Source organism: Prevotella sp. 885, from assembly GCF_002265625.1.
Lineage (GTDB): Bacteria > Bacteroidota > Bacteroidia > Bacteroidales > Bacteroidaceae > Prevotella.
Map to the genome: position 1 here is coordinate 57,672 of NZ_NOVE01000001.1, position 57,671 is coordinate 115,342.

Annotated in this window: 43 protein-coding genes (2 of these 43 cut by a window edge); 23 read left to right on the plus strand and 20 right to left on the minus strand. The window is 51.2% G+C overall.

The window, feature by feature from the left end; translation table 11 throughout:
• From murI to CHL74_RS00285, 16 genes are all read right to left on the minus strand, one after another.
• Positions 1–652, minus strand: partial view of a glutamate racemase gene (gene murI, locus CHL74_RS00210; protein WP_094879112.1) — the 5' portion only. It extends 188 nt beyond the left edge of the window; 652 of the gene's 840 nt are visible here — the first part of the coding sequence; the start codon lies at positions 650–652; its stop codon lies beyond the left edge, outside the window.
• 23 nt (positions 653–675) lie between these two features.
• Positions 676–1,179 carry an OmpH family outer membrane protein gene (locus CHL74_RS00215; RefSeq protein WP_094879113.1) on the minus strand — a complete coding sequence of 168 codons (504 nt, stop codon included), beginning with the start codon at positions 1,177–1,179 and terminating at the stop codon, positions 676–678.
• A gap of 157 nt (positions 1,180–1,336) precedes the next feature.
• Positions 1,337–1,849 carry an OmpH family outer membrane protein gene (locus tag CHL74_RS00220; RefSeq protein ID WP_094879114.1) on the minus strand — a complete coding sequence of 171 codons (513 nt, stop codon included), beginning with the start codon at positions 1,847–1,849 and terminating at the stop codon, positions 1,337–1,339.
• Between the two features lie 63 nt (positions 1,850–1,912).
• The gene (locus tag CHL74_RS00225; protein WP_094879115.1) at positions 1,913–2,422 is read right to left on the minus strand and encodes an OmpH family outer membrane protein; all 510 of its coding nucleotides are present in this window, start codon (positions 2,420–2,422) and stop codon (positions 1,913–1,915) included.
• Between the two features lie 23 nt (positions 2,423–2,445).
• Positions 2,446–5,061: a BamA/OMP85 family outer membrane protein gene (locus tag CHL74_RS00230; protein ID WP_094879116.1), complete on the minus strand. Its 2,616-nt coding sequence runs from the start codon at positions 5,059–5,061 to the stop codon at positions 2,446–2,448.
• An 85-nt stretch (positions 5,062–5,146) separates the two neighbouring features.
• Complete coding sequence (locus tag CHL74_RS00235) at positions 5,147–5,899, minus strand: isoprenyl transferase (RefSeq protein WP_094879117.1); 753 nt, start codon at positions 5,897–5,899, stop codon at positions 5,147–5,149.
• A gap of 39 nt (positions 5,900–5,938) precedes the next feature.
• Complete coding sequence (locus CHL74_RS00240) at positions 5,939–6,628, minus strand: DUF6089 family protein (protein WP_094879118.1); 690 nt, start codon at positions 6,626–6,628, stop codon at positions 5,939–5,941.
• A 2-nt stretch (positions 6,629–6,630) separates the two neighbouring features.
• The gene (locus CHL74_RS00245; protein ID WP_094879119.1) at positions 6,631–8,046 is read right to left on the minus strand and encodes a DUF6242 domain-containing protein; all 1,416 of its coding nucleotides are present in this window, start codon (positions 8,044–8,046) and stop codon (positions 6,631–6,633) included.
• A gap of 698 nt (positions 8,047–8,744) precedes the next feature.
• Entirely contained in the window at positions 8,745–10,814 is a 2,070-nt protein-coding gene (locus CHL74_RS00250) for a hypothetical protein (RefSeq protein WP_141241182.1), read from the minus strand.
• Between the two features lie 54 nt (positions 10,815–10,868).
• Positions 10,869–11,540: a hypothetical protein gene (locus CHL74_RS00255; RefSeq protein ID WP_094879121.1), complete on the minus strand. Its 672-nt coding sequence runs from the start codon at positions 11,538–11,540 to the stop codon at positions 10,869–10,871.
• A gap of 34 nt (positions 11,541–11,574) precedes the next feature.
• A complete protein-coding gene (locus CHL74_RS00260) occupies positions 11,575–12,405 on the minus strand; it encodes an Omp28 family outer membrane lipoprotein (RefSeq protein WP_094879122.1) in 831 nt (276 codons plus the stop codon).
• A gap of 11 nt (positions 12,406–12,416) precedes the next feature.
• On the minus strand, positions 12,417–14,147 hold the full coding sequence (locus CHL74_RS00265; protein WP_176452130.1) for a DUF6029 family protein: 1,731 nt from the start codon (positions 14,145–14,147) through the stop codon (positions 12,417–12,419).
• A gap of 25 nt (positions 14,148–14,172) precedes the next feature.
• Complete coding sequence (locus CHL74_RS00270; RefSeq protein ID WP_094879123.1) at positions 14,173–14,661, minus strand: TlpA family protein disulfide reductase; 489 nt, start codon at positions 14,659–14,661, stop codon at positions 14,173–14,175.
• A gap of 893 nt (positions 14,662–15,554) precedes the next feature.
• Entirely contained in the window at positions 15,555–17,822 is a 2,268-nt protein-coding gene (locus CHL74_RS00275) for a hypothetical protein (protein ID WP_094879124.1), read from the minus strand.
• A gap of 10 nt (positions 17,823–17,832) precedes the next feature.
• Positions 17,833–19,911: a carboxypeptidase-like regulatory domain-containing protein gene (locus CHL74_RS00280; RefSeq protein WP_094879125.1), complete on the minus strand. Its 2,079-nt coding sequence runs from the start codon at positions 19,909–19,911 to the stop codon at positions 17,833–17,835.
• A 23-nt stretch (positions 19,912–19,934) separates the two neighbouring features.
• The gene (locus CHL74_RS00285) at positions 19,935–20,474 is read right to left on the minus strand and encodes a DUF3575 domain-containing protein (protein WP_176452131.1); all 540 of its coding nucleotides are present in this window, start codon (positions 20,472–20,474) and stop codon (positions 19,935–19,937) included.
• Positions 20,475–20,711: 237 nt separating this feature from the next.
• Here CHL74_RS00285 and CHL74_RS00290 point away from each other — a divergent pair, with 237 nt between their 5' ends.
• Positions 20,712–22,034, plus strand: a complete 1,323-nt coding sequence (locus CHL74_RS00290; RefSeq protein ID WP_094879127.1) for a hypothetical protein — start codon at positions 20,712–20,714, stop codon at positions 22,032–22,034.
• A 1,457-nt stretch (positions 22,035–23,491) separates the two neighbouring features.
• Here CHL74_RS00290 and CHL74_RS00295 read toward each other — a convergent pair.
• A complete protein-coding gene (locus CHL74_RS00295) occupies positions 23,492–23,827 on the minus strand; it encodes a PAS sensor protein (protein WP_094879128.1) in 336 nt (111 codons plus the stop codon).
• Between the two features lie 616 nt (positions 23,828–24,443).
• On the opposite strand from CHL74_RS00295, the gene CHL74_RS00300 reads away from it, so the two are divergent.
• Positions 24,444–26,069, plus strand: a complete 1,626-nt coding sequence (locus CHL74_RS00300) for a Na+/H+ antiporter NhaC family protein (RefSeq protein WP_094879129.1) — start codon at positions 24,444–24,446, stop codon at positions 26,067–26,069.
• Between the two features lie 180 nt (positions 26,070–26,249).
• Complete coding sequence (locus CHL74_RS00305; protein ID WP_094879130.1) at positions 26,250–27,455, plus strand: ATP-binding protein; 1,206 nt, start codon at positions 26,250–26,252, stop codon at positions 27,453–27,455.
• A gap of 181 nt (positions 27,456–27,636) precedes the next feature.
• Here the strand turns inward: CHL74_RS00305 and CHL74_RS00310 are convergent, their stop codons facing one another.
• On the minus strand, positions 27,637–28,122 hold the full coding sequence (locus CHL74_RS00310) for a D-Ala-D-Ala carboxypeptidase family metallohydrolase (RefSeq protein WP_094879131.1): 486 nt from the start codon (positions 28,120–28,122) through the stop codon (positions 27,637–27,639).
• Between the two features lie 359 nt (positions 28,123–28,481).
• Here CHL74_RS00310 and CHL74_RS00315 point away from each other — a divergent pair, with 359 nt between their 5' ends.
• From CHL74_RS00315 to CHL74_RS00405, 19 genes are all read left to right on the plus strand, one after another.
• Entirely contained in the window at positions 28,482–28,928 is a 447-nt protein-coding gene (locus CHL74_RS00315; protein ID WP_094879132.1) for an HU family DNA-binding protein, read from the plus strand.
• A gap of 63 nt (positions 28,929–28,991) precedes the next feature.
• Positions 28,992–29,087 (plus strand): smalltalk protein, encoded by a 96-nt coding sequence (locus CHL74_RS15640; protein ID WP_176452132.1) that lies wholly within the window; start codon positions 28,992–28,994, stop codon positions 29,085–29,087.
• Between the two features lie 188 nt (positions 29,088–29,275).
• Positions 29,276–31,837: a mechanosensitive ion channel family protein gene (locus CHL74_RS00320; protein ID WP_094879133.1), complete on the plus strand. Its 2,562-nt coding sequence runs from the start codon at positions 29,276–29,278 to the stop codon at positions 31,835–31,837.
• An 80-nt stretch (positions 31,838–31,917) separates the two neighbouring features.
• On the plus strand, positions 31,918–32,889 hold the full coding sequence (locus CHL74_RS00325) for a glycosyltransferase family 2 protein (RefSeq protein WP_094879134.1): 972 nt from the start codon (positions 31,918–31,920) through the stop codon (positions 32,887–32,889).
• 148 nt (positions 32,890–33,037) lie between these two features.
• Positions 33,038–33,274: an acyl carrier protein gene (locus tag CHL74_RS00330; protein ID WP_094879135.1), complete on the plus strand. Its 237-nt coding sequence runs from the start codon at positions 33,038–33,040 to the stop codon at positions 33,272–33,274.
• A gap of 119 nt (positions 33,275–33,393) precedes the next feature.
• Complete coding sequence (gene fabF / locus CHL74_RS00335; RefSeq protein WP_094879136.1) at positions 33,394–34,656, plus strand: beta-ketoacyl-ACP synthase II; 1,263 nt, start codon at positions 33,394–33,396, stop codon at positions 34,654–34,656.
• Positions 34,646–35,713, plus strand: coding sequence for a ribonuclease III (rnc, locus tag CHL74_RS00340; protein ID WP_094879137.1), 1,068 nt, complete (start codon positions 34,646–34,648; stop codon positions 35,711–35,713). The genes fabF and rnc overlap by 11 nt, the downstream gene beginning before the upstream one ends.
• 301 nt (positions 35,714–36,014) lie before the next feature.
• Positions 36,015–38,873: a leucine--tRNA ligase gene (gene leuS, locus CHL74_RS00345; protein WP_094879138.1), complete on the plus strand. Its 2,859-nt coding sequence runs from the start codon at positions 36,015–36,017 to the stop codon at positions 38,871–38,873.
• 142 nt (positions 38,874–39,015) lie between these two features.
• Entirely contained in the window at positions 39,016–40,041 is a 1,026-nt protein-coding gene (locus CHL74_RS00350) for a YitT family protein (protein ID WP_094879139.1), read from the plus strand.
• Positions 40,007–40,591, plus strand: a complete 585-nt coding sequence (locus CHL74_RS00355) for a non-canonical purine NTP diphosphatase (RefSeq protein WP_094879140.1) — start codon at positions 40,007–40,009, stop codon at positions 40,589–40,591. Before CHL74_RS00350 ends, CHL74_RS00355 begins: the two co-directional genes overlap by 35 nt.
• 52 nt (positions 40,592–40,643) lie before the next feature.
• Positions 40,644–42,992, plus strand: a complete 2,349-nt coding sequence (gene porZ, locus CHL74_RS00360; protein WP_094879141.1) for a type IX secretion system anionic LPS delivery protein PorZ — start codon at positions 40,644–40,646, stop codon at positions 42,990–42,992.
• 29 nt (positions 42,993–43,021) lie between these two features.
• A complete protein-coding gene (locus tag CHL74_RS00365; protein ID WP_094879142.1) occupies positions 43,022–43,669 on the plus strand; it encodes a hypothetical protein in 648 nt (215 codons plus the stop codon).
• 55 nt (positions 43,670–43,724) lie between these two features.
• The gene (gene rpoN, locus CHL74_RS00370) at positions 43,725–45,305 is read left to right on the plus strand and encodes an RNA polymerase factor sigma-54 (RefSeq protein ID WP_094879143.1); all 1,581 of its coding nucleotides are present in this window, start codon (positions 43,725–43,727) and stop codon (positions 45,303–45,305) included.
• Positions 45,306–45,330: 25 nt separating this feature from the next.
• Positions 45,331–45,948, plus strand: coding sequence for a phosphatase PAP2 family protein (locus CHL74_RS00375; protein WP_094879144.1), 618 nt, complete (start codon positions 45,331–45,333; stop codon positions 45,946–45,948).
• A 33-nt stretch (positions 45,949–45,981) separates the two neighbouring features.
• Positions 45,982–46,488, plus strand: a complete 507-nt coding sequence (gene purE / locus CHL74_RS00380) for a 5-(carboxyamino)imidazole ribonucleotide mutase (protein WP_094879145.1) — start codon at positions 45,982–45,984, stop codon at positions 46,486–46,488.
• 81 nt (positions 46,489–46,569) lie between these two features.
• Positions 46,570–48,426: a 4-hydroxy-3-methylbut-2-en-1-yl diphosphate synthase gene (locus CHL74_RS00385; RefSeq protein ID WP_094879146.1), complete on the plus strand. Its 1,857-nt coding sequence runs from the start codon at positions 46,570–46,572 to the stop codon at positions 48,424–48,426.
• A gap of 1,292 nt (positions 48,427–49,718) precedes the next feature.
• Positions 49,719–51,023: an ATP-binding protein gene (locus tag CHL74_RS00395; protein WP_094879148.1), complete on the plus strand. Its 1,305-nt coding sequence runs from the start codon at positions 49,719–49,721 to the stop codon at positions 51,021–51,023.
• A 16-nt stretch (positions 51,024–51,039) separates the two neighbouring features.
• Positions 51,040–52,746 (plus strand): phosphoethanolamine transferase, encoded by a 1,707-nt coding sequence (locus tag CHL74_RS00400; protein WP_094879149.1) that lies wholly within the window; start codon positions 51,040–51,042, stop codon positions 52,744–52,746.
• Between the two features lie 204 nt (positions 52,747–52,950).
• Complete coding sequence (locus CHL74_RS00405; RefSeq protein ID WP_141241183.1) at positions 52,951–53,544, plus strand: hypothetical protein; 594 nt, start codon at positions 52,951–52,953, stop codon at positions 53,542–53,544.
• Positions 53,545–53,659: 115 nt separating this feature from the next.
• On the opposite strand, the gene CHL74_RS00410 is transcribed toward CHL74_RS00405, so the two are convergent.
• Positions 53,660–55,915, minus strand: a complete 2,256-nt coding sequence (locus CHL74_RS00410) for a GH92 family glycosyl hydrolase (protein WP_094879151.1) — start codon at positions 55,913–55,915, stop codon at positions 53,660–53,662.
• Positions 55,916–56,150: 235 nt separating this feature from the next.
• Between CHL74_RS00410 and CHL74_RS00415 the strand changes: the two genes are divergently transcribed.
• Positions 56,151–57,005, plus strand: coding sequence for an OmpA family protein (locus CHL74_RS00415; protein WP_094879152.1), 855 nt, complete (start codon positions 56,151–56,153; stop codon positions 57,003–57,005).
• 172 nt (positions 57,006–57,177) lie between these two features.
• On the opposite strand, the gene dusB is transcribed toward CHL74_RS00415, so the two are convergent.
• Positions 57,178–57,671 carry the 3' end of a tRNA dihydrouridine synthase DusB gene (gene dusB, locus CHL74_RS00420; RefSeq protein WP_094879153.1) on the minus strand. It continues 511 nt past the right edge of the window, so only the last 494 of its 1,005 coding nucleotides appear in the window; its start codon lies off the right edge, out of view — the gene reads right to left on this strand; it ends in the stop codon at positions 57,178–57,180.

A 57,671-nucleotide genomic window follows, 5' to 3' on the forward strand; every position in this document is an offset into this window, starting at 1 on the left:
CCATGATGCGCACGCCGTCGGGGATGTTCTTCACCACTGACGACATCAGAAGCGGATAGTGTGTGCAGCCGAGGATGACTGTGTCGATAAGCGGGTCGAGACGCATGAGCTGGTCTATGCGCTTCTTCACGAAGTAGTCGGCACCGGGAGAGTCGGCTTCGCCCGCCTCCACGATGGCTGCCCACAGCGGACAAGCCACTCCGCTGACGGTGATGTCGGGGAAGAGCTTCTTTATCTCAAGGTTGTACGACTGGCTCTTTATGGTTCCTTCGGTGGCGAGTATGCCGACGTGACGCGACGTGGTGAGATTGCCGATGGTTTCGGCAGTGGGTCGGATGATGCCGAGGACGCGACGGTTGGGGTCGAGATGGGGGAGGTCGCGCTGCTGTATGGACCTCAGCGCTTTGGCGGAGGCGGTGTTACATCCGAGGATGACAAGGTGGCAACCCATTGAGAATAGCTTCATCACAGCCTGTCTCGTAAACTGGTAGACCACTTCAAAGGACCGCGAGCCGTAGGGCGCACGGGCGTTGTCGCCGAGGTACATATAGTCATACTGCGGCAGCAGTTGGCGGATGCCGTGAAGGACAGTCAGTCCGCCGTAGCCGGAGTCGAACACTCCGATGGGGCCTGGCGATTGTGGAAATGTCATTGCTGTTGTGTTTTTAGGGTTCCTTATTTTGTTAGCTGAGCCTTGATAAGCTCTGTGGCGTCTTCTCCCATTTCCGGGTTTATGTAGGGGCAGGCGTCGTTGTCGGTGTTCAGGATGAAGGCGTAGCCCTGGTCCTTTCCCACAGCTGCTACTGCTGCTGCGAGACGGCGGCGTACGGGGGAGAGGGCGTCAGTCTCTGCCTGCTTGAGAAGGCGTTCGGCGTCCTTGCGAAACTCCACGTTCTTCTCCATAAGGTCCTGCAGCTCGGTCTGACGCTTGCGGAGGATGGTGGGCACGAGGGTGCTCTGCACCTCAAGAAATTCCTCGTACTTCGAGTTGAACTCCATTTCGGCACGTCTCATCTCACTGTCGTATTTACGTCTGAGGTTGTCCACGTCGGCCTGTGCCTTTACATACTCCGGCATTTCCTTCAGCATCGCATCGAAGCTGAAATATCCGAATCGTATCTGTGCGCTTGCCAGCAACGGCATAGCAAGGAGGATGATAAACAGCAGTGTCTTCTTCATATTAATCTGTGGGATGAATGGTTAGAAAAAGTGTGTTGGGGTGAATGGTTAAAAAATAGGACAATGAGGTGCACTGTGTGTCATCTCATTGTCCGTTTACGCGAGGCAGGAAGCCAGTGCGCGAATCGAGCCTCGTCTGTGTTGTGTGTGTTTTTGTTTACTTCTTAGCAGGAGCAGTCTTGTTGAGCTCGGCCTTAACCTCTGCGGTAACGTCCTTGCTGAGAGTGTCGCTGATGTAGGGGATGCCAGAAGTGATGTCCATGATATAGACATAACCACCTGCCTTGCCCACTGCCTTGATGGCGTCAACGAGCTTGTTGGTGATCGGACCTATCTTGTCCTGCTGGAGCTTGCCGAGAGCCTGCTGGTTGTCCTGAGCAGTCTGCTGTATCTTCTGATACATCTGCTGGAGGCTTTCCTCTGTCTCCTTCTTCTTGGTCTCGTTCATTGTAGAGGAGTTCTTGTCATAGTCCTGAGCCTTGCGCTGGAGCTCGTCCTGCATAGCCTTGAGGTCGTTGTCGTACTGCTTTGCTGCAGCCTCTACCTCACCACGTGCCTTGATGAACTCAGGCATAGAAGCCATGATTTCCTGTGCGTTAACGTGACCGAACTTCTGTGCGAATGTTGCCAATGGCATGAACAACATAAGCATTAAAAATAGCTTTTTCATTCTTTCTCTTTATTTTGTTTTTTTGATTATTGTCTGAGCATTACTGGGCCTTTCTGGGCCTTCTTAATTATATCCCAGCTTCTGCAGCACTTCGTTGCTGATGTCTATCTTCGGCGAACCGAAGATGATGCCGGCGTCGGAGGCTCTGTCGAGTACTAAGGAGTAACCACGAAGCTCGGAGATTTCCTTTACGGCGGTGTAGACTTCCTCCTGGATGGGCGACATCAGACTCTCACGCTTCTTGAAGAGCTCGCCTTCCGGACCGAAATACTTGCGCTTCAGGTCGCTGGCTTCCTTCTCCTTCTTCATGATGGTCTCCTGACGCTCCTTCTTCTGCTCGGCAGAGAGGAACACCATCTCGTTCTGATAGTTCTTATACATTGTGGAAGCCTCTGTGTTGAGAGCCTCCACCTCAGCCTGCCACTTCTTCGACACCTGATTGAGCTGCTCGTTGGCACGCTCGTAGGCGGGGATGTTCTTCAGGATGTACTCCATGTCAAGAAGCGCAAACTTCTGTGCGCTTGCCGTCAATGCCGTAATGGCAAAGAGGCAGATTAACATTAATTTTCTCATATCTTCAAAAAATTATGTTAGCATTAGAATTCCTGTCCGAGGATGAAGTGGAACTGGCTGCCGCCCTTCTTTCCGTATACGGTGTCGAAACCGTAAGCCCAGTCGATACCCATCAAGCCTACCATCGGGAGGAAGATACGTACACCGACACCGGCGGAGCGCTTCATGTCGAAGGGATTGAACTTCTTGGTCTCTGTCCAGGCATTACCACCCTCAACGAATGTGAGGCCGTAGATGGTAGTGTTGCCGAGGAGGAGCGGATAGCGAAGCTCCAGCGACATACGGTCGTAGGCATAAGCCTCTGCGCCGTACGGGGTGAGCGAGCCGTTCTCGTAACCTCTAAGTCCGATGGTCTCCTCTGCATAGTTCGTAGAATATCCGGTCATACCGTCACCACCCATGTAGTAGGTCTCGAACGGCGACTTCTTCCACTTGTTGAAAGAGCCGAGCAAGCCGAGCTCTACGCGAGTCATGAGCACCAGACACTTCTGTCCGCTTGTGAGAGCGGTGTAGGTGCGAGCCTTGAACTTCCACTTGTGGTACTCCACCCAGCGGTATTTCTCCTGCTGCTCCTTGTTATAGTTGGGCGACTTGGGGTTCTGAGCGAGGTGCTCATAGTCCTTTCCGTCGAATGCTGACCAAGGCGGTGTGACTGTCACTGACGCCATAAACTCAGAACCGCGGCGCGGGAACAGCTGGTTGTCAGTAGACGTACGCGACAGCTGTATGCTGAGGTTAAGGTTGTTTGAGTTACCGTTGGTCATGAGGAAGTAAGCCCAGTTCTTCATCATATAGCGGGTATACTGCAGTGAGAGCGACAGCTGGAAGTAGTCATCAGGCCATCTCAGCTGCTTACCCCAACCGAGCGAAACGCCGAAGAGCTTAACATACTTGTCCGGATCGTAATAGTTCTCGTAGTTATTATATCCGTAGTTGCTACCGTAACCATACATATAGTTGTAATAGTTGTTGAAGTAGCCGTTGTTATAGTAGTTGCTCGATACGTCAGACTGCTTTGAGAAGTAAGCGCCTACAGAGAACTGAATGGGTCGCTTGCCACCGAACCAGTTGGTTGAGTACGACATGTTGTACGACTGATAGTACGTACCGTTGGTCTGTGCTCCGAGTGAAAGCACCTCACCGTCACCGATGGGGAGGAATCCTCTGTGCTCACTGTTCTTGCGGAAGAGGTTTCGCATAGAGAAGTTGTTGAGCTTAAGACCGATTCGTCCGATGACGCCGGTCTGACCCCAACCGAGTGAGAACTCCACCTGGTCGTTCGACTTCTGCTCAAGTTCCCAGTTGATGTTCACGGTTCCGTTCTCCGGATCGGGCTTTACGTCCGGATTTACCTTCTCTGGGTCGAAGTGTCCCATTGAGGCAATCTCACGTGCAGAACGCTGGAGAGCCTCCTTTGAGAAGAGGTCGCCCGGCTTTGTACGCAGCTCACGTCTGATGACGTTCTCGTAGAGACGGTCGTTACCCATAATACGTACGTGATTGATGTGCGCCTGGGGTCCCTCGAAGATACGCATCTCAAGGTCGATGGAGTCGCCCACGATGTTCACCTCCGTCGGGTGGAGCGAATAGAAGAGGTATCCGTTGTTCCAGTAGTTGTTGCCCACGGCGTCTTCGTCCTCAGAGAGGCGCTTGTTCATGAGCTTCTGGTTGTAGACGTCACCCTTCTGCATGCCGAGCACGCGTGAGAGATAGTCAGATGAATAGATGGTGTTGCCCACCCATGTGATGTTGCGGATGAAGTATTTCTTGCCCTCGTCCACCTTTATCTTTATGCTGACATGCTTGTCGTCGACGTTCCAAACCGAGTCGGAAACGATCATAGCGTCACGATATCCATACTCGTTATACTTGTCAATAAGCTTCTGCTTGTCCGCCTTCCAGCGTTCCGGCGTAAACTTCTTGGCTTTGAGGAACGAGCCCAGAGTGCCAGCCTCGTGCGTCTTCGCGAAAGCTCCCTTCTTGAGCAGACCGCCCTTTATCTTGGTGTTAGAAAGGGCGTGGTTGCCTTCGATGAATATCTTGCGCACCTTCATCTTCTCCTTCTTGTCGATGATGACGTCGAGGATAACCTGATTTTTCTGCGATACGTCGTCGCGCTGGACAATCTGGATGTCGGCGTTCTTGAATCCCTTGTCGTCGAAGTATTTCTTGGCAAGAATCTTCGCGCGGTCAATCATGTTAGGCGTAATCTGTGCGCCTTTGAGCAGTCCGAGTTTCTCCTCCATGTCCGTACGCTCCGACTTCTTCAGTCCCACGTAGTTGATGGTAGAGACACGCGGTCTCATCTGTAGGTGGATATGGAGGTAGGCCTTGTCCTGTACGAGCGAGTCAACGGCAATGGACACCTCTGAGAAGAGTCCGTACTTCCAGTAGTGCTTGATAGCGTCCGTTATCTCGTCGCCCGGCAGATCAATCTGCTGTCCCACGGACAGTCCTGAGATGCCGGTAAGCATATAGTCCTCATAGCCATCGGCTCCTGATACGGCGATGCCTCCGATGGTTACGGAGCGTGGTGTTCCGGCATACGATATGTCGGGATATTGAATCTTGTCCTGCGCCATTGCTGCCATTGTGCACGCCATGACGCATACAGTTGTCAAGACCTTCTTTATATTCATCTTTGTTTGCTTGGTTTCGGTTCTTTATCTTCTATGTTGTGGCGGGTGTCTTGTCTGATAAGGAGCTGTTCCTTATTCGCCGTCGTTACGGCTTCTGCTGCTTCTCCTCTTCCTCCACCTGCGCCTCGGTTTTTCCGAATCGGCGCTGTCGGCTCTGATAGTCAGCGATGGCACGATGCAGTCCTTCCTCGTCGAAGTCAGGCCAGTAGGTTTCGGTGAAGTAAAGTTCGGAGTAGGCTATCTGCCACAGCAGGTAGTTGCTGATGCGCTCTTCGCCACCGGTGCGTATGAGCAGCTCGGGGTCGGGCATGAAAGCCGTGGCCATGTGCTCGGAGAGCGTCTCTTCGCTGATGTCCTCTGCCTTCAGCTTTCCTTCAGCCACCTCCAAGGCGATGTCGTGCGCCGCCTTCGTTATCTCCCAGCGTGAGGAATAGCTAAGAGCTATGACCATTGTCATGGCAGAGTTGGCAGCGGTATGCTCCATCGTCTGCTGCAATTTCTGCTGCACCTCTACGGGCAGCCTTTCTATGTCGCCGATAACCTCGAATCGCACGTTGTTCTTCATAAATATCTCGTCCTCTAAGGAGGTGAGCACCAGTCCCATGAGAGCAGCCACTTCCGTGGCGGGTCGGTTCCAGTTTTCGGTGGAGAAGGTGTAGAGTGTGAGGTATTTCACGCCGAGACGTGTACATTCCGACGTAATCTTTCTCACAGCATCCACTCCAGCCTGATGGCCGAAGCTGCGTGGTTTTCCCCGCTCAGCCGCCCAGCGTCCGTTGCCGTCCATGATGATGGCAATGTGCTGTGGTATGCGGTTCATATCGAGTTGTTGGGTCATAGCTATAAATAATAATTAATAAATAACAATTAATAAATGTCACTCGTCCTCGTTGTGGCAAGTCCTGCATTTCGCCGAGAAGCTGTACGTCAGTGTTATCTGCAGTGTGGAGTAGCAGTCGGTGTTCTTGAACAGTCCGGTGCTCTCTATGCCGTACGGGTCTTTCTTTCCGTCAAGGTTGTCGCTGAGCGAGAAGTGCTCCGCCCACTCCACTCCGAGGTTGAGTCTTGGTCCTATCTTGTATTTCACGCCCAAGCCGAGTGGCATATTGGCGGTAAAGCAGTTGTCTGCGTCGCCTCCGGATGCGAACGTTGCACCCACTCCCACGAAGACGAAAGGTGTGAGGCGCTTTGCTCCGCGATAGTCGCGTCCGGTGCCGTAGGGCCAGAAGTTGTATTCGTATACGGCGCTGACGTCCACTAATGAACGGCTGAACTCATACGGATTGTCCTTCAGTTCGGGATAATACGTCTTGACGTCCTTCGACGTTCCCTTCAGCTTGCCGTACGAACCCGAGAACTTCAGTCCCATGTACGGGCTCCATATCCTTCGCAACACCAGCGAAGCCATCGGCTGCTGGTTTTTCATTATGCTGCCGTTGAAGTCGCCCTGATACGACATCAGGCCCGCTCCCACACCTATCTCCATGCGATACTGGTCGTCGGTCTGCGCATTAAGGGCAGAAGCGGCTGCAAGGATGCACATTGATAAGGTAAGGCGTTGCTTCATGATTATTCGTAATATTCGTATTGTTCTTTCTTCCATCCGAGGCGGTTGGTGCGTCCGCGCCATGTCTCGCCGGTATTGCCATTGACAACCCAAAGGAAGTTGTTGCTGTCTACGCAGGCAGTATAGGCTCCTGAGACGAAGAATCCGGTTGGTGCAGTCACCACTGAGTCGGTCTGCCATGTGATGCCTCCGTCGCATGAAGTATAGAACTTCGGCAGGAAGACACGCTCGTCGTTGCCCATTACCATTATCTTTCCGTCGTAAGCCACGGCAGAGATGTTCTGCAAGAGCGGCAGTTCATGACGGTTAAGCGAATTATGGTCGTAGAACATCCACGGCTGGTTCTCGCTGTATGCTGTGCCTTCGTCTATCTTGCCCCAGACGCTGAACGCCGTTGTGCTTGCTTCGGGCACGGAGCCTATGAGCAGTGTGCGGAAAGCATTGGGGTTGGTGGCGAGGGGAAGTGTGGCGTAAGCTATGTCGCCGTTGGGGAGAAGCGAAGCGCTCTCGTCAATGGAGGCTGTCTTCCATGTCTTTCCGCTGTCGTCGGAGCTGAGCATAACGCCCTCATTATTGTATGCGTAGAGGCGGATTGGGTTTGCAGCGATTATGCGTGCCACGCCAGCCTCGGCAGTTGTCTGTTGTGTCCATGTATTGCCGTCGGTGGTAGCCATCACCACGCCGTTGTCACAAACGAAGAGTGTGTCGTGCTTTACGGCTGCGGAACGGTAGGTTTCGGCAGCGAGAGGATGATTGAAGTTGGGTGTGGCGGCTGTCCATGCGTTGTCGCCGTCGGCTCTGTAGACTGTTGTCGTCGTGCCGTCGGAAGCGAGGAGGAAGCGGCGTGTGGTGCCTGACGCTGTGGTTACCACGAAGCTCTTCACGCCGCGGGCGCTGGTGAAGGCTGTGGGGTTAGGAAGCTTTGTCCAGTTGAACTTATCCGCCGGTTCCTGATGTACGTTTACGCGCACCTCATACTTGCGCACGGCGGCACCAGAGAGACTGTAAACCTGCAGCTCTCTGGGTTTAGAGAAGTCGAGTGAGTCGGTGGTGCTGAGATATGAGAGCGAGTCGCTGGTCATGCTCTTCAGTACCAGTGAACCGGAATTGACGCTGTTTGCGGATACGAGAATCTTGGTTGGGTCGACGCCGTAGGGCAGCGAGTCGGGATTGTAGATTACGCAGCGCTGCTGGTCGATGACAAACTTATATGCGCTGAGCTTCACCGATGTGGTGTAAACGCTGTCCGCACCGTTGCTTGCCTTGACATGTACCGTCTTCTTGGCTGAGGTAACCGAGAAAGCCGTCACGGCGCTGTCGTCGGTGTATACATAGTCGCCGTCGTTGGTGTCGAGGCACGAAACGAGTGAGAAGAGTGCCGCGAGGAGCACTGCTATGTTAATGGTCTTGCTTTTCATTCTACTCAAAATATTCCCAATCTATAGTTTTTAGCTGCAAATTTAATCAGAATTCTGCAAATAGTGTGGTATTTCGTCTCTTAATTATGCAATTTATTGATTAATAGTATGATTTTTAAGGTTGTTTAGGGTTTTAGGGCGGGTGTCCGAATTTTGAATTACAGCAGACAAGGCAAACATAGGAGGCTATGGCGTCTCGCCGTAGCCACGCACCCTCCCATAACATAACATCAATTAGCACCAGGTACAAAATTACGTATTACAGCCGTGTCCCGAGGGGACACGTATACATCAGAAACCCACTGCAAGCTGCGAAGCAGCGCAGCTGTGGGATAAGCATCCCCTCACCCTCTCTTGGTTCCGCAAAGCGGGACCGACCATCATCCTCAACATCATACGGGATGCGTCAGTCCCCCTTCGGGGAACTATATGGGTGGAGGTGTCGCACGTACCCACAGCTGCGCTGCTTCGCAGCTTGCAGTGGGTTTCATTATTATAGGTCCCGCTCCGCGGAACCCGCAGCTCATACGATTTGCATTATCTTCCTGTCTAAAAAAAACATGTCTTCATGTCTTCCTGTCTAAAGACCCTGTCTTCCCGGCTAAACACGAAAAAAGGGCTTCGCAATCTTAAATCGCGAAACCCTTTCTTATTATGTCAATGCTATGCGGCGATGCCGCTTACATTCTTTCGTCTTATTACTTAACGACAACCTTGCGTGTTGTACCGTCAGAGAGCTTGAGGATGTTGATGCCCTTAACAGGAGCAGAGATCTCTGAACCGTCAGCAGCGTAGCGAGCTACGACTGTAGCGTTCTCTGAAGTCTCAACGCCCTTGATGGCTGTTGCCTGACCCTTCGGGAGCTCGAGGAACTGGCACTGGTTAACCCATACGTTGTTGAGGTCAGCGTTGTAGTAGTTCTTGCCGTCAACTGTAACAACGAACGGAAGGCTTACGAAAGCCACTGCGTTAAGAGTGTTCTTGTTTTCGTTGTAGTTGTACTGCTTCTTAGGAATTGTAACCTCGTAAGTCATCTCGAAGTTGTCACCGTTCCAAGTGATCACATCACCCCAAGGAGCCTGAGTACCGATTACGCGGAGAACATTCTCGTGGTTGTATGTACCAATCCAGCCGTTGGGGCTGTACTGCTTTGACTTAACGCCGTTCTCAGTAACGTAGAGACCGAGAGTTGCGCCTTCAAGGATCTTGCCAGCACCCTTAACACCCTTACCCTTAACGGTGATGTTCAGAGTAGCGTCCTTAAGGTTGGGGTTGTCACCAACAGTGAGGTTGGTCTCCATCTGGAGGTTAACTACTGAAGGAGCAATCTCATCCTCCTGGTCGAGGAGGTTACCCATCTGTGTAGCGAAGCCGTCATAATCCTCAGTAGCGATGTTTGTAGCGAGCTGGTCGCCGCCCAAGTTGAAGCGGTTGAAGTTAGCTGAAGGATAGCCAGATGTAGAGTAGCCGATCAGAGGCTCTGCATTAGAGTTTGTGTAAGGATCCGGGTTGTTAGGATCGAGGTCACCATGGACAGCTACCCAAGCAACATCCTTACGGCTCTTAGCGAGAGCGCGGAGAGCTTCATAACCGTAGGGGCAGTAAACGCAGCTTGTGCTGGTGAACTGCTCTACGAGGTTATACTGACGAGGAGTAGTCTCAGTGTAAACACGGAACTGTGCAGCAGCAACGTCGTCGCTTGTGTCGCCAGAAGGATCCTCACCGTTAACTTTCTTCACCTTAACGCCAAGAACGTGTGCGCCGTTCTCGAGGTTGTACTCAGAGAGATCGAGGGTTGCACCCAACTTCACATACTCGTCGCTGATAGAACCATCCTTAGGCAATGTAAGCTCTGCTACTGCCTTGTTGTCGAGAAGAACGTCGAAGGAAGCGTTTGTACATGCCTTAGAACCAGAGTTGTTAACATAGAACTCGAACGGAAGCTTCTCGTCGGGCTTGAGCATCGGGTTGGTAGCAACCTGAGCAATGCTGAGGTCGTCGGGGAATCCGCCTTCCTTCTCAACGATGAGCTGGATACAGATAACGAACTCATTAGAAACCTGGTACCAACCAGTTCCCTGACCGAGGTCACCATAAGCGAGAACGCCTGATGTGCCCGAACCAGCTGCGATAGGATAGCACTCGTCTGTGTACTTACCACCGCTCTGGGTTGACTTCTGTGTGTATGTGTAACCAAGTACAAGACCATTTGTAACGTCGTTTACGTCAAGAGCCTTATCGAAGGTCACCTCGTTCCACTGCTGGTCGAACTCGCCAGTTGTCTGGTCCTGTTTAGAAACCTTCTGTGAAGAAGCTGCCTTGCTTGTATAGAGAGTAGGGGTAGATTTACCGTTCACTTGCTCGATAGTGTAGAGCTCTACGTTAGCAGAAGAGCCAAGAGAAGCGTAGATGAGGTAACGAGCACCAACAATCTTAGCGCCCTTGAATTTAGCGAGGTCGCTTGCGTCCATTGCGTTGTAAACGCCCTTAACCTTATTGCCTGCAGAAGGAAGACCGATACCGCCAGCCATTGTGCCTGATCCAGCAACACCTACTGTCTTCTGATTGGCGTTAAGCTTCTGGGGAGCAAGGCTCTTCTTAGCTACGTTAACCTGTGAAGGATCAACGACGTTGTGAAGCTTTACGTTGCCTGCCTTTGCTGTCACCATGTTGTGCTTGCTTAACTGAACCGAAGAGGTCAGATACTGCGCATTAGCTGCAGATGCACTGAGCATAAGCGCGCAAAGTGAAAGTAAAATTCTGTTCATAATAATAGAATTATTTGGTGAATAATAGTGAAAATTTTCTGTTTATATTGCTCTTTACTTGACAATCTTGACTGTCTTGCCGTTAGAGAGCTTCACGATGTTCAGACCCTTCTGTGTGGTCTGGATCTGCTTGCCAGTGGCGTCGTAGATGCCAGTAACCTCAACATTCTGACCGTCCTTGATGCCGTTGATGGCTGTAGCGCCCTTTACGAAGTGGATGGTGATGGAAGGCATCGGATTTTCAAGGTCCTCATCGTCTATGCGTTCGAACGACTCGATACCCCACATGTTCTTGTTAATGTTATAGTACTCGAGCTTAACGTATACTTCGCAAACACCGTCTGCCTCAGGGAACCATTCAGACTTCAATGGCTTCACCTGGTTGGCATCCATAGCACCTGCCTCAGTACGTGTCATGCCGCCCTTGATGCCTGACATACAGTTCATAGGGAAACAAATCTGATAGCTGCCACTGTCAATCTTCTTTACATTAACAAAAGCGCCTACACCTTGTCTCTCGTTAGTGTTGTTCTTTACGTATACTTCGTCAGCCACCTGAACAGCACCGAAGTCATCCTCCTCTACGTGGTTGGCTGTCCAAACTGTACCGCTCGGAATTTCCTTGCCGTCCTTGTCAATGAAAGAGAATGTTTTGTCCACCTGAGCGTATGAAGCTGTGGTGAACATTGCTGCTGCGATGAGCAGAAGTGATTTTATTGATTTCATAATAGTTTACTTTTTTTGAATGTGTTAAGTGTGTTTACTTTTCAGTTTCTCCCTCGTGCACCACGAGGTGCTTCTTGGCTACGTTCTCCACGCCGCCGTCGTTGTAGACGAATGCTACGATGGCGATGTTGTCTGCATTCCAAGCCTCGGGCAGAACATACTGATACTGCTTTGTTGTGGTCTCGCCTTCCTTTACGGTCACGTCCTCGCCCCATGTGCCGTTAACTGCAACACGGAATACGTGGTTGTGGATATACTCCTTATTGGCGCTTCCGTCCGGCATCATCTGCAAAGCCGGTACGCCGTCCTCCACAATCCATACCTGAAGCTTGCCGTTCACTGTTCCGTTAACGCCGTCAGCTCCCACAGTTGTGGTGAGTGTGCGTGTTGCGGCATCGTATGCGTTGGCGATTTTCACGGAGAGGTTAGCCTTTTCAGAGATGATGGTGCCCACCATAGCAGCCCAGTTGTTGTAGTGGCTGTCCGGCGAAGTCTTTCTGTTGAAGATCACCCAAGGCTGTCCCATCTTGTTCTCCTTGTCCCAACGTGTGTAATACTCGTTGCCGGTGTCGGTCATCAGACCCACAGTCTTCGAGTTGCCTGCGAATCCGAGCGGACCGCTGTGGATGCCCACTGCGATGACGTTGTCCTCGCCGTAAGTCTCCACGATGCTGTTGATGATTTCCGTACCGGTGGGGCAGTTAATGCAACGCTGTCCAGTGAAGTCCTCGATGAGGATGGCGCGTCCCACTTCCGCCGGCTTTACGTATATGAGTCGGTCTCCCTCGTCAATGTTGCTGCACGAAGCGGCAGCCATTGCCATAGCGGCTGTTGCCACGCCGAGGAATAAGTTCTTTATTTTCATGATGAGAATGATCAGAAGTTATAGTTGTAAGATACTGTCACGCCCTTGCTTGCGGGCACATAGCGGCAGACGCCACCCGAGCAGTTATATCCTGCACGTGTCTTGCCGTAGCCCACCTGCAGACGGTGTGCGCCAGCGGTGAAGGTCACAGAGCCGTTGATGTAGTGCTCCTTGTGTGTGCCCTTTGTCTCGTCGATGGCACCCGTAGCGTTATAGTAGTGCTCCGCACCGTTATACTGGTCGCTGATGGTGAACATGAAGTGCGGGAGGAACGAAAGCTCGAGCAGTCCGAAGTACCAGTCGCCCTGGTCTTGCTCAGTATGCAGATACTGTGCTTCTCCACGGAGTGTCAGTTTGTTGTTGATGCGATACTTTCCTTCTGCGATATAGATGTCAGAATGGATGAGTCCGCCCTCTCCCTCTACTACAGACTTGTTGTAGAACTGGTTCATGTACATGAGGTTGAGCTTGAACGACTTCGACAGCTTCTTCTCAATCTGGACGTTGAGGTCCTGATAGTATGTCTTGTCGCCCCACTTCCAGAAAGCCGAGCCATATCCGTCCGTACCCGGTCCGCCGGGCGATACGTTGTCGTAAGCCGGTCCGCCTCCCTTCTTCTTGTTCTGCTCGATGGAGTGAACGTGCGAGAAGTTGAGCTTGAGGCTTGTGCCATACTTGCCACCGAGCGCTGTGTGGCGCTTGAACTTATATCCGAACTCTGCCTGATAAGCCCACTCGCCGTTGAACTGTGTGGCGTAGGGATAAAGGGCTGCGAGAGCGTATGTCTGCTGGAAGGCGAATGCGGGAAGGTGGTTGATGAAAGCCGCCGTACCGTTCTCCGTGCGCTTGCTGCGGAAGCCCATGTTGTCCGAGCGCTTAGCCTGGAGCAGGAGGCTCATGCCGCTGCGCGAGTAAGATGTGGAGAGCATTGCCACGTAACCCTTGCGGTAGATGTATGGGAAGTTCTTGTCGAACGAAGGATCCTCTGTCTTCTGTGCGTATTCAGCGAGGACGCTGAAGTCGCCTGCCTGAAGGTTGGCTCTCACGTCGAAGGCGTTGGTGTTCTCCGGCAGACGCAGCTTGTGCGTCGGGTCTGCCATGATGTCGTCGTCAGCCTTCTCATGCTTGTTCACCCACGAACCGCCGAGGGTAAGGAATGTGCCCTTCTGCTGCATCTTCTCGAACCACTGGTCAACGCTTACCTCAAGGTCAGCACCAGAGACGAGCGATGTGTAGTCCCAGTAACGGCGCTGCTTACCTGTGAGTGCCTTCACCTGCACGCCCTTGAAAGGACGTACCACGAGGCGTCCGCCGAGCAGCGAGTTGTCGATGCCGAGTGAGCGCTCCTCATAGGTGCGGAGGATGAATCCCGAACCGAACTGCTCGTAGAAGTTACCGAGCGTGAGTTCAGCGTTCTTGATCTTACCTTTTACATAATAGAACGGTACGCCCCATCCCTTGAAGTCCTTTTCAAAACCTGGGAGCGGGTGTTCGAGATATTCGAGACGTGCGCCGGCATCCACATACTTCGAGAGTGCGTGCACTTCGGCATAGGTGTTGGTAAGCACCTTGTCGTCGTACGTGCCCGTACCGATGTTGTGGTCTTCCTGCGGCACGAGGATGTCGCTCTGTACGCTACCGGTGATGGTGACATCGTAGTCTTTCGTGAGCTTTATCTTCTGTGCGTTGACCGCAGCCGACGTCATCATGCCAGCGAGCATGAGCGCGAGAGTCTTGTTCATTTATTCCTTCTGTTGTTGATTGTCTTTACTTGTTAACGAGTTCTCTTACCTTCTCGATAAGTTCTTCCTCTGCACCCTCAGTGTAGCCGTTGTGCTTAGCTACGATGTTGCCCTCGCCGTCGCAAACGATTACGTAAGGAATGGTCTGGATGCCGAGTGCGCGCTTGAAGTCGCTGTTGGGGTCGAGGAGCACCTCATACTGCCAGCCGTGGTTGTCAACGAGGGGCTTCACCTTATTAATATTCTGTGCCTGGTCGATAGACACTGCGATGATCTTCACGCCGGTCTCCTTCTGCCAGTCCTCATACACCTCGCTGATGGCGGTGAGCTCGCGGTTGCAGGGCTTGCACCATGTAGCGAAGAAGTCGATGATGAACGGCTTACCGTCGTTGCGGAGTGTGTCTGTAGACACTGTCTTTCCGTCAATGCTCTTAAGGACTACCTTAGGAAGCTGTGCGCTTGCTGTGGTGAAAACTGCAAGCATCAAAAGAGTAGCAAGTATTAATTTCTTCATAGTTGTAAGTATTTTGTTGCAAAATTATATAAATATCTCATTGCTTGCACGATATTATGGTTAATTTTATCTAAAATGTATACACATCGCATTGATATACAGGAATGAATTTTCAAAATGCGCGATGTTTGCGAAAACAAATTGCTTTTTGATTTTTTTGACAGGAAGACAGGGAGGGTTGGACAGGAAGACAGGTTATTTAGACAGGAAGACATGAAGACATGATTTTTAGACAAGAAGACAGGAAGACAGGTTTTTTTAGACTGGAAGACAGGTTATTAGGGAATGGGACAAACATAGGAGGCTATGGCGTCTCGCCGTAGCCACGCACCCACGGACAGTTAATCAATAATATGCTGATTGGCGGTCTGCTATGGGAGGATGAAAGCAAATGAAGCATTAGCTGCAGGTTCCGCGGAGCGGGACCTATATCATGAAACCCACTGCAAGCTGCGAAGCAGCGCAGCTGTGGGGTACGTGCGATACCTCCACCTAAATATAGTTCCCCGAAGGGGGACTGACACATCCCGTATAATGTTGAGGATGATAGTCGGTCCCGCTTTGCGGAACCAAGAGAGGGTGAGGTGATGCTTGTCCCACAGCTGCGCTCCTTCGGAGCTTGCAGTGGGTTTCTGACGGATACGTGTCCCATCGGGACACGGCGCTGATTGATGCTATGGGAGGCTGCGGGGCTAACCGTTTGTGTTTTTCTTTGTTTTTTCCGTTTATGGGCGCGTGCTGTGCACAAATAAAAGGCTTTACATTAGGTTGTCGAGAACTGGTTCTCGTAAGACCTAATGTAAAGCCTTTTATTTAAATCCGATAGGATTTGCGCCCATAAACGGACTGTGGATAAAGGTTTTTGTCAAAGCCCTGCCTACCTATAATATAGCTTAGAAGTGATACTTCGTACCGATGCTCAGCCTTGCTTCGCCTTCCAGCGGATGGTGCTTCACCGGCTTGAACTCTACGTCCTTGCAGTAAATCACGGCTGACGGCTCTACGTAGACTTCCACTGCCTTGCTGACACGGAATCCGGCTTGGAGAGCCAGCTTGCCACCCATCGTCACCTTCATCTTCTTCTCCTCTCTGTTCACACCCACGAGGGAGAGGTCGGCGATGCCGGTGAGCTGGAAGAGGTCAGCGTCGGTCTGATCGCCCGTCATGGCAGCCTTCATATTCATCATATATCCGGCGCTGAGCGCTGTGATGTTCTGGTTGCCCTTGGTGTAGGCACGCTGTACGGTGGTGTTGGCTATGCTGGCGTGCACACCGCTCACTCCGTTAAGCCAGTGTCCGTAGCCCACCTCGCCTATGAAGGAGAGGCGGTTGCGGAAGGGATGCATCTCGCCGTAATTGCCGGTGTAGACACCGGTGCCGAAGGATGCCGATACGAAGTTGGCGCGTTCTGCCTTCTCCACCTTCTCGCCCTTGCCGTTTCCGTGCTGCATGCTATACTCTAAGCCCACCGAGAGCGACGGCATGAATCTGCCTACGCGTGCCGGGGTGAGACGCTTGGAGAGCTGGTATGACAGCTGCGGCTCAATGACGAAGTGTACGTCGTCCGCTATGCGCGTTGTCATCTGTCCGCCTACGTGAACGTCAGGTGAGAAATAGTTGGTCTTGCCGCCACTCTTGGCGTAGTCCAGACCGAGGCTGAAGCCAGCCACCGTCTTGAACGAGAGAGCGCGTGAGCGGTCGTAACCGCAGCTGAGCGCCGTCAGATCCGTCATCCAGTCGGCAAAGACCGCTGCCTGAGCGTAGTTATATCCCGTGGCTTTTCTGCCATGCACCATACCCTGGAAGCCCACTCGCCAGCCGAGAGCAGGGGCGTGCCACTGCGCGTAGCTGATACGTCCGATGGGCATAAGCGTGCCGCTCTTGTCCATGTTGTTGAGATAGTTGGCAAGTCCTCCTGTTACGGTGAGCGAACTGTGGCGGATGTCGTCCACGTCCTCTATCTCGTCCACGCGGCGATCGTTGTATGTATAGGTAAGACCGGCGAGGAACGACACGGGGATGTCATACTTGCGGAACGACCATGTGCGCGGAGCGTAGTCCTCGGTGTAGACATCGAAGCGCGGCTCAAAGGAGAGAGCCAGTCCGCGTGCCAGACGGATGTTAGCCTGCAGTCCGGCTCCCACGCCGAACGAGTCCTTCGGCTTGCGGAGGTCGTCGGACGAACGGTTGTAGCTGATGCCACCCACGAAGTCCACCCAGAACGGGCGCTGCTTCGGTCCGCCGAACACGTTGTTGAGGTTAGCCATATAGTCGAGCTGCAGTCCGAGCGCCTTGATGTGGTTCTTCGAGTCGTACTGATTGATGCTTGTGGCGTTGGCAGTGAGACGCAGAGCGTTATAGTCGTCAAACCACTTACCGATGCTTCCTGCCACTCTTCCTCCCAATCGTCCGTCCCACGTGGTGGGATGTTCGTTGGCAAGCATCGCAGGACCGCCCATCACGCTGAAGAACAGTCCGTCAGCGAAGGGATGGGCGACGCGTGGGGCGCTGAGACGCTGCTCGGGGAGACGATAGCCCATACCGAGGGTAACGCTTCCGAAGGGACGATAGCCGTGCCACGTGAAAGCCTGCGACACCTGGTCTTCCATCAGACCCACACGCGGCTCCAGATAAAGGTAAGCATAGCTGGCAAGCGCCAGCTGTCCGCGCATTCCGATGTGTACGCCCCATCCGTCCTGCTGATAGCCGTGGTTTCTGGACCAGGCGTGCTCAAAGCCGGCAATACCCATAAGTTCGAAGGTGTGCGGTGCATAATAAGTGCCCGGCGAGGCAATGGCTGTGATGTTGATGAGATAGTCGAGCGAGAGGTCGGCATACTTCACCTTCTTGCCATGCAGACGCCACATACCGGCGTCCACGTTGACGCGAAATCCGTGTTCGGGCGAAATCCAGTCGCCGATGCCCATCTCCGCCGTAGGACCGAGCTTGTATTTCTTCGTGCCCATGACATTAAGACCTGCTCCCATGTCGATGAAGAGATGGTCAAAGGGGCGCTTGTGCTTATATACCTTCATGACGCGCGGACGCTGGAGCATATAGTCGAGCGCGCTGCCCGGCACCTGAGCCTTGGCGAGTGAAGGGAATGCCACAGCCACAAGAGCGGCTGCCAGCTTGCTATATATATTATAATGTGTATTCATAATTGTCTGGTTACTTCTTGTACTTGTCCTTGTCGAGGAGGAGGTTGTTAACGTCACCGTCCACTTTTGCCACTTCCTCAAGTGACAGATCCAGCTCGAACGCCTTCATCAGTTCGTCATACGCACCCACTGCGTCGTCCTTTCTGTTAAGGCAGATGGCGCGGAGGTAATGAGTGAGTCCTTCGTCTTCCGGCAGCTTCTTAGCCAGAGCCATAGCCTCATCGTTGCGCTTCATGGCAAGGAGCAGACAGCATTCGTTGCGTTCTCCTGTGGCAGCCACCGTCTCGTAGTCGTCATAGCGTCCGTTGAGCACGTCGTTGACGGCGAGCAGGAGGCGGTTGTCCTCGCTCTTGTTGACGAAGGCAGCCACGGAGTCAGCCTTCGAGAAGTGTCCGGCGTTGAGCAGGGCGATGAGCTGGTTGGTGTTCACCTCCTGCGGAGCATCCTCGCCCACGAACTTCTCAAGGAGAGTCTCGTCAGACATGCCATGACCGAGCAGACTCACCTGCAGGTCGTTGGCGGCAGCGAGGAAAGAAGGATAGACCTCCAAGGCGCGGCGCTGATATTCCTCGCGGCGTGCCTGGTCAGGCTCGTTGGAGAACAGCTCATAAAACTCGAACTTCGAGAGCTGCTTGTAGTCCTTGTCGTAGAGCTGCTTTATCTCGTCGTGTGTGAGCGAGCGGAAGATAGAATAGTTGAGCGTATAGTCCACGCGGCGCAGCTGCGGCAGATACTTCGCCTCCAGCAGCGAGCGGAAGAACGGCAGACGACGGATGGCAACGCCCTGCGCGTCAATGTTCTTCGTGCGCTTAAGGATATTCTCCATCTGCTCTGTCTCCGCCTTGAGGCTGTCCGCCTTCATCAGGCTTACCACGGCAGACCACGGAGCCACCTTGGCGCTGCTCCTGAACGCAACTTCACGGCTGAGGTCGGAGGGGATGTGTGAGCGGATATATCTGGAGGCGAACGCCATACGCTTCTCCGCGAGGCGTAGGTTGGAGGCATACTTGCCGTCAGGCGACGACGTACCCTCAAGGGAGAGCGACTGTATGGAAGCGCCGTCCGAATGGGCGATGTCCTCTATCTGGCGGCGCAACTTGTCTATCTCAACTGCGTTCTGCGGGTCGGCAGAGTCAAAGGCAGCCTTGCCGATGGGGAAGCGCAGCTTCACCTCTCCGCGGCTGTCGCGCAACTGCTTCTCGGGCTTCGGCAAGAAGCGCGGGTCAGAGAGCTTCTGCGCAGCGAACGAATAGTCGAGCCAGCGGAGCGGATTGACGGTTCCGCGGGCGATGATGGTGGTGTCGCGATAGAGGATGTGCGTATAGTCCTCGATGGCCATATACACGTCGCACGAATATTCGTCCTTCACGTTGTCCACGTATACGGAGTCGTTATATCCGATGATGTCGTTGGTGCGTCCCTTCTCACGGAGGGAAGGGCTCTTAACGGTGACGTAGCTGGCAAGCGGGTCGCCGCTTACGGTGTCGTTCATATTGAAGTTGTAGAGTCGGTCCTGCGTGCGGTGGTATTCCTTGGCATCGTAAATCAGCGGGCGCATGAGCGACAGCTTGCCACGTGTGACGTTGTTGAGTATGGGCTGAACGACGAGGCGTGTGTCCTGACGGAACATCTCGCGCGGCACTCTCACACGTGTGGAGACATACAGATAGTTGCCCTTGATGTTGATGTCGGTCTGCTCCGGCATAATCTTGTCCGTGATGCGCTTAGTCTGGACAAGCACCTCGCCGAGCGCCACGTCGCTCTCCTCGAGTCTGACGTTCAGATTGGTCTGTCCGTTCTTCAGCTTCACGTTTCTCGGATTGAAGCCCACCATGCTGAATCGCAGCGTGGTGCCGTTGAATGCGTTGAATGCAAACTTGCCGTCCAGGTCGGTCACGGCGTATGCGTGCTTGGATGATGCGTCGGTGATGTTGACGCCGGAGAGCGGCTCGTTGTCGCCCTTGGCTATCACCTGACCGGTGACGCGCACCACGTTCTGTGCGCTCACGCCCGAAGCCAGCATCACGAACGCCAGCATAAAGGCGAGAGCCAGCCGGCGTGTATGAGTGGAAATGTATTTTGGTATCATGGAAGTAAAAATATAAAATCTCACTATTTAATAATGTATATGAAGCTAAGTCCGGCTTTCATCGGGAGGAACTGCCACTTGTTATAGTTGGGACGCTCCGGCTCGGTCTCAGTCTGCGTGTCATATTTCTTCTCCCTGCGATATCCGTATCCGGCACCGATGCTTGCCTCAAGGCTCCAGTGGCGGCTGAGCGGGAAGCTGTAGCCATACGTCAGACCCGCACCAAAGGCGTCGCCGATGTGACGTTCGTGGTCAAGACAAATATTGTAGTTGGTGGCAAGCCCCATGATGCCGAGGTAATGGCGGGCTTGCGGACGTGCGCTGAACCAATAGCGCACCTCAGGTGTAAGAATCTCGGCGCGGGTGTCAAGCTTATCTTTCCATTTAAGTCGGTGGAAAGTGGCGTCGAGATCGAATGTGATGTGGCGGTTTACCCTCAGCTCCAGTCCGAGGTTGGGGCTTGCCGCAGCCCAGTAGAGGGCATTGGTCTTCAGAGCAACTCGCTGCGAAAAGACCGTCAGGCTGCTTAACAGTAAAAGACCGACGCAAATGCTGCGTCTCATGCAGTTAAGCAATTGTTTAATTATGAAATTCATACTCTCTTTGTGTTATTTTTTTATCTTCGTAAAAAGCACGCTTCCGAGCAGCGATAATCGAATATGGCACAAAGTTACGTTTTTTTTCAAAAGTGAACAAATTTATATCATTAATGTGTTATTTCACATATCGAATTTTGATATATGAAGATTATTGTATACTTTTGCGGTCATAAATAATCAACATCAAAACACAAGAAGAATATGACAAAGAAGATTCTTTCCACATTGGCTCTCTCTCTCGCCATGCTTACAGCAAGCGCACAGAGCCAGCCCAACCGTCTCATTGTACACCAGAAGTCTGGTGGTTTCACAAGTTACCGCATCGGCAGTGTCGACTCATTGTCGTTCTACAACATCGAAGGTGAAGTTCGCGCTGACGTAAAGATCAACGACTATAAGACAGGCGACACAGGTGACACGCTGTGGGTGGCTGTAACAAAGACTCCCGCTTGCAGCAGCTATCGCATCGACGTACTGCCCTCAGTACGCGCCAACGCATACAACGACGAAGTCATCGCAAGCTACTTCAACCAGCAGAAGGGTTCGACAGCTTTCTATGACGACTTCACTAACGCACAGCTCACTGGCTTCTCCACAAGAATGGAGCCGGGCACGAAGTATACTGTCTTTACTCTCGGCTATGACCAATTAGGCACTCCCTGCGAGGTTTCGAGAGCAGAGATAGAGACTCCGCTTGCCGACGTGCTGGGCGACCCGAAGGTTGACTGCACCGTGGCAAACGCCGACTTCAAGGCGCTGACCTTCTCATTCGTGCCTAACGAGGACGTAAGCTGCTACTACATCACCATCTTCCCCGAGGGTGAGGGCGAGGCACAGTTCAACCAGTGGGGTCCGATGTTCGGCTTCGCCAACATGAGCCAGATGATACAGCAGTTCAGCGGACAAGCTTTCAAGGGCAAGCAGGAACACACCATCAACGGTCTGAACCCCGGCACCGACTATGAGCTTTACATCCTGCCGCTCGACCTCAACGGCAACTACGCTCCGCTGCAGAAGACATTGTGCAAGACCAAGGTAATGGGTGGCGAAGGCAAGTCTGTAATGACCATCACCGTCGGCGAGTTTACTGACTACGGAGAGAACGGTTGCGCACAGACCGTCACCTACACTCCGAACGACCAGACCAACCTCCACCGCGACATGGTAGTGGACAAGGCTAAGTTTGAGGACAAGAACGGCACATGGAAGGGTGACGAGAGCAAGATAGTAGAGTATCTCCAGGCTCCGAACCCGATGGATCCGAACTGGGACCAGTACGGTGAGGACGTTGCCACATGGGGCGTGGATGCCAACACCACATACATCGCCTACTCTATCGGTCAGAACGCCAAGGGCGAGTGGGGTGAGTTGGCAAAGAAGGAGTTCACCACTCCGGCTGCCGGCGCATCTGCTCCTGCATACGCTCCCGCAACAAGCACCGTCATGAAGCGCATCGCTTCTGCCAAGGCACAGAAGCCGGGCATGGCTCCTGCCAAGACTTTCATCCAGCTGCAGGAGAAGTAAGGGCTTTGACAAAAACCTGACTCCACAGTCCGTTTATGGGCGCAAAGCCTAACGGCTTTAAATAAAAGGCTTTACATTAGGTCTTACGAGAACCAGTTCTCGACCGACCTAACGTAAAGCCTTTTATTTGTGCACAGCACGCACCCATAATCGGAAAACATATAAAAACACAAACTGGAATTTATCGGTGAGACAACTCACTCCAACAAACAACAAATATATCATTACGCTCAGACGCGGAAACAACGAATTCAAACTAATTTACGAATTATTGTATGAGTAATAGAATATAGCAAAAATTTGTAAATTCGTTTTAATTCGTTGTTGCGCCGTCTAAGGCAATATGTTAGTCCCCCTTCGGGGAACTATATGGGGTGGAACTATCGCACGTACCCACAGCGGCGCTGCTTCGCAGCTTGCAGTGGGTTTCATAATATAGGTCCCGCTCCGCGGAACCAGCAGCTTATACTCAATCTGCTGTCGTCCGTGGGTGCGTGGCTACGGCCATGCAAATATCGTACAAAGAGTAAAAACATGTTACAAAATAAAAATTGATTATAGAGATTTAGATGGCTGTTTTTACGGTGTTTTGCTGTGCAAACGGCACCCATGCTTAACAATAGTGCCTCTTTTACACCCCAATAGTGCCACTATTAGACAGTAAAAGTGGCACTATTGCATGATAAAAGTGCCACTATTGGAGTGTAAAAGTGGCGCTATTGCAGCAAAAAACGGCTCGTTTGTGAGTCAGATTTCATAACGCTTCGTAAGAAAACCTCATAACATATTGTGTATAAGTACATTGGCTCCAAACGCTCAAAACTCAAGAATTTCGCACCAAAGATTTTGTTGTGCGCTCAGCTGGCAGTATTGAGCGTTAGGAATGCAAATATTGTGTCGGACGGCAAGGCGTCCGAATTAGGAGTTCTTGCTTAGGCAAGCGGCAGAGCCGAGCAGTGAATTTTGAATTAGGAATTATTCTCGGCTTCGCCTGCGATTTTGAATTATTCAGTTGTGAATTACAGCAGACAAGGCAAACTTAGGAGGCTATGGCGTCTCGCCGTAGCCACGCAGCCTCCTATAGCAGAACATCAATCAGAGCCGTGTAATACGTAACTTCGTACTGCGCCGTGTCCCGAGGGGACACGTATTCATCAGAAACCCACTGCAAGCTCCGAAGGAGCGCAGCTGTGGGATAAACAATCCTCCCCACCCTAACTTGGTTCCGCGAAGCGGGACCGACTATCATCCTCAACATCATACGGGATATGTCAGTCCCCCTTCGGGGAACTATATGGGGTGGAACTATCGCACGTACCCACAGCGGCGCTGCTTCGCAGCTTGCAGTGGGTTTCATGATATAGGTCCCGCTCCGCGGAACCCGCAGCTTATTGTAATTCACAAGCAGACGAGGCAAACATAGGAGGCTATGGCGGCTGGCGGTTGCCAGCCGCTATTTATCCTCTTACATAATGCGGCATGTCGGCTGGCGTCACCATTGAAATCTCAACGATACCCGCAACCTTTCCGTTCTTCTTCCATGCCGTCTGGTATATAACCTTGTGCACGCCCTGCTTCTCGATGGTGTAGCTGTTGCTGCCACCCGTTTCAAGCAGGTGGCGGATTATTTCGCGCGAACGCTCCGAGTGGCATCCCATGAGATTCTTGCCGATGAGGTCGCCCTCCTTCTTGTATGTCTCGCGCGACTTGTCGTTCATGTAGATGATAACGCCCTCAGCGTCGCAGACTGTCACGGCGCAATTCATTTCCTTAGCCCATTCGTAGTTTTCCATTGTAACGTTAGTTTTTAGATGAATACCTTACTGAACTTATGAAAGTTCAATACCTATTATATGCGCAAAGATAAAGATAATATTCCGTGCTGCAAGCAATTTCCACCCTGTTCGTTATCATTTTGTTATTCTGCCCCACTTTTATGTCTTGTTTAAGGCAGAAAAGAGGAATGGCAATATGACAGCAAAGATGATTGATGTATGTCAATTTATTACATTTATTGAAAAAAAAGTGCTGAAAAACTTGTGTCCTCGCACACAAATTATTAACTTTGCATCGTGTTCGAGAGAATGCAATGTTTTTTCATTAGGTTAGTAGTTTGATAGATTTTAAGGTAAAGATTATGTTATTAGATTTTGAAGCTATTGCAATTTTGCCGGAATCAAGTTGTTGATTCGAAATGGTAGCATTAGTTAAAATCAAACATTCTTAACATTATTCTTTGAGAGGCCGGTGCGAGTGATTCGTGTCGTCCTTTTTTTTGTACCTACCCGAACCGTCCCGCAAACGATACTAACCGAGACGCCATAGCGTTTTTTCGCTTCCCACCCTTGCCGCTTTCAACATAAAAGCCTTAACTTTGCAAAACGAAAAACATCAAGGGGTAAAAAGATTATGGATTTCAATTTCATCGGGACCATTTGGTCTCTTCTTCCTCCCGTCGTGGCCATTGGGCTGGCTCTGAAGACCAAGGAGGTGTATTCATCGTTGTTCATAGGCATCGTGCTCGGCGCTATACTATATAGCATGTCAATGGGTACTGGTCTTGAAGGATTCCTGACCCATCTGCTCAACGACACCGTCGGAACGGGGACTGACGCCAAGCATTATGGCCTTATCTCATGTCTGTCCGACCCTTGGAACGTGGGCATCATCGTGTTCCTCGTCGTTCTGGGTTCTATCGTGTCGCTAATGAACAAGGCTGGCGGATCAGCAGCCTTCGGACGCTGGGCTTCCAAGCACATCAAGACAAAGATAGGAGCACAGATTGCAACCATCATTCTCGGTCTGCTCATCTTCATCGACGACTATTTCAACTGCCTCACCGTAGGTTCGGTGATGCGTCCGATAACCGTGCGCCATGGCGTGACAAAAGAAAAACTGGCTTACCTTATCGACTCCACCGCAGCTCCGGTCTGCATCATATCGCCCATATCGAGCTGGGCGGCAGCCGTGTCGGGATTCGTGTCGGGCGGCGAGAATGGTCTGGCGTTGTTCTGCCAGGCTATACCGTTCAATTTCTACGCATTCTTCACAATCATCTTCATATTCATGATTGTGTTGTCCGGATTCGACTTCAAGGCAATGAGCAAGTACGACGCACGTCTGCAGGAATGGTACGAGCGCACTGGCGGTCAGGTGGACGAGGTGATTGACACCAAGCTGCAAATCGTAGAACATGGCGTCGGTGCAAAGCAAGCCAGCAATAAGCCGGCATCGACAAACGGTTCGGTTGCCGACCTTGTAGTGCCTATTCTTATGCTCATCGTGTTCTGCATGGCTGGCATGGTTTACTCGGGAGGCTATTTCGACGCAACAAGCACTTGCTACCACAACTTCGTGGATGCGTTCGCAGCAAGCAACGCTTCTGTCGGACTGGTTATCGGATCGCTTGCAGCGTTGATTCTCACCATAGCGATGTTCGTAGCACGCCACACACTGAAGTTCGACAATGCCATGAGCTGTCTTATCAAAGGTTTCGAAGCAATGGTTCCTGCCATACTGATTCTCACCCTTGCATGGACACTGAAGAGTATGACCGACTCTCTTGGCGCTGCCGAATACGTATCGGGCGTTGTGGCAAGCACTGCCTCTGGACTGCAGATGCTGCTGCCGGCAATCATATTCATCGTTGCAGCATTGCTCGCCTTTGCCACCGGCACCTCTTGGGGAACGTTCGGTATACTCATCCCTATCTGCATCGCCGTATTCCCTGCTGCCGCACCGCTCCGCATCATCTCCATCTCAGCCTGCATGGCAGGTGCAGTCTGCGGCGACCATGTGTCTCCGATTTCCGACACCACCATCATGGCATCGGCAGGCGCCGAATGCAAGCACGTTCACCACGTGTCTTCGCAGTTGCCATACGCCCTGACAGTAGCCGCAGTGTCGTTCCTGACATTCGTCGTAGCCGGTTTCACACAGCAACTCGGCATCATAGCCTGTGCTGCCATTTCCTGGGTTTCAGGCATAGCAATGCTTTTCTCAGCATTATGGGGGCTGAGAAGAATCAGTAGATAAAAAGTATCTTTAGACAAGAAGACATAATTTATCCTATCAATTTAATTAGGAGAGGATCGCCTTGCGTTTTTGTTAAGTATAACTAATAAAACAGTGCTTTGGCGTGTTTTTGTTTGGTATACTTAATAAAATCGGTATATTTGCATAAAGTTTTAAGTATAACTAATAAAAAACTGCCTTATGATAAAGCTTATTAACCGTCAAGACTATACGGAACAGATAACCCCGTTCATAGACAAGAACATAATAAAGGTGCTGACAGGTCAACGACGTGTCGGAAAGAGTTGCATACTTAGGCAGATACAAGAGCACATAGAGCATACACATAGCAAATGCAATACTATATGTATAAACAAAGAATTGGAGGAATTTGCCTTTATACGTACTAATGAGGAACTTACCGCTTATGTGACGGAACACCTGAAAGAGGGCTGTGCCAACTATCTTTTCATTGATGAGGTGCAGGACATAAATGGATTTGAGCACACGCTGCGCAGCCTTCAAGCCCAGGACGCTTGCGACATTTTCATTACAGGTAGCAATGCCACAATGTTGTCGAGCGAGCTCTCAACGTATCTTTCCGGCAGATACATCGAATTTCATATACACAGCCTTTCATATAAGGAGTTTATGGAGTTTAACCGTCTGACACCTTCCACACAGACCCTGCGCGACTTTCTTACTTTCGGCGGACTGCCTTATCTGAGCAACCTGCCATTGCAGCGCGACATCGTATTTGAATATCTGCGCAATGTCTACTCCACCATTATGCTCAAGGATGTGGTAAGGCGTGAGAACATACGCAATGTGGACTTTCTGGAAACACTCGCATTATATACAGCTGACAACGTGGGCAATCTTTTCTCAGCCAACAATATCAGCCGTTATCTCAAGTCGCAGCGCGTGAACATCTCTCCGCTGCAAGTGATAAATTACCTCAGATCACTGCAGAATGCGTATCTTATCAATAAGGTACGCCGAATAGATGTGAACGGGCTGAAGACATTTGAGATTGGTGACAAGTATTATTTCGAAGATCTCGGTCTGCGCAACTGTCATTTCGGATTCAACATGCAGAGTGACATTCATAAACTAATGGAGAATGCCATCTACCTGCATCTTGCCAATAAACAATACGAGGTGTTCACCGGGCAGCTGGCAGGTGGACGTGAAGTGGACTTCGTTGCTCGCAAGAACGATGAAGTGGTATACATCCAATCATCATATCTGATGAATGATGAAGCCACACGTCAGCGCGAATTCGGCAACCTGCAGAGTATAGCCGACAACTATCCGAAATATGTGGTTAGTCTTGACGAATGGACAAGCGGAAGCAATGTTGACGGGATAAAGCACATTCATCTCGGAGAGTTCCTGCAAATGTAACTAAAGATTTTAATAAAAGGCTTTACATTAGGTCTTACGAGAACCAGTTCTCGACAACCTAACGTAAAGCCTTTTATTTGTGCTCAGCACGCGCCCATAAGCGGAAAAAACAAAAAAAACACAAACTGCGTATCTACGGCGAGACGCCATAGCCTCATAGGTTTGCCTTGTCTGCTGTAATTCAAAACTCGAGCCTGAACGCCTGATGTCGGCATTTGCGGTCTTCGCAGTAACTGACGTGCAGCCAGCGGGTGCCCGACTTGCGGTTGCGCTCGAAGATTAGTTGGTCGAAGGGTAGGTTGGCTTGGATGTATGCGAACATCCTTTCGCCTACTTCGTTGGAGGGAATGAAGAGGTCGGCAGCCTCGCCGCGTACGTGCTGCGAGGTGGGGACGCCACCCACGAGGGCGTTCACCTTTGGCGAGCGATAGCCGCTCGTGATGAGAATCCTGCCAAAACGGCGGCGCAGAGGTTCCAGCACGTTGTCGCACAACGCCTTCAGACGGCGCTCCATGTCAGCGTCGGGAAGGTTTGGCAGATTGTGTCGTACGGCTGCTGCCGACATTACGAACTCGCGCAAAGAGAAATGTGCGCTGAGACGACGGTTAGGAACCGAGTCGTAATAAGTGGCTGCCACCGCAGTGGCAGCCTGATGTGTGTTTTTCATGGTTGTGTGTTTTAAGTGTTAACTGTAAAAGAATCAAGTATATATTAATCTGTATCGTATTATTATAATGTATATTCTTAATAGTTCTTGTGCCTTCTCTTAGGTTTCGACGGCAAAATTAGGAAGACTTATAGAAGCAACATTTCAAATAGAATCTTTCTTTGTTAAACAATGTTTATTCCGCACAAAACACTTGACATCGCTTCCGCTGGTTACTACCTTTGCAACCGTAATCAGAACCCAACCACTCTGAAGCGCTTCAAAATAAAAGAAAGAGTAATTTGTCAGACTGATCACAACCATGAAAAACATTAACAAATCTAATTACTAATTTTTAAAAAAGAAAGGAAAAACACATTATGGCACTTAACTACAAGATTTACCAGAGCAACGCTAACAACTCCACTAAGGGCAAGTTCTACGCTCGTGCTTCACACAAGGAAACCGTTGGTATCAAGGAGCTTGCTGCTGTCATGCAGGACAACTGCACCGTCAAGCACTCCGACATCGTAGCCGTACTCTCTGAGCTTTCAGAGGTGATGAAGCAGGAGCTCCAGCGTGGCAACCGCGTACGCATCGACGGACTCGGCATCTTCAAGGTGAACATCCGCAGCAAGGGAGCCAAGACCGCCCAGGAATTCAGCGCCGCCGAGAACATCCTCGGCACCCGCATCAACTTCCGCCCCGAGTCGTTTGTCAATACCAACGGCAGTCACATCACCAACATGCTCTCAGGTCTGAAGGTGAAGGAGGACGGAACCTATGAAAGCCCGCGTACTAAGGATAAGAACACTGAGAACGTATAACCAAACACACAAGACTAAGACTAACACACAAAAACGATAACATAATACGATAAGATGAGCAAAATGACAAAGATAAACTGGAGTACTATACTGAAGATCATCGTAGCCGTAGCCTCAGCCATCCTTGGCACACTCGGTGTGCAGGGCATGGTGGGATGAGCGCCGATGATGGAACAACGACAATAGACACTTAAGGAGGTCAGCCGAGCTGTTTTTGCCGCCCGTTGTTCGGGAGCAAGACAAAAAACAGCTTGGCTGACCTCTTTTTTTGACGAAAAAGATATATATTTGCAGAGCACTATCGCAAAAACAACCTTATATATACTTCACACACATTACAAACATATATGACAAGAAAAGCCATAAGGCGCATCGTATGCCTGATAATAATGCTCACGCTGTCAGTCAGCGCAGGAGCCGTCCTGAAAGAGAAGAACCTGAAGTCGACACTGTCCGTACTGTGCGCCGAACTGGAAACGGCATTTAACGAACAGCGTCAGAACATGGCGCGTTATAACATCTACAACCAGGCGCAGCACAAGCAGATGATTTCGCTTATGCAGCGCAGTGATCAGGTGGCGCTCATGCTCTACTCGCAGAAGCAGGACTTCACCTTTGACATGACATACGCCTGTCATGAAGCTACGGAGATGTACCGTGAGTTTACGCAGCGTAGCGTGCCGTACAACACTATTATGACACGTATGTCGTCGGAGATAAAGCGCTACGACTACCTGATAGAGACGCTGCAGAACATCCCGCCCTCGCTCGGACGCAAACCTGCCAAGGACGGCAAGGACGCTCCGAAGCAGCAGAAATACGTGACCGGCAAGGACGGCAAGCAGATGCCACTGCCGTTTATGCTCGACAAGGTGGGACAGGCCAATCGCAACGCCTGCCTTATATACGCCAAAACGCTCCGTGGCAATCTCGTCAAGATGCGGGCTTCCGTGGAGAAGGACTCGCAGCACTACAAGCGCATGGCAGAAAAGCTGAAGAAGGTGAACGACTATGCCCTGCTGCGATATAACGACATACAGCACAACATATTCGTGAACGGCGACCAGAACTATCTGGAGATCATCACCTCCATGCCGACGGCGTATCACAACGCCAAGGCGGACGTCAACGAGAAGTATAACACGGAGAAGGTGCGTACAGCCAACGGCGAGCGTCAGGTCTACTCGCAGTGGCGCGGTCCCATCGTGATGGGTCTGAGCATCTTCGTCATCATCTACGTGCTTTTGGCAGCCTTGCTCAGCAACGTGTTCGTGAGATGGCTGGTGCCGAAGCGTTTCCGCACCGAGAACTTCATGAAGAAGAAGGTGTGCCTGATACTGTTTGTGGCAATGTTTATCTTCGCCGTGTCGGTGATGATAGCCCGCATGTTCATGTATCACAACTTCTTCCTCATGGCGTCGAAGCTGCTCATCGAGTATGCCTGGCTGCTGTGTGCCATCTTCTTCTCCCTGCTTGTCCGTCTGCCGGGAGACCAGATAAAGAGCGGATTCAGGATTTACACGCCCATAATGCTGATGTCGTTCATCGTCATCACATTCCGCATAATCTTCATCCCCAACAATCTCGTAAGCCTTATCTTCCCGCCCATCCTGCTGGTGTTCACGCTATGGCAATGGAACGTCATCACAAGGCATAACGACAACATCCCCAAATCGGACATCTTCTATACGTGGGTGTCGCTTGTCATCATGGCTTTCTCAACAGCCTCTGCGCTGTACGGCTACGTGCTGCTCTCAGTGCAGCTGCTTATATGGTGGATGTTCCAGCTGAGCTGCATACAGACCATCACCTGCGTGTACGACTTCCTTGACGCCTACGAGCGCCGCTGGCTGTCGAAGAAGATACATACGGAGAAGGAGACGGCGAAAGTGAAGCGCGGTGCGCTGATGAGCATCATTACCAAGAACCACGAGAAGCACATCAACGTGACGTGGTTCTACGACTTCGTCTGCATGGCACTCCTGCCCGTGCTCAGCGTATTCTCCATCCTTGTGTCGATATGGTGGGCGGCAGACGTCTTCGACCTTACCGAGACGGTATGGAAAGTATTCATGTTCAACTTCCTGAACATACCGGGCGTGGTGCAGCTCTCTATTGGCAAGCTCGTGATGGTGGCGTCACAGTTCTTCGTGTTCCGCTATCTCAACTACCTCATCAAGGCACTCTATCATAAGTATCACAAGTCGAGAGTGGTGGTGAACGGCAAGCCAAACTTCACCCTTGCCAACAACGTCATAGCCATCTGCTGCTGGGGCATGTACGCCATCATCTCCGTGAAGATGCTCAAGATACCGTCAACGGCAGTGTCCGTTATATCGGCTGGTCTTGCCACCGGTGTGGGTTTCGCCATGAAGGACCTCCTCGAGAACTTCTTCTACGGCATCTCCCTTATGACGGGACGTGTGCGTGTGGGCGACTACATCGAGTGTGACGGCATACGCGGAAAGGTGGACAGCATCACGTATCAGAGCACGCAGGTGCTGACAGCGGACGGCTGCGTCATAGCCTTTCTCAACAGTTCGCTCTTCAGCAAGAACTTCAAGAACATCACCCGCAACCACTCGTACGAGATGGTGAAGATTCCGGTGGGCATCGCCTACGGCTCTAATGTGGACGAAGTGAGGAAGATGCTCATCAAGGCGGTTATGGATCTGGAGGAGAAGAGTGCCGACGGACGTGACATCATCGACCTGGACAAGCCCGTCAGCGTAGTGTTTGACGATTTCGGCGACAACTCCGTGAACCTCTTCGTCACCTACTGGGTGCTCGTGGAGGAGAAGTTCGGCAAGACAGGCCAGATAAAGGAAGCGATATACAATACCCTAAACGCCCACAACATCGAAATACCGTTCCCGCAAAGAGATATACATATTATAGAAAGTAAATAAAAAGAGAGACCGTCTGTCGGAATCTCAGATATTTATTTTACTTTTGCAGAATGTCCGTAACTAATATTAATAAGGCTGATATGAACCAACAACCTAACGACAAACAAACCATCTGCATTGTCATTCCCTGCTACAACGAGGAGGAAGTCCTGCCGTGGGCTATGGGGAAACTGCAGACCATGATAGGCAAGATGAAGGCTGAGACCGGCATCAAGGGACGTCTGCTGCTTGTGGATGACGGTAGCCGCGACCGTACATGGGAGCTTATAGAAGGCTTCGCAGCGGAGCACAGCAATGTGGCAGGCGTAAAGCTGTCGCACAATGAGGGCCATCAGAACGCTCTCTGGGCAGGCATGCAGGAAAGTCTCGGCATGTGCGACGCCATTGTCTCCATCGACGCCGACCTCCAGGACGACGAAATGGCTATCATTGATATGGCACGCCAGTTTGCCGAGGGCAAGGACATTGTCTATGGTGTGCGCAAGCAGCGCAAGACCGACACATGGTTCAAGAGATTCACAGCGCAGGCTTTCTACCGTCTTATGCAGACAGCCGACAAGGAGATAATATACAACCATGCCGACTTCCGTCTTATGAGTGAGCGTGCCGTGAGAGCCTTGATGGAATATCCTGAGCGCAATATGTTTCTGCGCGGTATGGTAAGACAGCTCGGATTCAGCGAAGGCTACGTCTATTATGACCGTACGGCACGCACGGCAGGCGAGTCGAAATACCCGCTCAGCAAAATGCTTGCCTTCTCCATTGACGGCATCACGTCGTTCTCTACGGCACCACTGAAATTCATAACATTCGCCGGCCTTACGATGACGCTGATATCCATGCTTATCATCATCTACGGACTGTACGAGCACTTCATCGGCAAGACCATAGAAGGATGGACATCACTGATGGTTTCGATGTGGTTTATAGGCGGCGTGATAACCACAGGAGTGGGCATCACAGGCACGTATATCGGCAAGATTTACAACGAAGTAAAGCGTCGTCCGCGTTACTTTGTAGACAAAAAAGTGGGCATAAAAGGCGGAAATTGAGCCAAAAACTTGCACACATATAGGGTGTTTGTGCACACAAAGTGGCTTTTTGGCTTAAAATATTTGTCTATATAAATAAAAATTTGTTCCTTTGCACCGGTTTTGAAACAAGAAATTAATATTATAAACACTTTAAAACATTAAAATTATGTCAGAAATCGAATCAAAAGTAAAGGCCATCATCGTAGACAAGCTCGGTGTTGACGAGGCAGACGTTAAGCCCGAAGCAAGCTTCACAAACGACCTTGGCGCAGACTCTCTCGATACTGTAGAGCTCATCATGGAGTTCGAGAAGGAGTTCGGCATCTCTATCCCCGACGACAAGGCTGAGAAGATCGGCACTGTAGGCGACGCTATTGCTTACATCGAGGAGAACGCAAAATAAATAAGGTTTATGGTTTATAGTTTATGGTGCACAAATATGGCAAGCAAGTTATAATTATATAACTCCTACTTGTGCCATAAACCATAAACCATTTTAACCATGAACTGATTTTTTATTAAATGGAATTAAAAAGAGTAGTAGTTACAGGCCTCGGAGCCGTTACCCCATTGGGCAACAACACAGAGGACACCTGGAACAACCTTGTTGCGGGCGTAAGCGGCGCAGCACCCATCACATTATTCGACGCATCACAGTTTAAGACTCAGTTCGCTTGCGAGGTGAAGAACCTTAAGGTCAATGACTATATCGACCGTAAGGAGGCACGCAAGATGGACCGCTATGCACAGCTCGCCATTATCTCGGCTATGCAGGCCATTCAGGATTCAGGCATGAATCTCGAGGAGATCGACAAGAACCGTGTAGGCGTCATCTACGGCGTAGGCATCGGTGGTATCAAGACTTTCGAGGAAGAAGTGGGCTACTGGGCACAGCACCAGGAGAACGGTCCTAAGTTTAATCCCTTCTTCATCCCGAAGATGATTGCGGATATCGCATCAGGCCATATCTCAATCATGTACGGATTCCATGGTCCTAACTACACCACAACATCAGCTTGCGCGTCTTCAACAAACGCCCTGGCTGACGCATTCAACCTCATACGTCTCGGCAAGGCAAACGTCATCGTAAGTGGCGGTGCAGAGGCTGCCATCACAGCAAGCGGCGTAGGCGGTTTCAACGCCATGCACGCTCTCTCTACACGCAATGACGATCCTGAGCACGCCTCACGTCCGTTCAGCGCAAGCCGCGACGGATTTATCATGGGCGAGGGCTCTGGCTGCCTCATCCTTGAGGAACTTGAGCACGCAAAGGCTCGCGGTGCCAAGATTTACGCCGAGATGGTCGGCGCTGGCATGTCTGCCGACGCTCACCACATCACTGCTTCACACCCGGAGGGACTCGGAGCATGTCTCGTAATGGAGAACGCACTCGAGGACGCTGGCATGAAGCCGGAAGACATTGACTATATCAACGTACACGGCACATCCACACACGTGGGCGACATCTCAGAGGCTAAGGCCATCAAGAAGGTGTTCGGCGACGCTGCATACAAGCTCAATATCAGCTCTACAAAATCAATGACAGGTCACCTTCTCGGTGCTGCCGGAGCTGTGGAGGCTCTCGCCTCTGTACTTGCAGTGAAGAACGACATCGTGCCCCCGACCATCAACCACGAGGACGACGACCGCGATCCGGAGATCGACTACGACCTCAACTACACCTTCAACAAGGCGCAGAAGCGTGAGGTGCGTGCAGCTCTGAGCAACACGTTCGGTTTCGGAGGACACAATGCTTGTGTAATCTTCAAGAAATATGCTGAGTAACATCATAGACAGAATAAGGCTCCCTTTCCGTAAGGACAAGGAGCTTTATTTGTCTTTACGCCAAATTATCGGCTTTTATCCTCACGACATAAGCTACTACAAGCTGGCGCTCATGCACAAGAGCATGTATAAGCGCAATGCTAAGGGAAAGCCAGTGAACAACGAAAGGTTGGAATTTCTTGGCGACGCCATTCTGGACGCCACGGTGGGCGACATCGTCTATCGTCACTTCCCCGGCAAGCGCGAGGGATTTCTCACCAACACACGCTCAAAGCTCGTACAGCGCGAGACGCTTAACCGCCTCGCTCAGGAACTGGGCATCAACCAGCTGATACTGTCAAGCGGACGTTCACAGTCGCACAATTCATACATGGGTGGCAACGCCTTCGAGGCGCTTGTAGGTGCCATTTACCTCGACCGTGGCTACGACGCATGCATGCAGTTCATGCGCAATCGCATTCTGGCACAAATGATTAACATCGATAAGGTTGCTTACAAGGAAGTGAACTTCAAGAGCAAGCTCATCGAATGGAGCCAGAAAAACCGTGTGCGCATTGACTTCAAGGTTCTCTCGCAGGAGAAGGACAAGACGGGATCGCCCGTCTTCAGCTATCAGGTAATGCTGGAAGGTGTGGAAGGATGCTCCGGAAAGGGATACAGCAAGAAGGAGAGCCAGCAGCTCGCCTCGAAGCTAACCCTTGAGAAGCTTCGCAAGGAGCCACAGTTCATCGACCAAGTGTTCGCCGCCAAGACAGAGCGGACGAAGATGGAGGAGGAACCCGTGGAGAACGTACCGAGCACGGAGGAGAACAACGACTTCATCATAGCCAATCCTGAGACAGAAGCCAATGCTGAGACTGCCGTACAGGCCTTGGAACGACAGAAGAGCAAGCGCGACAGACGCGCTCCGATGTACAGACAGACTGAAAAAGCACAGCCCGTGGCAGACAAAGAGGAAACCGATGCAGAAGAGTTCGACCTCAGCGACATATCCGCCAAGGAGAAGAGCCGCGAGGACATCATCGCTGCCGCAGAGGCAGCCGCTTTCGCTGAATAAGAAATAGCAGAACAGCCGTTTCGCTGAATAAGGAGAAAGAACATACATAACCCGTCGGGCATAGCCGGGAAAAGGCTGCTCCATAGGGGGATGACAAGACAAGTGCGTCGCTGACCAGTAACAAAATGGTCAGCGACGTAGTTTTTATATAGGTGCGTCACTGCTAATAAGTTAGGTGATTCACACTTTTTTTCAACTTATTGCTACATCTTATAAAGTAAAAATCGTAACTTTGCATAAATGTGCGGTTATATCCCCGAAATTATTAAGAATAACAAAAACATATAACGAAATAACGACAATGGAATACAATTTCAGAGAAATCGAAAAGAGATGGCAGAGCCAGTGGGTGAAGGACAATACCTATCACGTCACTGAGGACACCTCAAAGGAGAAATTCTACGTTCTCAACATGTTCCCTTATCCCTCAGGAGCAGGACTGCACGTGGGACATCCTCTCGGCTACATTGCCTCTGACATATATGCACGCTACAAGCGCCTTAAGGGATTTAACGTCCTTAATCCGATGGGATATGACGCTTACGGACTGCCCGCAGAGCAGTATGCCATCCAGACCGGACAGCACCCGGAGGTAACCACCGTGGCCAACATTGCACGCTATCGTCAGCAGCTCGACAACATCGGCTTCTCTTTCGACTGGGACCGCGAGATACGCACCTGCGACCCTAAGTATTACCATTGGACACAGTGGGCGTTCGAGAAGATGTTCGGATCGTTCTTCTGCAAGAAATGCCAGAAGGCACAGCCCATCGAGAAACTCATCGAGCACTTCGAGGAGAAGGGTTCGGAAGGAACCGAGAACATTGCTCAGAACGAGCAGCTGGAGTTCACCGCTGAAGAGTGGAAGGCTTATGACGACGTTAAGAAGCAGCAGGTATTGATGAACTACCGCATAGCTTATCTCGGCGAGACAATGGTGAACTGGTGTGCCGGTCTGGGCACAGTGCTTGCCAACGACGAGGTGGTAAACGGAGTCAGCGAGCGTGGCGGCTTCCCCGTTGTGCAGAAGAAGATGCAGCAGTGGTGTCTGCGTACATCCGCTTACTCACAGCGTCTGCTTGACGGACTGGAGACAGTAGACTGGAGTGATTCCATCAAGGAGACACAGCGCAACTGGATCGGTCGTTCGGAAGGAACTGAGATGCAGTTCAAGGTGGCAGGTCAGGACTTCGACTTCACCATCTTCACCACACGTGCCGACACTATCTTCGGCGTTACCTTCATGGTATTGGCACCGGAGAGCGAACTTGTGGAGAAGCTCACCACACCGGAGCAGAAGGCTGCTGTGGACGAATATCTCGCTTACGTGAAGAAGCGCACCGAGCTGGACCGTATGGCTAACCACTCAGTAACTGGCGTATTCTCAGGATCGTATGCCGTCAATCCGTTCACGGGCGAGAACATCCCCGTATGGATTTCGGAATACGTACTTGCCGGATATGGTACTGGTGCCATCATGGCTGTACCTGCACACGACTCACGTGACTATGCTTTTGCAAAGCACTTCAATCTTCCCATCATACCTCTTATCGAGGGCGCTGACGTCAGCGAGGAGAGCTTCGATGCCAAGGAAGGCATCGTTACCAACTCGCCTGCTGAGGGCAAGCAGACTCTCGACGGCTTCTCACTCAACGGACTGTCTGTGAAGGAAGCCATCGCTGCTACAAAGAAGTTCGTTACGGAGAAGGGTATGGGACGAGTAAAGGTGAACTATCGTCTGCGTGACGCCATCTTCTCTCGCCAGCGCTACTGGGGCGAACCGTTCCCCGTATACTATAAGGACGGCATGCCGCAGATGATTCCGGAGGAGTGTCTGCCGCTCGAACTGCCTGAAATCGAGACCTATAAGCCTACAGAGACAGGCGAACCGCCATTGGGACGCGCCAAGAAATGGGCTTGGGACGTAGAGAAGAAGGAAGTGGTGGACAAGAGTCTGGTGGACAACAAGACAGTGTTCCCGCTCGAGCTGAACACCATGCCGGGCTTTGCAGGTTCGTCTGCTTACTATCTCCGCTATATGGACCCGAAGGACGACAAGAGCCTCGTAAGCAAGAAAGCTGACGAGTACTGGAAGAACGTCGACCTCTATGTCGGCGGCTGCGAGCACGCCACCGGTCACCTTATCTATTCACGTTTCTGGAACAAGTTCCTCTTCGACCTTGGCGTAAGCTGCAAGGAAGAGCCGTTCCAGAAGCTTGTCAACCAGGGTATGATTCAGGGCCGCTCTAACTTCGTATATCGTATCAACTCTGACGACCACTCAAAGGCTCCCGTCTTTGTAAGTGCAGGTCTGAAGAAGGACTATGACGTTACTCCTATCCACGTAGACGTGAACATCGTTTCTGCTGACGTTCTCGACATCGACGCTTTCAAGGCATGGCGTCCAGAATATCAGAACGCTGAGTTTATCCTTGAGGACGGCAAGTATGTCTGCGGTTGGGCAGTAGAGAAGATGTCGAAGTCGATGTTCAACGTTGTCAACCCTGACATGATTGTTGAGAAGTATGGTGCTGATACACTCCGCCTTTACGAGATGTTCCTCGGTCCGGTGGAGGCAAGCAAGCCTTGGGATACCAACGGCATCGACGGATGCTTCCGCTTCCTCAAGAAGTTCTGGAACCTCTTCTATGAGAACCGTACCGACACATTCCTGCCCTGCGACGAGAAGCCATCGGCAGAAAGCCTCAAGAGTCTGCACAAGCTCATCAAGAAAGTAACTGAGGACATCGAGAAGTTCTCTTACAATACCAGCATCTCGGCGTTTATGATTGCCGTAGGCGAACTGCAGCAGCAGAAGTGTCGCTCCAAGGAAGTGCTTGAGCAGCTTGTTGTGCTCATCGCTCCGTTCGCTCCGCACATTGCAGAGGAACTGTGGCACACACTCGGTCATACCACCACTGTCTGTGACGCCGCATGGCCCGCTTTCGACGAGAAGTATCTCGTGGAGAGTGAGATGCAGCTTACGATTTCCTTCAACGGTAAGGCACGCTTCCAGAAGAAGTTCCCTGCCGACGCCACCAACGACGCCATCCAGACTGCAGTGCTCGAGGACGAGCAGAGCCAGAAATACATCGGCGACAAGAAGGTTGTGAAGGTAATCGTCGTACCTAAGAAGATTGTGAATGTCGTAGTGAAGTAATACGGCGACATCCCGAGAGAACATATAAAAATACCACAATAAAGGAAGTCGCCGCTTGCGCACGCCAGAGAACGGCGCGGGCGAGACGACGACTTCTTTTGCTTAGAAACATAAAAAAATAACGCTTTAACTATAAAATCCTATGACAATCGACCGCAAAATAATCTGGCAAGAAACGAAGGACTACTTTAACATCACTCTCGGTCTACTGCTTTACACCTTCGGATTCACCGTTTTCCTGCTACCCTACGAAATCGTAACCGGTGGTATCGCAGGTATCGGAGCCATCGTGTTCTATGCCACTAAATTCCCCGTTCAGTGGACATTCTTCATTATCAACGCCGTGCTTATCGTGGCGGCATTGAAGGAACTCGGAATAAAATTCCTTGCCAAGACCATCTATGCCACGCTGGCGATAACCGTAATGCTCGACTTGGCACAGAAGATAGTGGAAATGCCAGACGGCTCTTTCTATAAGCTGATGGGCGAAGGCAACGACTTTATGTCGCTTATAATCGGATGTATGCTCACCGGTACAGCGCTTGCTATAGTGTTCTTGAACAACGGCAGTACGGGTGGTACTGATATTATCGCCGCCGTAGTGAACAAGTACTATAACGTATCGCTCGGTAAGGGCCTCATCATGGTTGACCTCGTCATCATCGGCAGCTGTCTTGCCATCGACTCATTCGGTCCGTTCCCGCAGCGTTGTCAGATGGTGGTGTTCGGTCTGTGTACGATGTTCATAGAATGTAACATGCTCGACTATGTGATGAACGTCCAACGTCAGTCGGTGCAGTTCATGATATTCTCAAAGGAATACAAGAAGATTGCCGCTGCCATCACAAAGAAGACAGACCACACCCTTACCATTCTCGACGGACACGGATGGTATACGGGTAAGGAAATGAAGGTGATATGCCTCCTCGCCAAGAAGCGTGAGTCGGTGTTAATCTTCCGTCTTATCAAGATGCTTGACCCGCGTGCCTTCGTTTCGCAAAGCTCCGTTATCGGTGTGTACGGCGAGGGATTCGACCAGATAAAGGTGAAGGTGAAGAAACACCAGGAAGAACTGCATAAGCAGGAAATGGAGGAACACGGTCTACATGAACAAGAACAAATATTAGAAGTAAATGAAAATAGTATTCGCAACGAACAACAGCCATAAGCTCTCAGAGATTCGCTCCATCCTGGGCGACCGCTTCGAGGTGCTTTCGCTGTCAGACATAGGATGTCATGCCGACATCCCAGAAACCGCCAACACCCTTGAGGGCAACGCCATTCAGAAGGCACGTTATGTAGTGGAGCATTTCGGTTATGACTGCTTCGCCGACGACACGGGTCTGGAAGTGGCTGCATTGGGAGGCGAGCCGGGTGTCCACTCGGCACGTTACGCTGAAGGCACCGACCACGACTCGGAAGCCAATATGCGCAAGCTTCTCCAGCGCCTTGAGGGTAAGGAGGACAGAAACGCGCAGTTCAGAACAGTGATCTGTCTGGCACGTAAGGATGATGATGCCGACTATTCGCTCTTTGAGGGCACGGTGAAAGGCCGTATCGCTGAGGAGAAGAAGGGCACGGAAGGCTTCGGCTACGACCCCATCTTCGTGCCTGAAGGTCACGACCAGTCGTTCGCACAATTAGGATTGGACATCAAGAACTCCATCTCGCATCGTGCAAGGGCTGTGGAGAAGCTGGCTCGCTTCCTGAAGCGCTAAACACGCCGACACCCATCCATCAGTAATATTCAGAAACAATAACAATCCTACAATGAAGATATTCTCACTGAAGCAGACCATAAATGCCCTGACACGCTCGGTTGCTGTGTCTGTCTGCGCCGTAGTGCTCACGCTTTCGGCTATGATGACAGCGTCAACGGTAGCTGTGGCAAGCACACCCCCGATAGGCACATGGAAGACGTATATGGCTTATAGCGACATACGACATATCGTAAAGGTGGGCAACCGCGTTTACGTGGTGGCGTCCGGCGACCTGTATGTCTACGACACGTCAGACGAGAGCATCACAACGATGGACCGCAACAACGGACTGAGCGATACCGACATTAAGTTTATCTCTTGGAATGCTGCTGCCAAGCGTCTTGTCATTGTGTACAGCAACGGCAATATCGACCTGCTTAGTGAGAAACTCGACATCACCAACATCTCTGACTATTACGACAAGTCGCTCACGTACGACAAGACCATCAACAATGTCTTCACGAACGGCAATCTTACATACCTTGCCACCGGCTTCGGTATTGTGGTGGTGAACGTGTCGAACGCCACTATCGCCGATACATACGCATTGCAAGAGAAGGTGAATGCCTTGTGTATCAACAACGGTATGGTTTACGCCGCTACGGACAACGAAATCTTCAAGGGCGACATGCGCAAGAACCTTGCCGACCCGAACGAATGGGATAAGTTGGCATCAGAGGGATTCAGCTGGCTGTTCTGGATGGACGAAGGACTGGTGGGAGCAAAGAAATACAACATCTCCACCATAGCTTCTGACGGAACGGTGAAGAAGCAGGCAGGTCCTTATATGGACAATTGCGTGATGCAAAACGGACTTTTGTTTGCATGTGGAGGTAACGACACCTATTGTTACCATACAGCTTCCGACCGTGGAGGCATAGCCAAGCATCTCAATACTGTGGCTGCCGATCCGAAGGACGGATCTTTTTGGATTCACGATGACGACGGATCGCTTGCCAATATCACTTTGGCTGACGACCGCTCCTTTACCATAAACAAGACTGGCATAAAGGCAGACGGACCCGATTATAACACTTTCGGATTCATGCTTATGCGCAACGGAACCCTCTATACTTGTGGCGGACCCGGCAGTTCAACCAGCAGAGAAGGCTGCGTGCAGGTGCTCTCTCAGGATGGTACGTGGAAGATGTACAACACCAGCTTTGCCAAGGATCAGAAGTCGCCGTTTATTTCTGCATACGCCCTTGCCATTGACCCTAAGGACGAGAAGCACGTGTATGTGGCAGCCCGAACCGGACTGTACGAGTTTTACGACGGCGAGTTCCGTAAACTTTGGAACGAGGACAACAGCCCGATTACGCATGCCGATGTGAAAGAGGATGCATGGTATAAATACAATAAAGTGACGACGCTGTGTTTCCTTGACGACGGCTCGTTGCTCTGCTTCAACAGCGAGACAGCTGACGGAAAGACATCTCTGCTCTCACTCAAGGACGATAAGTGGACCGATCTCTCCAACTCCAACTTCATAGCCACGGCAGGCTTTTCCTTCCCATACGCCAAGGATATGTTCAGGGATAGCCGTGGACTGATTTGGTTCTGCAATAACAACTGGCAGACAGCATGTCTTGCCTGCTACCAGCCATCTTCCGGTGCTTCGAAGTCATACCGTTCCATTTTCAATCAGGACGGAAAGGAATACCAAATCTATTATGTCTCTTGCGTTACTGAGGACATCGAGGGTAATATATGGATAGGCACAGACGTGGGACCTCTTATGCTGCCCGCTTCGCAGATAGGAACAGACGACGACACGTTTACACAGGTTAAGATTCCGCGCAACGACGGCACCAATCTTGCTGACTACCTCCTCTCCAATGTGCCCATCTCTGCCATTTATGTGGATGGCGCCGGACGCAAGTGGTTCGGTACGTCAGGCAACGGAGTCTATCTTATAAGCGCTGACAACATACAGCAGCTTCAGCACTTCACATCCTCTAACTCTAATCTGCTTTCAGACGACATCGAGAGAATAACAGCCAACGAGCAGACGGGAGAGGTGTTCTTCGGAACAAGTGCCGGACTGTGCTCATATATGGCGGACGCCACCAAGCCGTCCGAGAAGATGACCAAGGACAATGTCTACGCATACCCCAACCCCGTCAAGCCCGACTATACAGGACTGATAACCGTCACGGGATTGACACTCAACGCTGACGTCAAAATAGTTACGTCCAACGGTACGCTTGTAGCTCAGGGACGATCCAATGGCGGAACATTCACATGGGACGGATGCGACGCAAAGGGCAAGCGTGTGGCAAGCGGCATCTACATGGTGGAGACTGCAACTGAGGACGGCGGTAAGGGCACGGTGTGCAAGATTGCCGTCATAAAATAACACCAACGAACATAACAACAAAAAAATATATGGCCAATAACAATCTTTGGACTGACAGCTACTGGCTGCTTCTGATGCAGGCCTGCAAGAAAAAGCCGGATGACATAAAGTCGCCATGGTCAAAGACTATGGTGGACCTCGCCATCGAGCTACATATTCATCCCAAGACTCTCTTCGAGAAGATGGAGCAACTGCTCGATCATAAGACTGCGTCGCTCCAGAAGATTTGGGACACATACGCCGACAATACGCGACGCCTCAACAAGGACGCCAAGCGTGTGAGGGAGATGAAAGGCTTCGGCGATGCCGACTCGTTCTTTATGGGTGTGGAAAGCATCGACTCGTTCGAGACTTTCTATCTGCCCGTCGCCGACGACACGAAGCTGACGCCAGCGTCGCTGACCATACTCATCGACCTCTACTTCATGCTTACCCCCAACACTATGGTGGAGGAAACGCCGGAGGTGGCTGACGTGGCACGCATGCTCATGCTGACCACAAAGGAGGTGGTGGAAGTGCTCGCCATATTCCAGACCTTCGACCCCATCCTTAAAAGAAAGGCTCTGCCTACGTCAGCACTCGTTGAGGCTGCACGAAGGACATGGGACGAATATGCCAACGACACACAGAATATGAACGATAAGAAGGAAAGGGCTTTGGCTTACTACCATAAGTAAAAACCTTATTGGCGTTAATAAGTCGAAGACTCTATATATAAATAACTCGCTTAAGATGGAACAAAGATTCATCCAGACACAAGAACAGAAACTCCAGCAGGTACAGCGTCTCTCACAACAGCAGATGCTGCAGGTTCATCTGCTTGAGATGCCCCTGACAGAGTTGGAAGAGAATGTCAATGCCGAACTCGACGACAATCCCGCTTTGGAGGTATCGTCTACGGAAGACGCTCTCGATAATCCCCATGACAGGGATACTGACGACAGAAGTCGCGACGACTATGGCTCCACAGACAGCAAGGCGGAAGGACGCGACGGCGATGACGACAATGGTACAGACATCGTCAGTGACGAATTCGACCGACAGAACGAACGCGAAGAACGCGAGTCGGCGCTGAATGCCGCCCTTGAGAGAATCGGAGAGGGCGACGACGACATGCCGACAGCCTCTTACCAGTACGGCGGCAACAACGAGTCTGCCGACTATGAGGAGATGGTCTATGGCAATACCACGTCGTTCTACGACCGCCTGAAGGAGCAGATGGGTGAGTTGGAGCTGACAGAGACCGACCGCGACATCATGGAGTACGTCATTGGTTCGCTTGACAGCGACGGACTGTTGCGCAAGGACAGCGAGTCTATAAGCGATGAACTTGCCATCTATCACGGCATCGACTGCACCACAGCTGATGTCGAACGCATTGTCGGAATCCTTCAGACCTTCGATCCTGCCGGAATCGGAGCACACACCTTGCAGGAGTGTCTGCTGCTCCAGATTGACAGACGCAACGACGACGAGCTGAAGCCGCTCATGAAGAAGGTGGTGACAACGCTCTTCGACGATTTCACGAAGAAACACTTCGACCGTATAAAGACCGCTCTCAACACCGATTCGTACACTGCGAAGCGCGTGATTGACGAGATTCGTCGCCTCAACCCCAAGCCGGGAGCCTCGCTTGGCGAGACCGAAGGCCGCAACATACAACAGATTACCCCCGACTTCATCATCGACACCGACGATGACGGCAACGTCACGTTCACGCTTAATGGCGGCAATATCCCCGAACTGAAGGTTTCGCCGTCGTTCACGGAGATGATGGAGACCTATCGCAACAACAGGTCGTCAATGTCGAAGCGCGATAAGGAAGCCCTGCTCTACGCCAAGGAGAAGGTGGAAAGGGCGAAGGGATATATCGATGCCATAAAGCAGCGCCGCCACACGCTCTCCGTGACGATGCGTGCCATCATCGACTGGCAGAAGAAGTTCTTCCAGGACGGCGATGAGGCAGATCTCAAACCGATGATTCTGAAGAACATCGCTGATCGCACGGGACTGGATATCAGTACCATATCGCGTGTCAGCAACGTGAAGTACGCCCAAACCAACTGGGGCACCTTCCCGCTGCGCTTCTTCTTCTCAGACGGCTACACCACAGGCGACGGAGAAGAGCTGTCCACCAGAAAGATAAAGCTTGCCCTTAAGGACCTTATCAGCAAGGAGGACAAGAAGAAGCCGCTTAGCGACGACGCCCTTACCAAGCAACTGGCAAAGCTCGGCTATCCCATCGCCCGACGCACCGTGGCAAAATACCGCGAGCAACTCGGACTGCCGATAGCCCGACTGAGGAAAGACTAAAGTCTTTAGCACAATATATTTAAGCATGAAAGAAAAGAACATTATCCTCGCAGCGCGAATACTGAGCATGGCATTCACGCCATTCTATCTGTCGCTCGTCGGACTGATAGCCCTCTTCACGTTCAGCTATCTCAGTCTGATGCCGTGGGCATACAAGCTCACCGTTCTGCTTCTTGTCTACGCCTTCACCATCCTCATGCCCTCTCTGCTCATCCATTTCTATCGTCATTACCACGGTTGGACGCTCATCGAGCTGGGCAAGAAGGAGCGTCGCGTCGTACCTTATCTTATCTCCATAATGTGCTACTTCGTGTGCTATTATGTGATGCATAAGATAAACATCCCGCACTTTATGAGCAACATTCTCATAGCGGCGCTGGTCATCCAGATTCTCTGTGCCATGATAAATATCTGGTGGAAGATATCCACACACACCGCAGCCATCGGAGGCGTGGCAGGAGCGCTGCTTGCGTTCTCCATCATCTTCGGATTCAATCCCTTGGGATGGTTCAGCGTGGTGCTTATCCTTGCAGGAATGGTTGGTTCCAGCCGAATGATTCTGCGCCAGCATTCTCTCCGTCAGGTATGTTACGGCTTCCTGCTCGGCACAGTTACGGCATACACCATAATATTGAGATTGTAAAAGCATAAACATAACATCTAAATAAACATAACAATGTCACCATTAGTCAGCATCATTATGGGCAGCACATCAGACCTGCCCGTCATGGAAAAGGCATGCAAGTTCTTGAACGACATGCAGATTCCTTTTGAAGTTAACGCTCTCTCTGCACATCGCACACCGGACGCAGTGGAAAGTTTCGCAAAAGGCGCTAAGGATCGCGGCGTCAAAGTCATCATCGCCGCAGCAGGAATGGCTGCCGCTCTGCCGGGAGTAATAGCTGCCAGCACCACGTTGCCCGTCATCGGAGTGCCCATCAAGGGTATGCTTGACGGACTGGACGCCATGTTGTCCATCATTCAGATGCCCCCGGGAATCCCCGTTGCCACGGTAGGCGTCAACGGCGCCATGAACGCTGCCATCCTCGCATGCGAGATGATAGCCCTCTGCGACGAGAATGTAGCCGCAAAGATGGCTGAATATAAGGCAGGACTGGGCAAGAAGATTGAGAATGCCAACAAGGAGCTGGCAGAAGTGAAGTTCGAGTATAAAGTAAACTAAACCATTAGGAGTTAGGAATTACGAATTAGGAGTTGGTCTTGATTCGTAATTCCTAATTCCTATTTTTTTTATTTCATCATTATGGTTGATCTCTTTAATTATCGCCGTCGTCAGTCGTCTCCCGTCAAGGTTGGCAGCATTCAGATTGGTGGCGATTCGCCTATACGCGTACAGTCGATGACCACCACCAATACCAACGATACGGAGGCATGTGTGGCGCAGGCTGAGCGCATCATCAAAGCTGGAGGCGAGCTGGTTCGCCTCACCACGCAGGGACGTCGCGAGGCAGAGAACCTCAAGAACATCAACGCCGGACTCCGTGCCGACGGTTATCTGACTCCGCTTGTTGCTGACGTTCACTTCAATGCCAACGTCGCCGACGTAGCAGCCTTGTACGCTGAGAAGGTCCGCATCAATCCCGGCAACTATGTCGACCCTGCCCGTGTCTTCAAGAAGATAGAATATACGGACGAGGAGTATGCCGAGGAACTCAAGAAGCTTGAGGACCGCTTCGTGCCGTTCCTCAATATCTGCCGCGAGCACCACACCGCCGTGCGCATCGGCGTTAATCATGGTTCGCTCTCAGACCGAATCATGTCGCGCTATGGCGACACGCCGGAGGGCATCGTTGAGAGCTGCATGGAGTTTCTGCGTATCTGCAAGAAGGAGCAGTTCGACAATGTGGTTATCTCCATCAAGGCTTCCAATACGGTCATAATGGTTCGCACCGTGCGTCTGCTCGTCAGCGAGATGGACAAGGCGGACATGCATTATCCGCTCCATCTTGGCGTAACCGAAGCTGGAGAAGGCGAGGACGGTCGCATAAAGAGCGCCGTGGGCATCGGAGCATTGCTTGCTGACGGCATCGGCGACACCATCCGCGTGAGCCTCAGCGAGGAGCCGGAGGCAGAGATTCCGGTGGCAAAGCATCTCGTCGACTATATCACGAAGCGCGAAGGACATCTCATGGTGCCCGCTACAGAGTCGGCTGAGTTCGACTGGCTCCGTCCGGAACGTCGTAAGACACGTGCCGCAGGTGGCATCGGAGGCAGCAATGTCCCCGTCGTTATTGCTTCCTACGGCAAGGACGAGAACGCCGATGACGTGGAGTTCAGCCCTGACACCACTCCCGACTACATCTATTGCGGAGCTTCTCTGCCCGCAGACCGCCGCGAGGGACAGAAATACATCGTAGACTTCAACGCCTACAAGGGCGAGCCTGACACCTTCCCCATCTTCCCATACAACGCCACACCGTTCATCGGCAGCGTTAAGGCTGACGTCAAGTTCCTCGTGCTTCAGCTCGGAGCACCCTCTGAGGAATATCTCGCCTGCCTCAAGGCCCATCCTGAAGTGGTGGTAGTGGCAGTCAGCAATCAGCAGAACCGTCTCGGCGAACAGCGTGCGCTGACCCATGAGTTGTGGACCAACGGCCTCTTCAATCCTGTTGTCTTCGCCCAGATGTATCGTCACAGCGCCGCAGAGAAAGCCGACTTCCAGCTTGAGGCAGCCGCCGACATGGGTGCGCTGATGATAGACGGACTGACGGACGGCATCTGGCTAATGAACGACGGCGACATCACCGTCCGCGACATCGCCGACACCTCTTTCGCCATCCTTCAGGCTGCCCGACTCCGCACCTCCAAGACGGAGTATATCTCATGTCCCGGTTGCGGTCGCACGCTCTACGACCTCCGCTCCACCATCGCCAAGATAAAGGCAGCGACTGCCCACATGAAGGGTCTGAAGATAGGCATCATGGGTTGCATTGTTAACGGACCTGGCGAAATGGCTGACGCCGACTACGGTTATGTAGGTGCCGGTCCCGGCAAGATTTCGCTCTACAAGCAGAAAACCTGCATAGAGAAAGCCATCCCCGAGAGTGAGGCAGTGGAACACCTCCTGCGCTTCATCGAGGAGGACAGAAAGAAGAAATAGAGTTTTTTTGAATTATTCAATTAAGTACTGAACTTGTGAAAGTTCAGTTAAGTAAAAGGCTTTATGTTAGGTCTTGCGCGAACAAGTTTCTCGCTGACCTGACATAAAGCCTTTTTCTGTTTATATATTGTCTGCTTGTGAATTACAATAAGCTGCGGGTTCCGCGGAGCGGGACCTATATCATGAAACCCACTGCAAGCTGCGAAGCAGCGCAGCTGTGGGGACATGAGATACTCCCACCCCATATAGTTCCCCGAAGGGGGACTGACGCATCCCGTATGATGTTGAGGATGATAGTCAGTCCCGCTTCGCGGAACCAAGTTAGGGTGGAGAGGATTGTTTATCCCACAGCTGCGCTCCTTCGGAGCTTGCAGTGGGTTTCTGATGAATACGTGTCCCCTCGGGACACGGCGCAGTACAAAGTTACGTATTACACGGCTCTGATTGATGTTCTCCTATGGGAGGCTGCGTGGCTACGGCGAGACGCCATAGCCTCCTATGTTTGCCTTTGCAGCTGTAAATTGCAGTTTATCGGTGAGATTATACATGAGCTTGCCGTAACTAACATAGGAGGCTGTAATTCACAACAGAATAATTCATAATCGCAGGCGAAGCCGAGAATAATTCCTAATTCAAAATTCACCGCTCGGCTCTGCCGCTTGCCTAAGCAAGAACTCCTAATTCGGACGCCTTGCCGTCCGACACAATATTTGCATTTCTAACGCTCAATACTGCCAGTTCAGCGCACAACAAAATCTTTGGTGCGAAATTCTTGAGTTTTGAGCGTTTGGAGCCAATATGCTTATACACAGCATGTTATGCGGTTTTCTGACGAAGCGTTATGAAATCAGACTCACAAACGAGCCGTTTTTTGCTGCAATAGCGCCACTTTTACACTCCAATAGTGGCACTTTTATCATGCAATAGTGCCACTTTTACTATCTAATAGTGGCACTATTGGAGTGTAAAAGAGGCTCTATTGTTAAGCATGGGTGCCGTTTGCACAGCAAAACATCGTAAAAACAGCAATCTAAATCTCTATAATCAATTTTTATTTTGTAACATGTTTTTACTCTTTGTACGATATTTGCATGGTGGATATGAAGACGTTTTTGACATGAATACGTGTGCTGAGTGGTTACTTCTATAGGGGTGCTGCTTGTAAGTTCCCCTAGAAAAGTGTTGTATTTGCTTAAAAGTTCCCCTAGAAAAGTGTATTGTTTGCTTGTAAGTTCCCCAAGAAAAGTGTACTTTTGCATTGTAAGTATCTATAAATCATTAATATAACAACAATGGAACGACATATCTATAAAAGTCTGAAGTCTTGGAAGGATTCGCCTAACCGTAAACCACTGATATTACAGGGTGCACGTCAGGTAGGAAAGACTTATATACTTAAGGAATTCGGGAAAAGAGAGTATGATGATGTTGTATATATCAACTGTGACGATAATGACGATATGAAGGATATGTTTTCTGACTACGACATAAAGCGTATTATCCGCACTCTCAGTGCCATATCCGGTATTTCAATAAAGCCATCTTCTACGCTAATAATTCTTGATGAGATACAGGAGATAAATCGCGGTCTTTCCTCATTGAAGTATTTCTGTGAGAAAGCTCCTGAATACCATATTGCTGTTGCAGGTTCATTGCTCGGAATAACACTGCATGAGGGAACGTCGTTCCCCGTAGGAAAAGTGGATATGCTATATATGTATCCTATGGATTTCGAGGAATATCTCATAGCGATGGGTAAGTCTCAACTTGTGGAGCTGCTACGCGAGAATGATTGGTCAAGTCTTTCGTCATTGCAGCAGATGCTGACAGAGCTGCTACGCCAGTACTATTTTGTAGGTGGTATGCCGGAGGCTGTCAAGGCATATATTGACCGTGGTGATATATGGGAAGTGCGCTCAATACATACAAAAATAATTGAGGCTTACCGGAATGATATGTCCAAACATGCGCCGCTACAGCAAGTACAACGTATAAACATGGTGTGGAATTCCATTCCATCACAACTTGCGCGTGATAACAAGAAATTCATATACGGCGCCCTTAAAAAGGGTGCTCGTGCCAATGATTTTGAGATAGCAATACAATGGCTCGTCGATTCAGGACTCGTACATAAGGTATATCGTATAAACAAGCCCTCCATACCGCTTAAGTTCTATGAGGATATGTCCGCTTTCAAGCTGTTTTTACTTGACTGTGGATTGTTAGGAGCATTATCAGAGACACCACCGCAACAGATTCTTATCGGTAACAATGTTTTCGAGGAATATAAAGGAGCTTTCACGGAAAACTATGTGTTGCAGCAGCTGAAGTCTGTTCCACGTACATTTGTCTACTATTACAGCAATGAAAATTCCACGATGGAGATCGACTTTGTTGTGCAGCATGACAATGAAGTAATACCCGTAGAGGTGAAGGCAGAAGAGAATCTTAGGGCAAAATCCTTACGTCAGTTTATTACGGATAACCCAGGTTTGCATGGTCTACGTTTCTCAATGTCAGGGTATCGTGAGCAGGAATGGATGACAAATGTGCCTCTATGGGCGGTTAAGTGGACGTTTCCTGAAAATCATAACTGATTTACATTAGTCTGATATGAACTTTACTTCCAATAAGATAAATCCGGCGGTTTGGGGCACTTACATTGTGCTGCTGATGCTGCCCGAGCTGCTGATGCTCAACACCAAGACGTGGTGGGATGCGCCGGTGGCTATAGTTTTTAATATTCTCTTCTATGGCGTTTTCGCTTGGCTGCTCTGCGGCTTGGCTTCGCTGACGGGACGAAGGACGGAGCGGGCATTGCATGTGGCGTTGCAGGCTGTCATGGCTGCATATAGCCTCAGCAATGTGTTTATGCTTGTAATGTTTAACCGTCATTGGGATGCCTATTCCTGGCAGTTCCTCTGCGAGACCAACAGACGCGAAAGCTCCGAGTTCGTTTCTTCCTACGTCCTCTCGCTCCCCACTCTCGTTATCCTCGCGGTATACGTGGCGCTGTTCGTGGCGGAGGTTATGGTGGGGCGCCGTGTGAAAGGCTGGCGTCTCTTTCCGAAGCGTAGGTTGTGGGCTGTGGCAGCTGGCTTCACAGGCGTGGTGATGATCGGGCAGACAGTATTCTTCGGTCCTGACGTTCAAGCCAACTACGACCGCGTGGCTAAATACCGTTCGCCGATAAAGCGTAATGCCATGTGGAACATCTGGCAGTCAGCGCTAACATACGCGGGCTTCCGCGACGAGTTTGCGCGTTGCGCACGGTCGCTGCAGGCTTATAAGGAGAAAGTGTGGTGCAGCGAGCGCGAGGCTGACTTCGTGATGATAGTAGGCGAATCGTTCAATCGGCACATGAGCAATCTCTACGACGGCAAGTACAACACCAACCCGCGGCTGAAGGCTCTCAGTAAGCAGGGCAGCCTCTTTCTGTTCAACGATGTGGTGGCGTCGGACAACGGCACCACGCAGAACTTCAAGCAGTTTCTCTCTCCCGTGGCTGTCGGCGACGGCCGCAGCTGGTGCGACGCCCCACTCTTCCCCTTCCTGCTCCGTCGCTGCGGATATAACGTGGTGTTCTACAGCAATCAGTATGCTGGTATGGAGATGGACAAGGAGTTTAATGCTTCGATGGGATTCTTCAACGCTCCGGGCATCGGTCCTTATCTCTTCGACCATCACAACACGTGCACTTACAAGTATGACATGCAGCTCGTCGATGCCTATCGTGCCAACCGCCACGACATAGAGGCTCCAAAGCGCAACTTCATAATCTTCCATCTTTACGGACAGCATGCCGCTTACGGCGAGCGCCATCCGGCTGACTTCGCCAAGTTCGGTGTGAGGAGCGTGAAGAGCAAGTTGAGGCTCAGCGACGAGCAGCGTGGCGTGGTGGCAGACTATCTGAACGCCACGCTTTACAACGACTACGTGGTGGACAGCATCATCCGCATGTTCTCGGACCGCAATGCCGTCGTGCTCTATTTCTCCGACCACGGCGAGGAGGTGTATGACTTTCGTCTGCAGCAGGGTCGCACCGACCTTAAGACGGACGTTCCTCGTGCCCTGCATTCGCAGCTCGACATCCCCTTCATGATATACGTCTCGCCGCGCTATGCCGCCACTCATCCGCAGCAGGTGGAGAGGATTAAACGCTCCCTCGACCGTCCCTTCATGACGGACAATCTCTCGCAAGTGATATTCGATTTGCTCGGGGTCCGCACATCTTACTACAGGCCGGCACGCAGCGTCATAAATGACGCGTATCGCCCGCAGAAGCAGCGTATACTGCAGGTGGGAAGGGTGTATGATTGAGAGAAGAGAGGGATGTGGTAAATGCAGTTTATTGCTGAGATGCATAAATGAGATAGCCTCCTATGTTAGCCTTGTCTGCTGTAATTTAACCCAAATCCTTCAATTTTTGTTGCAAAATTCTGTTTGCCAACTAAAGAAAATTCTCTAAATTTGCTTCTGTATAACTCATGCCAGATTATATGCTGGCATAACAACAGAAAAGAAATGAATACTCTACGATTATTTTTGCTGATGGCAGTCATGATGTGCTCACTTGCCGTCAACGCACAAGACGCTATCGCCAATGACGACAGCACAACCACTACTTCAACGGTATTGGAAAACTTTGGCTCTGAAACTATGTGCGAGAGTTTAACTTTTCAGCAACATAACGACAGCCTATTATCAGATGCTGAGTTGCTAAAAAGTATTGACAAAGGCTCTTCAGCTAAAAGGTTGAGGAAAGCAAAAATAATGAAGTGGACGGCTTGGATAGGCGGAAGCGTATTTTTTGTAGCCAGTGCATTTTGCTTACTTGGTACTGCTTACTTCTATGCATTAGATCCTACGGAAATTAATTATTATTTCGCCATAGGAGCAGCGGCATTCTTCGTAGCTAGTGTGGCATGGACCACATCTTTCCTTGTAGCAGCCCATCATCAAAAGAAAATGGCTCTTTCGGCCAACACCTCCACTCCACTCATGCAATTCAATATCACCAAAGGCAAGAATTCCGCTGTCTATGCCAACATCAACATGCTCAACGACAATATGACAAACAGAAAAGCATTAGGCCTCGGCTTTAACTTCAGATTCTAAACCCAAATCGCTGCTTTACCTCACAAAAAAACGGAGCTACAAGTCTGAAGCTTTTCCTTTAAGAAAAAACTCCTGACTTGTAGCTCCGTTATATGTTTTTTAGCCTATTCTGAGCCTACTTGAGCTTCATTTCTAGGTTCTTGCCCTCCACGAGCTGCTTGTGTGAGATGCGGAAAGAAGAGAGCTTCTTGCCTCCGATGGTCATCTCCTTGATGTAAGTCTGATCAGCCGACTTGCGGTCTGTGGTGATGGTTATGTCACCGTTAGGATAGAAGCGCGGGTCGAGATGGAGCGTCACCTTGTCGAACACCGGTGTGGTGAGCGTATAGTAAGGCGAACCGGGGTTGTCCGGATAGAGACCCATCATAGAGAAGATTGCCCATGACGACATTGTGCCGGTGTCCTCGTTGCCGGGAATGCCGTCCGGCTTGTCTGTGTAATACTTCTTGAGAAGGTCGCTGACGGTCTTCTGCGTGCGCCATTCCTCACCCTTGAAGTAAGAGAAGAGGTAGGGGTAAGCGATGTCAGGCTCGTTGGCAGGGTCGTACAGACCCTTGTCGAACACCATCTGCAGCTTATCCACGAACTTCTTCTGACCGCCCATCAGCTTGGCAAGTCCGGTTACGTCGTGGGGCACATAGAACGTATAGTTCCATGCCGAGCCTTCGTGGAAGCCTGGACAGTTCTCGAAGTTGGCGCCAGCCTCAGGATTGAAGGGAGTGAGGAACGATCCGTCCATGTTGATGGGACGCAGCGTGCCGCTCTCCTTTGAGTAGTAGTGGCGGTAGCCGAGCGAGCGCTGACGGAATAGCTTGGCGTCGCTCTTGTGTCCGAGTTCGCCAGCAAGGATAGAGAGGGCGTTGTCAGCGAGATAATATTCCAGAGCGTGCGACACGGAATTGTCGCCAGACATGTCGGCAGCATAGAAGCCGAGGGGTACGTATCCCTTGCTGACGTACGGGTCGATGTCGGGACGCATGCGGTTTTCCTTGCCCGGCAATGTGGCAGATGTGCGGAACGCCTTGTAAGCCGTCTCGATGTCGAATCCGCGCAGACCACGCATATAAGCGTCAGCTATATAAGGGATGGCAGGGTCGCCCTCCATTGTCCATGTCTCGCGAGAGAAAAGCTCCCATTTCGGCATCCATCCCCACTCACGATACATGTCAATCATTGAGTTGATCATCTCCACCTGACGGTCAGGATAGAGCAATGTCTCGAGCTGCGAGAGGTTGCGGTAAGTGTCCCAGAGAGAGAATACGGTGTAGCGGTTGCCGCTTGTCTTGCCGTTCTCAGACGATTCCATCTTAGGATATTCGCCGTTTACGTCCTGAAGGATGGTGGGATGAATCTGCGAGTGATAGAGAGCCGTATAGAACACGCGGCGCTGCTCCTCGGTGCCGCCCTCCACGGTTACCTTGTCGAGTGTGCTTGCCCACTGGTCGTGAGCCTCCTTGGCAGTAGCGTCGAAGTTGAAACCCTTCTGCTCCTTGTCAAGGTTTTCGCGAGCGTTGGCTATGGACACGAAGCTCACGCCTACCTGCACCTCCACCTGTTCGCCTTCCTCACAGTCGTAGGTCATATAGTAGCCGATGTCGTTGCCAGCCATGTCGCGTCCGTAGCCGGGATAGAGCTTATACTTGCCCTGATATTCGTCCCACTGCTTCTGCGCGTTGCCGAAGTCGGGCTGCTTCTTCCACATACCGTATGCAGCCGGTTTCTTGTTTACGCGTACCACGAAGTACATCGGGAAGACAGCCTGCGGGTTGTAGCAGAACGTGCCGAGCATACGAGTGCCCTCAAACTCCGTGTCGCTGACGCGGCGCAATGATGCTCCCACCTCGTTGGTAAGGCCGTTGCCAAGATTGAAGAGCAGGTTGCCCTTGCCCTTTGGGAAGGTGTAGCGCTCGATGGAAGAGCGTGTTGTGGCAGTCACCTCTGTGCGGATGCCGTACTTGGTGAGGATGGTGCTGTAATATCCGGGTCGTGCGGTCTCGTCCTTATATTCAGATCCGTACGAACGATAGTCGACGTTCAGCTCGCCCATTGTGGGCATGGTGAGCAGCGTGCCCATCTCAGGACAGCCTACGCCGCTGAGCGTGACGTGAGCGAAACCGGTGAAATACTTGTTGTTATATTCGTATACCGCCGACCACCAGCGCTTGTCCTTGTCGTCCTGGTTGAGGTCAGAGCCCATAACATTGAACGGCACGACGGACATCAGACCGTGCGGCATGATGGCACCAGGATTGCAGATGGAGAAATTGGTGGTTCCGATAAAGGGGTCGACATAGTCGACATTGTCCTTTGCCCCGGCGCCGAGTACGGACATAAAAGCGGCGGCGAGGAAGATATGTCTTAGCTTATTCATAAGATAAATTGTGTAATAGTAGATATGCTTATTTAGTTGCAAAAATAAAAATTATAGCTGAGATATGCAAATGTCGAGTTAAAATAAATTAAAGTGATTCAACATTTTGCCTAATACTTCGTTATTGTAGATGAGGCTACAACTTAAAATGCTAACTTTGCAGCACTGTTTTGTGTTAAAGTGCTAACTCTATAGCTTAAATTAAAATAGATATAACAACAAAAAAACGAAAGATATGAAAAAAGGAAACGTATTTGCAATCGCAATGATGGCTGGCTTGCTGACATTCACAAGCTGCGCCAGCAAGAAGGATCTCGACAACTGTCGCCTTGAGAACAGAGAGTTGACCGGCAACTATCAGGACGCCAAGGAGCAGCTCGCAGCTTCCAAGGCTCGTGTGGCTTCTCTTGAGGAGCAGCTCGCTCAGGCTAAGCAGGCTTACGCTTCGCTGCAGGGTTCGCTCGACAAGAGTCTGACCAACGCCAGCGCCAATAACGTAAACATTTCGAAGCTCGTCGACCAGATCAACGAGTCGAACCAGTACATCCGTCACCTTGTAGAGGTGAAGTCGAAGAGCGACTCTCTGAACATGGTGCTCACCAACAACCTCACACGCTCTCTGAGCAAGGAGGAGATGAAGGAAGTGGACGTTCAGGTTCTCAAGGGTGTTGTCTACATCTCGCTTGCTGACAACATGCTCTACAAGAGCGGCTCTTACGAGATCAACGAGCGTGCTGCCGAGACTCTGAGCAAGATTGCCAAGATCATCACTGACTACAAGGACTATGAGGTTCTCATTGAGGGTAATACCGACAACGTGCCTGTAAACACAAGCGCTGCCTCTATGAAGAACATCCGCAACAACTGGGACCTCTCAGCTCTGCGTGCTTCCAGCGTGGTTCAGGCTCTCCAGAACCAGTACGGTGTAGACCCGAAGCGTCTCACAGCAGGTGGTCGTGGCGAGTATAACCCTGTAACAACCAACTCTACAGAGGTGGGCAAGCAGCGCAACCGCCGCACCCAGATCATCATCACTCCGAAGCTCGACCAGTTTATGGACCTCCTCGACAAGGCTCCTGAAAACGAGTAAGAGCTCTCTAGCTTTTCTAGGCATTCTAGAGTCTCTAGCCCTTCTAGAATCTCTAGAACGCCTAGCCCCCTAAACATAATGTGCCCAGCCTAAGCCCCTGACGGAGCTTAAGCTGGGCACACTTTTTTTCTGCAGGCTTTCTTTTGGCAGAGCCTCCTCTCAGCAGCGCCTCTTATCCTTCCTTCTCGGCCTCCATATCCTTCAGCCTCTTTCTCACCTCCTCCATAATGGACGTCAGCTCCTCCACCGTATCGGCTCTTAGCATGGCTATGCGGGTCTGGCGGAAGTCGGGGATGCCCTTGAAGATGGGCGAAGCGGCGATGTGGCGGCGGGTGTGTAGGATGCCACGATACTCGTCGATGCGCTCCACGTTGATGCGCAACTGCTCAAGGAGAATGTCAATCTTGTGGTCGATGGTCAGCGACGGGTCCTCGGGACGGCCCTCCAGATAGTCCGTCATCTCCTTGAATATCCAGGGACGACCGAACGTGGCTCTGCCTACCATCACTGCGTCAACACCGTAGCGGTCGAAAGCGTTCTTTGCCTGCTCCGGCGTGCAGATGTCACCATTGCCGATAATGGGAATGTGGATGCGGGGATTGTTCTTCACCTCGCCGATAAGAGTCCAGTCGGCATCGCCGGTATACATCTGGGCACGGGTGCGAC

Coding starts and splice junctions, on each gene's coding strand:
- CHL74_RS00215 (WP_094879113.1), bottom strand. CDS start 1,179: ATGAAGAAGACACTGCTGTTTATCATCCTCCTTGCTATGCCGTTGCTG.
- CHL74_RS00270 (WP_094879123.1), bottom strand. CDS start 14,661: ATGAAGAAATTAATACTTGCTACTCTTTTGATGCTTGCAGTTTTCACC.
- CHL74_RS00305 (WP_094879130.1), top strand. CDS start 26,250: ATGATAAAGCTTATTAACCGTCAAGACTATACGGAACAGATAACCCCG.
- CHL74_RS00355 (WP_094879140.1), top strand. CDS start 40,007: ATGAAAATAGTATTCGCAACGAACAACAGCCATAAGCTCTCAGAGATT.
- rpoN (WP_094879143.1), top strand. CDS start 43,725: ATGGAACAAAGATTCATCCAGACACAAGAACAGAAACTCCAGCAGGTA.
- CHL74_RS00410 (WP_094879151.1), bottom strand. CDS start 55,915: ATGAATAAGCTAAGACATATCTTCCTCGCCGCCGCTTTTATGTCCGTA.
- CHL74_RS00285 (WP_176452131.1), bottom strand. CDS start 20,474: ATGAGACGCAGCATTTGCGTCGGTCTTTTACTGTTAAGCAGCCTGACG.
- purE (WP_094879145.1), top strand. CDS start 45,982: ATGTCACCATTAGTCAGCATCATTATGGGCAGCACATCAGACCTGCCC.
- CHL74_RS00320 (WP_094879133.1), top strand. CDS start 29,276: ATGACAAGAAAAGCCATAAGGCGCATCGTATGCCTGATAATAATGCTC.
- CHL74_RS00385 (WP_094879146.1), top strand. CDS start 46,570: ATGGTTGATCTCTTTAATTATCGCCGTCGTCAGTCGTCTCCCGTCAAG.
- CHL74_RS00400 (WP_094879149.1), top strand. CDS start 51,040: ATGAACTTTACTTCCAATAAGATAAATCCGGCGGTTTGGGGCACTTAC.
- CHL74_RS00255 (WP_094879121.1), bottom strand. CDS start 11,540: ATGAAATCAATAAAATCACTTCTGCTCATCGCAGCAGCAATGTTCACC.
- CHL74_RS00230 (WP_094879116.1), bottom strand. CDS start 5,061: ATGAATATAAAGAAGGTCTTGACAACTGTATGCGTCATGGCGTGCACA.
- CHL74_RS00260 (WP_094879122.1), bottom strand. CDS start 12,405: ATGAAAATAAAGAACTTATTCCTCGGCGTGGCAACAGCCGCTATGGCA.
- CHL74_RS15640 (WP_176452132.1), top strand. CDS start 28,992: ATGACAAAGATAAACTGGAGTACTATACTGAAGATCATCGTAGCCGTA.
- CHL74_RS00225 (WP_094879115.1), bottom strand. CDS start 2,422: ATGAGAAAATTAATGTTAATCTGCCTCTTTGCCATTACGGCATTGACG.
- CHL74_RS00220 (WP_094879114.1), bottom strand. CDS start 1,849: ATGAAAAAGCTATTTTTAATGCTTATGTTGTTCATGCCATTGGCAACA.
- CHL74_RS00415 (WP_094879152.1), top strand. CDS start 56,151: ATGAAAAAAGGAAACGTATTTGCAATCGCAATGATGGCTGGCTTGCTG.
- CHL74_RS00280 (WP_094879125.1), bottom strand. CDS start 19,911: ATGATACCAAAATACATTTCCACTCATACACGCCGGCTGGCTCTCGCC.
- CHL74_RS00300 (WP_094879129.1), top strand. CDS start 24,444: ATGGATTTCAATTTCATCGGGACCATTTGGTCTCTTCTTCCTCCCGTC.
- CHL74_RS00240 (WP_094879118.1), bottom strand. CDS start 6,628: ATGAAGCAACGCCTTACCTTATCAATGTGCATCCTTGCAGCCGCTTCT.
- CHL74_RS00330 (WP_094879135.1), top strand. CDS start 33,038: ATGTCAGAAATCGAATCAAAAGTAAAGGCCATCATCGTAGACAAGCTC.
- CHL74_RS00375 (WP_094879144.1), top strand. CDS start 45,331: ATGAAAGAAAAGAACATTATCCTCGCAGCGCGAATACTGAGCATGGCA.
- CHL74_RS00350 (WP_094879139.1), top strand. CDS start 39,016: ATGACAATCGACCGCAAAATAATCTGGCAAGAAACGAAGGACTACTTT.
- CHL74_RS00315 (WP_094879132.1), top strand. CDS start 28,482: ATGGCACTTAACTACAAGATTTACCAGAGCAACGCTAACAACTCCACT.
- CHL74_RS00265 (WP_176452130.1), bottom strand. CDS start 14,147: ATGAACAAGACTCTCGCGCTCATGCTCGCTGGCATGATGACGTCGGCT.
- CHL74_RS00275 (WP_094879124.1), bottom strand. CDS start 17,822: ATGAATACACATTATAATATATATAGCAAGCTGGCAGCCGCTCTTGTG.
- CHL74_RS00395 (WP_094879148.1), top strand. CDS start 49,719: ATGGAACGACATATCTATAAAAGTCTGAAGTCTTGGAAGGATTCGCCT.
- leuS (WP_094879138.1), top strand. CDS start 36,015: ATGGAATACAATTTCAGAGAAATCGAAAAGAGATGGCAGAGCCAGTGG.
- CHL74_RS00250 (WP_141241182.1), bottom strand. CDS start 10,814: ATGAACAGAATTTTACTTTCACTTTGCGCGCTTATGCTCAGTGCATCT.
- CHL74_RS00235 (WP_094879117.1), bottom strand. CDS start 5,899: ATGACCCAACAACTCGATATGAACCGCATACCACAGCACATTGCCATC.
- CHL74_RS00295 (WP_094879128.1), bottom strand. CDS start 23,827: ATGGAAAACTACGAATGGGCTAAGGAAATGAATTGCGCCGTGACAGTC.
- CHL74_RS00290 (WP_094879127.1), top strand. CDS start 20,712: ATGACAAAGAAGATTCTTTCCACATTGGCTCTCTCTCTCGCCATGCTT.
- CHL74_RS00325 (WP_094879134.1), top strand. CDS start 31,918: ATGAACCAACAACCTAACGACAAACAAACCATCTGCATTGTCATTCCC.
- CHL74_RS00310 (WP_094879131.1), bottom strand. CDS start 28,122: ATGAAAAACACACATCAGGCTGCCACTGCGGTGGCAGCCACTTATTAC.
- rnc (WP_094879137.1), top strand. CDS start 34,646: ATGCTGAGTAACATCATAGACAGAATAAGGCTCCCTTTCCGTAAGGAC.
- CHL74_RS00365 (WP_094879142.1), top strand. CDS start 43,022: ATGGCCAATAACAATCTTTGGACTGACAGCTACTGGCTGCTTCTGATG.
- CHL74_RS00405 (WP_141241183.1), top strand. CDS start 52,951: ATGAATACTCTACGATTATTTTTGCTGATGGCAGTCATGATGTGCTCA.
- CHL74_RS00245 (WP_094879119.1), bottom strand. CDS start 8,046: ATGAAAAGCAAGACCATTAACATAGCAGTGCTCCTCGCGGCACTCTTC.
- fabF (WP_094879136.1), top strand. CDS start 33,394: ATGGAATTAAAAAGAGTAGTAGTTACAGGCCTCGGAGCCGTTACCCCA.
- porZ (WP_094879141.1), top strand. CDS start 40,644: ATGAAGATATTCTCACTGAAGCAGACCATAAATGCCCTGACACGCTCG.